Origin of the sequence: Nocardia sp. JCM 34519.1, from assembly GCF_020361265.1 — a bacterium.
GTDB lineage: Bacteria > Actinomycetota > Actinomycetes > Mycobacteriales > Mycobacteriaceae > Nocardia > Nocardia arthritidis_A.
This window is the reverse complement of record NZ_JAIRBR010000004.1, coordinates 114910-172580: the sequence shown is the minus strand read 5'-3', so window position 1 is coordinate 172580 and position 57671 is coordinate 114910. Positions and strand designations below refer to the sequence as shown.

At 67.1% G+C, this 57671-nt stretch carries 46 protein-coding genes (2 of these 46 only partly in view); 14 read left to right on the top strand and 32 right to left on the bottom strand.

The annotated features are described in order from the left end of the window. From LGY53_RS12835 to LGY53_RS12820, 4 genes are all read right to left on the bottom strand, one after another. On the bottom strand, positions 1 to 5269 hold the 5' portion of the coding sequence (locus LGY53_RS12835; RefSeq protein ID WP_225726907.1) for a non-ribosomal peptide synthetase. Its footprint begins 2336 nt before the window's first position; only the first 5269 of its 7605 coding nucleotides appear in the window; its start codon is at positions 5267 to 5269; the stop codon falls past the left edge of the window. Between the two features lie 3 nt (positions 5270 to 5272). Next, positions 5273 to 6223: a ParB N-terminal domain-containing protein gene (locus tag LGY53_RS12830; RefSeq protein WP_225726906.1), complete on the bottom strand. Its 951-nt coding sequence runs from the start codon at positions 6221 to 6223 to the stop codon at positions 5273 to 5275. A 262-nt stretch (positions 6224 to 6485) separates the two neighbouring features. After that, positions 6486 to 7154, bottom strand: a complete 669-nt coding sequence (locus LGY53_RS12825; RefSeq protein ID WP_225726905.1) for a response regulator transcription factor — start codon at positions 7152 to 7154, stop codon at positions 6486 to 6488. 5 nt (positions 7155 to 7159) lie between these two features. Further along, complete coding sequence (locus LGY53_RS12820; RefSeq protein ID WP_225726904.1) at positions 7160 to 8212, bottom strand: sensor histidine kinase; 1053 nt, start codon at positions 8210 to 8212, stop codon at positions 7160 to 7162. 449 nt (positions 8213 to 8661) lie between these two features. Between LGY53_RS12820 and LGY53_RS12815 the strand changes: the two genes are divergently transcribed. Next, complete coding sequence (locus LGY53_RS12815) at positions 8662 to 9981, top strand: salicylate synthase (protein WP_225726903.1); 1320 nt, start codon at positions 8662 to 8664, stop codon at positions 9979 to 9981. 20 nt (positions 9982 to 10001) lie between these two features. Here the strand turns inward: LGY53_RS12815 and LGY53_RS12810 are convergent, their stop codons facing one another. From LGY53_RS12810 to LGY53_RS12780, 7 genes are all read right to left on the bottom strand, one after another. Beyond that, entirely contained in the window at positions 10002 to 11195 is a 1194-nt protein-coding gene (locus tag LGY53_RS12810) for an MFS transporter (RefSeq protein WP_225726902.1), read from the bottom strand. Then, the gene (locus LGY53_RS12805) at positions 11192 to 12916 is read right to left on the bottom strand and encodes an ABC transporter ATP-binding protein (protein ID WP_225726901.1); all 1725 of its coding nucleotides are present in this window, start codon (positions 12914 to 12916) and stop codon (positions 11192 to 11194) included. The genes LGY53_RS12810 and LGY53_RS12805 overlap by 4 nt, the downstream gene beginning before the upstream one ends. Next, positions 12913 to 14679 carry an ABC transporter ATP-binding protein gene (locus tag LGY53_RS12800; RefSeq protein WP_225726900.1) on the bottom strand — a complete coding sequence of 589 codons (1767 nt, stop codon included), beginning with the start codon at positions 14677 to 14679 and terminating at the stop codon, positions 12913 to 12915. Before LGY53_RS12800 ends, LGY53_RS12805 begins: the two co-directional genes overlap by 4 nt. Positions 14680 to 14764: 85 nt before the next feature. Then, positions 14765 to 16366, bottom strand: a complete 1602-nt coding sequence (locus LGY53_RS12795; protein ID WP_225726899.1) for a (2,3-dihydroxybenzoyl)adenylate synthase — start codon at positions 16364 to 16366, stop codon at positions 14765 to 14767. A 23-nt stretch (positions 16367 to 16389) separates the two neighbouring features. Then, entirely contained in the window at positions 16390 to 17169 is a 780-nt protein-coding gene (locus LGY53_RS12790) for a 2,3-dihydro-2,3-dihydroxybenzoate dehydrogenase (protein WP_225726898.1), read from the bottom strand. Continuing rightward, positions 17166 to 17789, bottom strand: a complete 624-nt coding sequence (locus LGY53_RS12785) for an isochorismatase family protein (protein WP_225726897.1) — start codon at positions 17787 to 17789, stop codon at positions 17166 to 17168. Before LGY53_RS12785 ends, LGY53_RS12790 begins: the two co-directional genes overlap by 4 nt. 256 nt (positions 17790 to 18045) lie before the next feature. Next, a complete protein-coding gene (locus LGY53_RS12780; RefSeq protein ID WP_225726896.1) occupies positions 18046 to 18753 on the bottom strand; it encodes a TetR/AcrR family transcriptional regulator in 708 nt (235 codons plus the stop codon). Between the two features lie 179 nt (positions 18754 to 18932). Here LGY53_RS12780 and LGY53_RS12775 point away from each other — a divergent pair, with 179 nt between their 5' ends. Together LGY53_RS12775 and LGY53_RS12770 are read left to right on the top strand one after the other, a co-directional pair. Next, positions 18933 to 20225 (top strand): glycosyltransferase, encoded by a 1293-nt coding sequence (locus LGY53_RS12775; protein WP_225726895.1) that lies wholly within the window; start codon positions 18933 to 18935, stop codon positions 20223 to 20225. A gap of 125 nt (positions 20226 to 20350) precedes the next feature. Further along, positions 20351 to 21862, top strand: coding sequence for an alpha/beta hydrolase (locus tag LGY53_RS12770; protein ID WP_225726894.1), 1512 nt, complete (start codon positions 20351 to 20353; stop codon positions 21860 to 21862). A 24-nt stretch (positions 21863 to 21886) separates the two neighbouring features. On the opposite strand, the gene LGY53_RS12765 is transcribed toward LGY53_RS12770, so the two are convergent. After that, positions 21887 to 22762 carry a glycine-rich protein gene (locus LGY53_RS12765; RefSeq protein ID WP_305082722.1) on the bottom strand — a complete coding sequence of 292 codons (876 nt, stop codon included), beginning with the start codon at positions 22760 to 22762 and terminating at the stop codon, positions 21887 to 21889. A gap of 134 nt (positions 22763 to 22896) precedes the next feature. Continuing rightward, a complete protein-coding gene (locus LGY53_RS12760; protein WP_225726893.1) occupies positions 22897 to 23721 on the bottom strand; it encodes a helix-turn-helix transcriptional regulator in 825 nt (274 codons plus the stop codon). A gap of 103 nt (positions 23722 to 23824) precedes the next feature. Between LGY53_RS12760 and LGY53_RS12755 the strand changes: the two genes are divergently transcribed. Together LGY53_RS12755 and LGY53_RS12750 are read left to right on the top strand one after the other, a co-directional pair. Then, on the top strand, positions 23825 to 25252 hold the full coding sequence (locus LGY53_RS12755; RefSeq protein WP_225726892.1) for an MFS transporter: 1428 nt from the start codon (positions 23825 to 23827) through the stop codon (positions 25250 to 25252). Between the two features lie 83 nt (positions 25253 to 25335). After that, positions 25336 to 26106, top strand: a complete 771-nt coding sequence (locus LGY53_RS12750; RefSeq protein ID WP_225726891.1) for an MFS transporter — start codon at positions 25336 to 25338, stop codon at positions 26104 to 26106. Between the two features lie 172 nt (positions 26107 to 26278). Here LGY53_RS12750 and LGY53_RS12745 read toward each other — a convergent pair whose 3' ends face one another. Further along, a complete protein-coding gene (locus LGY53_RS12745) occupies positions 26279 to 26449 on the bottom strand; it encodes a hypothetical protein (protein ID WP_225726890.1) in 171 nt (56 codons plus the stop codon). 373 nt (positions 26450 to 26822) lie between these two features. Here LGY53_RS12745 and LGY53_RS12740 point away from each other — a divergent pair, with 373 nt between their 5' ends. Together LGY53_RS12740 and LGY53_RS12735 are read left to right on the top strand one after the other, a co-directional pair. Continuing rightward, positions 26823 to 27494, top strand: coding sequence for a hypothetical protein (locus tag LGY53_RS12740; RefSeq protein WP_225726889.1), 672 nt, complete (start codon positions 26823 to 26825; stop codon positions 27492 to 27494). A 62-nt stretch (positions 27495 to 27556) separates the two neighbouring features. Continuing rightward, entirely contained in the window at positions 27557 to 28348 is a 792-nt protein-coding gene (locus LGY53_RS12735) for a DUF72 domain-containing protein (protein WP_225726888.1), read from the top strand. 10 nt (positions 28349 to 28358) lie between these two features. Here the strand turns inward: LGY53_RS12735 and LGY53_RS12730 are convergent, their stop codons facing one another. After that, positions 28359 to 29291 carry a helix-turn-helix transcriptional regulator gene (locus tag LGY53_RS12730; RefSeq protein ID WP_225726887.1) on the bottom strand — a complete coding sequence of 311 codons (933 nt, stop codon included), beginning with the start codon at positions 29289 to 29291 and terminating at the stop codon, positions 28359 to 28361. Between the two features lie 225 nt (positions 29292 to 29516). Here LGY53_RS12730 and LGY53_RS12725 point away from each other — a divergent pair, with 225 nt between their 5' ends. Beyond that, positions 29517 to 30314, top strand: coding sequence for an SAM-dependent methyltransferase (locus LGY53_RS12725; protein ID WP_225726886.1), 798 nt, complete (start codon positions 29517 to 29519; stop codon positions 30312 to 30314). Between the two features lie 41 nt (positions 30315 to 30355). Here LGY53_RS12725 and LGY53_RS12720 read toward each other — a convergent pair whose 3' ends face one another. After that, positions 30356 to 30781, bottom strand: coding sequence for a hypothetical protein (locus LGY53_RS12720; RefSeq protein ID WP_225726885.1), 426 nt, complete (start codon positions 30779 to 30781; stop codon positions 30356 to 30358). 215 nt (positions 30782 to 30996) lie between these two features. On the opposite strand from LGY53_RS12720, the gene LGY53_RS12715 reads away from it, so the two are divergent. Further along, a complete protein-coding gene (locus tag LGY53_RS12715; RefSeq protein WP_225726884.1) occupies positions 30997 to 32334 on the top strand; it encodes a hypothetical protein in 1338 nt (445 codons plus the stop codon). A gap of 75 nt (positions 32335 to 32409) precedes the next feature. On the opposite strand, the gene LGY53_RS12710 is transcribed toward LGY53_RS12715, so the two are convergent. Beyond that, the gene (locus tag LGY53_RS12710; protein ID WP_225726883.1) at positions 32410 to 33063 is read right to left on the bottom strand and encodes a TetR/AcrR family transcriptional regulator; all 654 of its coding nucleotides are present in this window, start codon (positions 33061 to 33063) and stop codon (positions 32410 to 32412) included. Between the two features lie 77 nt (positions 33064 to 33140). Between LGY53_RS12710 and LGY53_RS12705 the strand changes: the two genes are divergently transcribed. Next, positions 33141 to 34157 carry a GlxA family transcriptional regulator gene (locus tag LGY53_RS12705; protein WP_225726882.1) on the top strand — a complete coding sequence of 339 codons (1017 nt, stop codon included), beginning with the start codon at positions 33141 to 33143 and terminating at the stop codon, positions 34155 to 34157. A 40-nt stretch (positions 34158 to 34197) separates the two neighbouring features. Here LGY53_RS12705 and LGY53_RS12700 read toward each other — a convergent pair whose 3' ends face one another. The 4 genes from LGY53_RS12700 to LGY53_RS12685 form a co-directional block, all read right to left on the bottom strand. Next, a complete protein-coding gene (locus LGY53_RS12700; RefSeq protein WP_225726881.1) occupies positions 34198 to 35022 on the bottom strand; it encodes an alpha/beta fold hydrolase in 825 nt (274 codons plus the stop codon). Positions 35023 to 35242: 220 nt separating this feature from the next. Beyond that, positions 35243 to 37078 (bottom strand): asparagine synthase (glutamine-hydrolyzing), encoded by a 1836-nt coding sequence (asnB, locus tag LGY53_RS12695; RefSeq protein WP_225726880.1) that lies wholly within the window; start codon positions 37076 to 37078, stop codon positions 35243 to 35245. Between the two features lie 103 nt (positions 37079 to 37181). Next, positions 37182 to 37883, bottom strand: coding sequence for a response regulator transcription factor (locus LGY53_RS12690; protein WP_225726879.1), 702 nt, complete (start codon positions 37881 to 37883; stop codon positions 37182 to 37184). Positions 37884 to 37914: 31 nt separating this feature from the next. Then, positions 37915 to 39123: a sensor histidine kinase gene (locus LGY53_RS12685; RefSeq protein ID WP_225727208.1), complete on the bottom strand. Its 1209-nt coding sequence runs from the start codon at positions 39121 to 39123 to the stop codon at positions 37915 to 37917. A 269-nt stretch (positions 39124 to 39392) separates the two neighbouring features. Here LGY53_RS12685 and LGY53_RS12680 point away from each other — a divergent pair, with 269 nt between their 5' ends. Together LGY53_RS12680 and LGY53_RS12675 are read left to right on the top strand one after the other, a co-directional pair. Continuing rightward, positions 39393 to 41195 carry a WXG100 family type VII secretion target gene (locus LGY53_RS12680; protein ID WP_225726878.1) on the top strand — a complete coding sequence of 601 codons (1803 nt, stop codon included), beginning with the start codon at positions 39393 to 39395 and terminating at the stop codon, positions 41193 to 41195. Continuing rightward, the gene (locus LGY53_RS12675; RefSeq protein WP_225726877.1) at positions 41192 to 41986 is read left to right on the top strand and encodes an ESX secretion-associated protein EspG; all 795 of its coding nucleotides are present in this window, start codon (positions 41192 to 41194) and stop codon (positions 41984 to 41986) included. Before LGY53_RS12680 ends, LGY53_RS12675 begins: the two co-directional genes overlap by 4 nt. Positions 41987 to 42032: 46 nt before the next feature. Here LGY53_RS12675 and LGY53_RS12670 read toward each other — a convergent pair whose 3' ends face one another. From LGY53_RS12670 to LGY53_RS12640, 7 genes are all read right to left on the bottom strand, one after another. After that, positions 42033 to 43601: an amino acid adenylation domain-containing protein gene (locus tag LGY53_RS12670; RefSeq protein ID WP_225726876.1), complete on the bottom strand. Its 1569-nt coding sequence runs from the start codon at positions 43599 to 43601 to the stop codon at positions 42033 to 42035. 108 nt (positions 43602 to 43709) lie between these two features. Beyond that, positions 43710 to 44045: a phosphopantetheine-binding protein gene (locus LGY53_RS12665; RefSeq protein WP_225726875.1), complete on the bottom strand. Its 336-nt coding sequence runs from the start codon at positions 44043 to 44045 to the stop codon at positions 43710 to 43712. 229 nt (positions 44046 to 44274) lie between these two features. Next, positions 44275 to 45048: an ABC transporter permease gene (locus LGY53_RS12660; protein ID WP_225726874.1), complete on the bottom strand. Its 774-nt coding sequence runs from the start codon at positions 45046 to 45048 to the stop codon at positions 44275 to 44277. After that, a complete protein-coding gene (locus tag LGY53_RS12655; RefSeq protein ID WP_225727207.1) occupies positions 45045 to 45989 on the bottom strand; it encodes an ATP-binding cassette domain-containing protein in 945 nt (314 codons plus the stop codon). Before LGY53_RS12655 ends, LGY53_RS12660 begins: the two co-directional genes overlap by 4 nt. Positions 45990 to 46080: 91 nt before the next feature. After that, positions 46081 to 46950, bottom strand: a complete 870-nt coding sequence (locus LGY53_RS12650) for a DUF4097 family beta strand repeat-containing protein (protein ID WP_225726873.1) — start codon at positions 46948 to 46950, stop codon at positions 46081 to 46083. 45 nt (positions 46951 to 46995) lie between these two features. Next, complete coding sequence (locus LGY53_RS12645; RefSeq protein ID WP_225726872.1) at positions 46996 to 47520, bottom strand: toxin-antitoxin system HicB family antitoxin; 525 nt, start codon at positions 47518 to 47520, stop codon at positions 46996 to 46998. Between the two features lie 70 nt (positions 47521 to 47590). After that, a complete protein-coding gene (locus LGY53_RS12640) occupies positions 47591 to 48817 on the bottom strand; it encodes a cytochrome P450 (protein WP_225726871.1) in 1227 nt (408 codons plus the stop codon). 1228 nt (positions 48818 to 50045) lie between these two features. Here LGY53_RS12640 and LGY53_RS12635 point away from each other — a divergent pair. Together LGY53_RS12635 and LGY53_RS12630 are read left to right on the top strand one after the other, a co-directional pair. Then, the gene (locus LGY53_RS12635; RefSeq protein ID WP_225726870.1) at positions 50046 to 50945 is read left to right on the top strand and encodes an SGNH/GDSL hydrolase family protein; all 900 of its coding nucleotides are present in this window, start codon (positions 50046 to 50048) and stop codon (positions 50943 to 50945) included. Further along, positions 50945 to 52348, top strand: coding sequence for an acyltransferase (locus LGY53_RS12630; RefSeq protein ID WP_225726869.1), 1404 nt, complete (start codon positions 50945 to 50947; stop codon positions 52346 to 52348). The genes LGY53_RS12635 and LGY53_RS12630 overlap by 1 nt, the downstream gene beginning before the upstream one ends. A gap of 389 nt (positions 52349 to 52737) precedes the next feature. Here LGY53_RS12630 and LGY53_RS12625 read toward each other — a convergent pair whose 3' ends face one another. The 4 genes in view from LGY53_RS12625 to LGY53_RS12610 are tightly spaced (at most 33 nt apart) and all read right to left on the bottom strand, a layout consistent with a single transcriptional unit that may run on beyond the window. Next, a complete protein-coding gene (locus tag LGY53_RS12625) occupies positions 52738 to 53976 on the bottom strand; it encodes an alpha/beta fold hydrolase (protein ID WP_225726868.1) in 1239 nt (412 codons plus the stop codon). Positions 53977 to 53986: 10 nt separating this feature from the next. Then, positions 53987 to 55186 carry a cytochrome P450 gene (locus tag LGY53_RS12620; protein ID WP_225726867.1) on the bottom strand — a complete coding sequence of 400 codons (1200 nt, stop codon included), beginning with the start codon at positions 55184 to 55186 and terminating at the stop codon, positions 53987 to 53989. 33 nt (positions 55187 to 55219) lie between these two features. Next, on the bottom strand, positions 55220 to 57484 hold the full coding sequence (locus LGY53_RS12615; RefSeq protein ID WP_225726866.1) for a DPP IV N-terminal domain-containing protein: 2265 nt from the start codon (positions 57482 to 57484) through the stop codon (positions 55220 to 55222). 14 nt (positions 57485 to 57498) lie between these two features. Beyond that, positions 57499 to 57671, bottom strand: partial view of a cytochrome P450 gene (locus LGY53_RS12610; protein WP_225726865.1) — the 3' end only. The gene runs 1018 nt beyond the window's last position; 173 of the gene's 1191 nt are visible here — the last part of the coding sequence; its start codon lies beyond the right edge, outside the window; its stop codon occupies positions 57499 to 57501.

The following is a 57671-nucleotide window of genomic DNA, read 5'->3' as shown; positions in this document are numbered from 1 at the left end:
GATGCGAAACCTCAACGCCCTTGGGCTGTCCCGTCGACCCCGACGTGAAAATCACATAGGCCGAACGGGATCCGTCGATTTCCACCGGTCCCGACAGCGGCTCGCCGCCCGGCTCGGTCGGCGACACCACCCGGATGTCCGCGGGCCATGCGACGAATACATCCGACACCACGCACGACGCCCCCGCCGCCGCCAGCATCCGATCCCGCCGCGCCGCAGGCTGATTCACGCCCACCGGCAGATAAGTAGCGCCCGCGGCCAGCACGCCGAGTATCGCCGCCACCTGGCCGGGTCCCTTCGACAGCGTCACCCCGACCACATCGCCCGGCCGCACTCCGGCGGCCACCAGTCCCCCGGCCACCCGCAGCGCCGAATCGGCCAGGGCGCCATAGCACAGCTCGGCGCCGTCGCCCCAGATCAGCGCGACCCGGCCGGGTTCGCGCGCGGCCCACTCGAAGAAGCCGGTATGCAATAGCCGCCCGCTCTCCACCCGCGGCACCGGCCGCGCGTCCCGCTGCGGCACCCGCAGCGGCAGCGCGGCCGCCCAGTCACCGGTGGCCAGCCAATCGAGCGCGCCGCGATAGGCCGCGAACATCCGGTCGAGGACGCCGTCCTCGAACAGACCCTCGACGTAATCCCAACTCACCCTGACGCCCTCGGCGTACTCGCGCACCTGCAGATCCAGCCACACCTGCGGCGTCTGCGTGATCGACCAGGACATCTCGCCGAAGGCGAATTCGCTTGTGGCCGCGACACCGTCGAGGACGCCGAGCGCACTGGTGAATACCACCGGCATACTCACCTCGGCGGCGCCGGCGCGGCGGGCCAGCTCGCGCAGCACCCAGGTCGCCGAAACCGATTGGTGGTCGAGTCCGCGCCACATCTGCTCCTGCAGTTCGCGGGCGCGCACCGCCAAGCCGGTGCCCGGTTCCGGCCGATATGCCACCAGCAGCAGGGAGGTGAATTCGCCGAGCAGGCGGTCGACGTCCGGATGCCCGGCCTTGCGGTGAAAAGTGGTGAGCGTCAACGTCATCTCTGGTCGCGCGCTCCACGCGCCGAGCACCTCGGCATAGCAGGCCAGCAGCAGGGCCGACGGTGTGAGTTCGTATTCGCGGGCCCGCTCGGTGATCCGCGCCCAACTCGTGCGATCGATCTGCACCTGTTTGCGCGCGAAGCGCGGCGTGGTGACGCGGGCGGGGTCGACGGCGAGCGGCAGCTCGGGCGCGGGCGGTAGGTCATCGATCCGCGACAGCCAATAGTCCCGGGCCGCAGCGAGTTCGGCGGGGGCGGGGCTGGTGTGCCGTTGATAGTCGCGGAAGGTGATGCCGACCGGCTCCAGCGGCGCGGTGGGATCGCGGTACAGCCGATCCAATTCGTTGAACAGGATCAGGATGCTGAGCGCGTCGAGGATGAGATTGTCCAGGCCGATGCCGATCCGCACCCGGTCGCCGTCGCGGACCGCGCGCACGTCGAACAGCGGCCAGCGCGTCGGATCGAAGGTGTGGCGCGACATTTCGGCGCGCAGCCGGGCGAACGCGGTCTCGGCGGCACCCGCGGCCTCGACGACCGGGATGGTGAATTCGGGGACGTCCGGGAGGATCCGCTGAGATCCGTTGTCCGCCTCGAAGATCGCGCGGAGCATGTCGTGCCGTGCGATCAGCGCGTTCCACGCACCCGCCAACCGTGCGAGATCGATTCCGGCGCCATCGAATTCGGTGTAGAACTGGCAGCCGATACCGCCGAGGGTGAATTCCGGGCGTCGGCCGAGCAGGTAGGCGCGCTGCACCTCGGTCACCGGGAAGGGTTCGTACCGGGTCGCCGGATCGGGTTCGAACCCGGTCGATGCCTCCGGACCGAAATCAAGGGTGGCCGCGAAACCGGCCAGCGTCGGATTCGCGAACAGCCCGCGCAGCTCCGCGCCCGCGACCCCGGCGGCGCTCAGGCGGGCGACGAGCCGGGTGCCGATGAGGCTGTCGCCGCCGCAGCGGAAGAAGTTGTCCGCCCGGGTGGCGCGCTCGATCGGCAGCAGCTCGCACCACAGCTCGGCGACCAGTTCCTCCAGCCGGCCCCGCGGCGGCTCGGCCACCTGCTCGTCCGCGACTTCCGCCCGGGTCAGCAGCGCGGCGACCGCGCCGCGATCCACCTTGCCGTTCGCGGTCAGCGGCACCGCCTCGATGACGGCGAATCGCTCGGGCACCATATGTCCCGGCAGCCGGTCGCGCACCCACCGCTCGAGTTCGCCGGTGGTCGGCGGCGCGGCGCCCGCGGTGATCGCCGCCGCGAGCTTGCGGTGCACGGCGAGCCGCCCACCGCTCTCGATGGTTGTCGCGACCACGTGCTCGACATCCGGATGCGCCTCCAGCGCGGATTCGATCTCGCCCAGCTCGATCCGGTGTCCGCGCACCTTGACCTGATGGTCGAAGCGGCCGAGGAATTCCAGCGTCCCGTCGGACCAGAACCGGCCCATATCGCCGGTCCGGTACCACCGCCGCCCCTGCCACCACACGAACTTCTCGCCGGTCTTCACCGGATCGCCCCGGTATCCCTCCGCGAGGCCGACGCCGCCGATCCACAGTTCGCCCGCCACCCAATCCGGACAGTCCCGCCCCTGGCCGTCCACCACCCGGTAGCACTGATTGCGAAGTGCGAAACCATAAGGGATGGAACGCCATTCGGGCTCGATGTGATCGACCTCGAAGGCGTTGGACCAGATCGCCGCCTCCGTCGCACCACCGAGCGCGACGAACCGGCCGTGCGGACTGCGCGCCCGATACCGGCCCGGCAGATCCAAGCCGACCCAGTCACCGGACAGCAGCACCAACCGGATCCGATCGGCCCCCGCGGCCTCGGCCGCGATCAGGTACATCTCGAACAGCGCGGGCACGCTGTTCCACACGGTCACCCGATGACGACGGCACAGCTCCACCCAGCGCGGCGCCTCCCTGCGATCCTCCGCCGCGACGAGTACCACCGAACCGCCGACGCTCAGCAAACCGAACAGGTCGTAGACCGACAGGTCGAAATCCGTCGCCGACACCGCCAGCACCCGGTCCTCGGCGCTCACTCCGAACCGCTCGTTGACGTCCTCCACGGTGTTCACCGCGGCCCGGTGCGAAACCTCGACGCCTTTCGGCTGTCCCGTCGACCCCGACGTGAAAATCACGTAGGCCGAACCGGATACGCCGACGCCGACCGGCGCGGACAGCGGGACACCGCCGGGCTCCGTCGCCGAGATGAGCCGAATATGTTGCGGCCATTCATCATCGGTGTCCTGGCGGGTGACCACGTGCCCGATTCCGGCCGCCGCGCACATCCGCTCGCGGCGGGCCACCGGCTGATCCACACCCATCGGCACATAGGCCGCGCCCGCGGCGAGCACGCCGAGTATCGCGGCGACCTGTTCCGGCCCTCTCGGCAGCGTGATACCCACCGCGTCACCGGGCCGCACACCTCGGGCAACCAACCCGCCGGCGATCCGCAGCGCCCATTCGGCCAGCGCGCCGTAGCTCAGCTCGCCGGCCACATCCCACAGCAGCGCGGGCCGCTCGCCCGCCCGCCGAGCCTGCTCGAAGAACGATTCGTGCAGCAGCCGCCCCGACTCCAGTCCGACGGTCGCGCCGACCACCCCGCGCACCTCACGCTGGGCCCTCGGCAGTTCGACCGGCACCGACGTGGACCAGTCGCCGTGCGAAAGCCATTCCAGCACAGCGCAATACGCGTCGAACATACCCTCGACGACGCCCTCGGCGAACAGCTCGGGCACATAATCCCAGTTCAGATAGAGACCGCCGTCCATCTCCATCAGCTGGTGGTCCAGCCACACCTGCGGCGTCTGGGAAACCATGAAGCCGAGTTCGCCGAACAGGTCCCGGAACTCGCCGCTGAGCAGATCACCGCCGCTGAGGTTGCTGGCGAAAACCACCGGCGCTCCGGCATGTCCGTCGCCGTGCCGGGCCAGATCGCGCAGCACATCCAGGCCCGAGTAGGCGGCATGCGAGATGTCGGACTGGAATTGCCGCTGCGTGCGCCGCACCCGGTCCGCGAAACCGGGTGCGCCCAGGTCGATTTCGAGCAGTACCAGGTTGGTGAAATCGGCGATCAGCCCGGATACGTCCGGATGCAGCGCCTTGCGGTCGAATACGGGGACGTTCAACAACATTCGCGATGTGCCGCTCCACCGCCCGAGCACCTCGGCGAATGCGGTGGCGAGCGCCATCGCGACCGTCACCCGGTGGTCGCGGGCGCACTCGATCAGCCGGTGGTAGGCGGCCGGTTCCAACCACCGCGCGATGCGGCGGAATCGCGGGCGAGCGATCCGCTCGGGTTCGACGGCGAGCGGAAGCGGTGGCGCCGCAGGCAATTCCGGCAGCCGAGCGGTCCAGTAGGCCCGGTCCTCGGCGACCGCGTCCGCTCGCCGCGCGGCGAGCTCCGCCCGGTAGCGCGGGAACGAATACGACAGCGGCCGCAGCGCGCCAGGGCCTTCCCGATAGGCGGCGGCCAGGTCGTCCAGGAAAATGTTGAAGCTCAACACATCCGCGACGAGCAGGTCCAGCTCGATATGCAGTCGGGTCGCGCCGTTCGGCAGCAGCGCCAGCTGCACGTCGAACACCTCACCGTTCGCGACGTCGAGCCGGCGATGCGAAAGGCGCTCGCGCAGCGCGCTCAGCTCGGCCGTCACCCGGCCGGACGCGCGCAGATCGTGCACGACGGGCCCCGACCAGTCCGGCTCGGAGCGAATCTGCTGGGTGCCATCGCCGTGAATGCGCACCCGCAGCATGCCGTGCCGCTCGACCACCGCGCGCACCGCGCGACCGAGGCGGGCGGGGTCGACACCGTAGCCGTCGACCTCGAGGTACACGTGACAGCCGATGCCACCGAGCGGCTGATCATCGGCCCGGCCCACCCAGTACGCATGCTGGATCGGGCTCAGTTCGAACGGCGCCGACTCGTCGGTCACGAGTGCGACCGCGGGCGACGCGGGCCGTGGGGTCCGCTCGGAAACCAGCCGCCACCAGTCGGCGACGGTGGGCCGCTCGAACAGCTCCGCGAATTTGACGGTGAGGCCGTTGCGATTCCACGAGTCGACGACCCGCATGACGCCGATCGAGTCGATTCCGCATTCGATCAGGTTCTCCTCCGGATCGATATCCTCGGGAGCCTCGTCGAGCAGTCGCGCGACGAGCAGCACGATATCGTGCTGACTCTCCGGGGTGCCCCATTCGGACGTCGGGTGGTCGGTGACAGGGTGCGCTGATCGGTCGAAAAGCATTGGTCAGCAAGCCTCTTCGCTACCGCGACTGTTCAGCACTTCGGCGAACCGCTGCCAGTCGGCCGCGCACTGGCGGGCCAGCTCGACGACGGCGCGGGTGCAGTGGCCGGGAACGTTGCGCGCGATCGCATCCCAGTCGGCGTCGTCGGCCGCGGGCGCCTCCAGCCAGCGCAGCAGTGTGCGGCCGGATTCGGAGAAGCGCATCGACGGGTCGGAGCGCAGCCTGCGCACGATGGCGCGGCGATCGATGGCGGGCCGCACCGCGGTGGCCACGGCGGCGGCCCTGGTGCGCTGCTGCGACGGGACCGGATCGACGCCGCGACGCATCCGCGCCCTGACATCCTTGGCGGTGGTTGCGGAGATGCCCGCGGCCCGCGCCACCTCACGCGCGGATGCACCGGGGTTCGCGGCGAAGAGCTCGCTCGCGCGGATCCGCCCGTCGACCCGGTTACGCGGGTGGTAGCGACCGTCGCGGCCGACTCGCGCGGACGGCGGCACATCGCCCGCGACGCCGCGCAGCGAGGCGACGGTCTTGTCCGAGATGCCCGCGACGGCCGCGATGGCCCGGTCGGACCATTCGGGGTGGTATTCGATGATGCGCGCGGCGGCGGCCTTCCGGTCGGCCAGCGTCAGCGGCAGGCCGTGCGCGCTGTTCAGCCGGACCGCGAGGACGAAGGCGTCGCGCTCGTCGCCGTCGAAGAACTGCACCTCGATGGTGTCGTCGCCGCGCAGCTGCGCCGCCCGCAGGCGATGCGCGCCGTCGATCACCCGCATCGAGGCCCGGTGCACGATTATCGGCGGCAGCGGCGCCCGCACCGCGGCGAGCGCCTGGATATGTCCGGCATTCTCGGTCTGCCGGGGCGAATCTCCGAGCAGTAACTCCGTAATCGGCGTTTCGATTGTCTCGTCCCCGGCGAGAACGCTTGTCGAATCGATGCACGTAACCGTACCCATTGCGGCTCCTCCATTTCTGCGCCGCTCATGCGATCGAGATCATGCATCAGCATGCATAGCGGTGGAGCTTTGGATCAATAGTTGGCGCGAAGGTGGACCGGGTCGATCACCCGGGCAAGCCGATAGGTTATCCGGCATTACTACTTTAGGCTCGTTCGCTAGGCAAACATTCTGCTCCGAGATAGTATCGAGATAGGATGCGACAGACCGACGACCGGACATACGCGGTGGCGAAATATCCGGGGTCGAGTGCGGAAGACCGCTACCGCTGACCAGCCGGCAGGGAAAGCAAACCCAGAGCGACTGCGCGATGCACGGCATCGAGCCTGGAGCGTGCCTCCAATTTAGCGTAGACTCTGGTCAAATGTCGTTTCACAGTTGCTTCGCTGATAAATAGCTGCTCAGCTATCTGGACATTGCTGAACGCCTTTGCCACCAGCTTGAGAATTTCCAGCTCGCGATGCGACAGCGTCGGGCCCACCGCCTCGTCGCCGACCGGCATCGCCCAGCGCGGCACATACCACATCACCATGTGCGCGTCGCTGACCACGGAACGGATTCCGGCGCACAGCTCTTCCCGCCCGGAGGTCTTGGCGATATACGCCGCGGCGCCGACCGAGGTCAACTCACGGACCAGGTCGGCGCTCGCATGCATCGAAAGCACGACAATTCGGGTTGCCGGAGATACGCTTCGAATACGCCTGATAGTCGACGCCGCACCGTCACCAGGCATTTCCACGTCGAGTAACAAGACATCCGGCTGCAATACTTCGGCCAGTTGTATGGCATCGGGTCCGGATGCCCCATCGCCGACGACCTGGAAATCAGGTTCCGCCGCGAGGATTTGGCACACACCGTGCCGGAAAAGGGTGTGATCGTCGACAATGAGTATTCGATACCGCACAGAGGAGCAGGTCATGCCCTCACCCATCTCAGTTATAGCCGAACAGAAGCCGTTACCCTGGTACCCAGGCCGGGCGTACTCACGATCTTCAGCGTCCCTCCCAGGATTTCCATCCGTTCTCGCATCGAGGTCAGGCCGATGCCGATCCGTCCGCCGTCGTCTACTTTCTGCTCGGTATCGAAACCATTGCCGAAGTCCTCGATCGTCGCCTCGAACACACCGTCCGACATACCTATATGGGCGAGAATCTCCGCGGAATGCGAATGCGTCACCGCATTGCGGATCGCTTCCCGGGTGACGAAATACAGTTCCTCGCGAATATCGAGGGCGATCGATTCGAGATCGCCGTCCACGCTCAGGCTGATATCGATGCCCTGCGCCGCGACGGTGTCGACGTAGCGGTACAGCGCGATATCGAGTCCGTCGCAGGTCGGGTAGCGCCGGAGGTCACCGCCGAGTTCTCGGACGATGATCAGCGCCTCGACCAGGGATCCGCGCAGCGTCTCCAGCCGCCGGTCGGCGCTCTCGTCGTCGCGACGGCTCAGATCTATCGTCCGCAGATCCAGCTGCTGTATGCCGACGGCGATCGTATGCGCGATACCGTCGTGCAGTTCGCGGGCGATCCGGCGCCGCTCGTGGTGATGCGATTCGTACACCTGCTGGAGCAGGAAATTCACGTACGGTACGGCGGTATCCGACATGCTGGCGTAGATCGCGCCGTGCAGTTCGGTGACCACCGCGGCGTAGCCGTCGATATCGCCGGACTCCCGCAGCGCCTCGTGCACCGCGGGAAGCGCGGTTTCGAACAACACCGCGGCGGCTCGCATCGCATCCACCGGATGTACCCGGGCGGGCACCCGGGTGTCGCCGATCCAGCGACTCAGCTCCACCGCCGCGGCGGTCCGTTTCTCGCCGATGCCGCACAGGATCGTCCGCGCTTGTTCGGCGACGCTATCCGCGATGTCGGGTAGACCCAGCGGAGATTCGATGGCCTCTAGTTCCGCCAGGTAATTCGCGACGATCGAATCGATGCGATCGCCGAAAATCGCCGGCGGGCCCGGAGGCCGTTGTTCTAACGACTCCATTCAACCTTCTCCCCCACCAACTTCATGGTCATCCTACTCGCCGCGCGGCGATGCCGTCGGGGCAACGAAATATAATGGAAGACAATAGAATTGGTGTCTTTCCCAGGGACGATGGAGGGGGTGCGGGGCCGCCCGGCTATCGGATCAACCCCCCACGCACGCTGGCGAAATCAGCTGCTAATTAACACTTTTCAGCTATCACGCAACCGTACGCGAATAGCCGCCGACCTTCGGAGCCTACCCACGCCGGGCGCACGAAACCATAACGCACCATACGGAACCGCCGCAGAGCCGACCTTCTCTTGGACTAATTCCTTGCCCGCCATAGGATTTCGACTCGACGTCTAGCTGCGTCACCAACTCGAACAGTCCTGTGCGCCCTCGCCGACGACGCGATCACCGTGATCACCGCCCTGCCGCGCACGGTACAGAGCAGATGGGGAACCCAGGTGAATCCACCGTTCTCTACGAAATACCAGGATTCGACGCTTTCGCTGCCGGATGATCCGCTGTCCGCGGTCGCCCGGCTGGCCGCGGCCGGGATACACGACGAATTCGTCGTCTACGAGACCGGCGGGGAGTGGACCTTCGCCGGTGGCGCCGCCGCCGAGATCGTCGCCGACCGAGCCGGTGTCCGCCGGACCTGGCCGGAGCCGGTCGAATTCGGATGGCACGAATCGCCATTGGCCCGCATACAGGAGCTGCTCGACGGTGCGGGCATCCCGCAGTGGCGGGCGTACGGGTGGGCTGCGTTCGAGCTCGCGGAGGCGGCCCGCGGCGTCATGACCGACGACCATCGGGTGCTGCACCTGGTGATTCCGCGTATCCGAGTCCGGTTGCGCGACGGGCACGCCACCGTCGAATCGACGGATCCGGCCGAGGCCGAGGCGGCGGCTGCCGCGCTGGCCGGTCCGCGCGCGCGGTTCGGCGCGCCATCGACGCCGATCCGGGTCCGGGAGCAGGGCGCCGCCGATTACCAGCGGCGCGTGGCGCGGGCCATCGATATGATCGGCGACGGCCCGCTGGAAAAGGTCATTCTCTCGCGCCGGATCATGGTCGACGACGATATCGATCTCGTCGGCACCTACCTCGCGGGCCGCCGCGGCAATACGCCCGCCCGATCGTTCCTGTTGCGGCTCGGCGGTATCGAGGCGGCCGGATTCAGCCCGGAGCTCGTCGTCGGCGTCGACTCGGCAGGTCGCGTCGTGGCTCCCGCGCTCGCGGGCACTCGCGCGCTCGCCGCCGACGACGCCCATAACGAGCGGCTGCGCGCGAACCTGCTGCGCGATCCCAAAGAGGTTTACGAGCACGCGATTTCGGTCAAGGTCGCGGTGGAGGATCTGGGCCGCGCCTGCCTGCCCGAGACCATCGCGGTCGAGGACTTCATGACGGTGCGCGAACGCGGCTCGGTCCAGCATCTGAGTTCCCGGGTCACCGGCCTGCTCGCGCCCGGCCGCACGGCCTGGGACGCGTTCGGCGCCGCCTTCCCCGCGGTCACCGCCTCCGGTGTTCCGAAAGATGCCGCCTATCAATGCATTCGGGACGTCGAGGACGGCCCGCGCCGCCTCTACGGCGGCTCGGTACTCACGGTCGGTCATGACGGGACGATGGATGCCGCACTGGTGTTGCGCGGCATGTACCGCGCGAACGGTTCGACCTGGTTGCAGGCCGGGGCCGGAATTGTCGGCCAGTCCGATCCGGACCGAGAATTCGAGGAGACGTGCGAGAAGTTCGACAGCGTCGTCCGCTTTCTCGTGCCACAACGGTGATGGAGCTTCGCATTTCGTGATTACGCCTGCCGTACGACCACCGGCTCGGCCACCACATCGGACGAGCTTTCCTGGAAATTCCGGGCCGCGCCGACGGCCCCGACCACCGCGACCACCGCCGCGCCCGTGAGCGCGGTGACATACCCCACCGCACCGGCGATGGTGGTCAGCAGCGCACCCCCGATCGTGCCGAGCAACATCAAGAAGCTGGCGACGACGGTGAAATCGGTGCCCGCGCTGGTCTTTTCGGCCCGGTCGATGGCGATGGTGAAGACGATGGTCATCGTCGCCGCCATCGCCGCCTGCACCGTCATCGCGGCGACGAGCACCGCCACCGACGACCCGGTGAACCAGGCGGATGCCATCAGCACCAGCGCCAGCACCTGCGCGCACGCCGCCGCGACCAGCACCGCGCGGCGGCGGAACCGGGCCGCCAGCAGCCCGACCCCGATGCCGAATCCGATGCCGACCAGTCCGCCCAGCGCGTTGGTGGTCAGACCGACCGAGGTCACCGACCAGCCGAGGTCGACGAGCATCGGCGTGATCAGCGCGTAGCCGCCGTACAACCCGATGATGCACGGCGGCATCACGAGCAGCATCCAGCGCAGCGCGCCCGGGCGGCGCAGCACCGCGCGCACGCTCGGCCTGTGCACCGCGGGCAGGGCGGCCGGCTCACGGAACCGTGCGATCTGCAGCAGCGGCAGCACGGTCGTCACCGCGAGCGTGACGATCGCCGCGGACCAACCGAAGTGGTCGTAGACCAGCAGGGTGAGCCCGCCGCCGAGGATGCCGCCGAGGTAGCCGCCCGCGGTCTGGATACCGCTGCCGATGCCGCGCTGATTCTCCGCGAGCATGCGCACCGCGATGGCATCGGTGGCGATGTCGTGGCTGGCGGACAGGAAGGCCACCACCGCGACGACCGCCGCAAGCACGCCGAGATCACGCACCGGATCCAGCGGAATCGCCAGCAGCAGCACCGCCGCCAGCGTCGGTTGCAGCACCAGCAGCCAGCCGCGGTACGTACCGATCCGGTCGACGAAGGTCGCCCACAGCGGTTTGGCCACCCAGATCAGCCCGAGCGTTTCGAACGTCCCGATCTGTTCGAGCGAGGCGCCGCGGTCACGCAGGATGGCGACCAACCCGTCGGTGAAAAAAGAAAGTCCCAGATACTGGCTCACATACATGACCGCCAGCAGCCTGTAATCGGGTTTCATACCGTCAACCGCCACCCTTGTGCCTTTTCCCGTTCCCGCCAGAAGTCGCGATACCGACCCGGCTGGTCGATCAGCTCGTAATGCGTTCCGCGCTGCGCGATCCCACCGCCGTCGAGCACCAGGATCTGATCGGCCGACGCGACGGTGTGCAACCGGTGCGCGACGACCAGCAGCGTGCGCCGCTCGGCGAGCGCGCGCATCGCCGCGGCGACCGCGGCCTCGTTATCCGGGTCCAGCGCCGCCGTCGCCTCGTCGAGCAGGACGATCGGCGCCTGCTTGATCAGCGCCCTGGCTATCGAAACCCGTTGGCGCTCACCGCCGGACAGGCTCACTCCGCCCTCGCCGACGCGGGTGTTCCAGCCATCGGGCATGCGCTCGACGATCTCGTCCACCCGCGCCAGCCGGGCCGCCTCGCGGATCTCGCCGACGGTCGCGTCGGGGCGACCGAGCCGGATATTGGCCTCGATGGTGTCGTCGAACAGGTAGACGTCCTGGAACACCATGGCCAGCTGACTCATCAGCGCGTCGGTGGACAGGTCGCGCACATCGGTGCCGCCGACCCGGACCACGCCCGCGTCGACATCCCAGAAGCGCGCGACCAACCGCAGCAGCGTCGTCTTACCCGCACCCGACGGACCGACGATCGCGGTCAGCGTGCCCGGCCGCGCCTGGAAATCTATGTCCCGCAGCACCTTCCGGTCGCCGTAGCCGAAGCACACACCGTGGAAACTCACCGCGCCCGGCGTCGCGGGCTCGGCCGCGCCGCCTTCCGGCAGCGGTTGGACGGCGAGCACCTCATCGATCCGGTCTATGTCCTCGGAGGCCATCCGCAGCGCGGCGGCGTGATCGACGATCTCGATCAGCGGACCGACGAATCGGGTGACCAGCACCAGCAGCGCGATCAGTTCGGCGGCGTCGAGCGAACCGCCGAGCGCCAGCGCCACCGCGACCGCGATCAGCGCGATGAACGCGGCCTGCACGGCGACGGAGAACGCCAACAGCGCGGAGACGGCGTTGCGGTTCATCTCGTCGTAGGCGCGGCGCTGCCCGACCAGCGCGCCGTCGAGCAGCCGATTTCCAGTTCCGGTGCGGCCGAAGGCCCGCAACACCGGCTGACACTGGGCGAATTCCACCACCCGGCCCGCCGCCTCGACGGCGGCCCGATCGATCGCACCGAAGCTGCGCGCGATCGCGGTCTGGGCCCAGTTGTGCGTCGCCAACAGCACCAATCCCGCGATTACCAGCGCGACGGCCAGGCGCGGATCGAAGACGAACATGCCCGCGGCCACCACGGCGGGTGTCAGCGCACCGCTGATCACCGGCTGCATCAGATGCGCCGGCACGCCGATGATGTTCGCCGTGCCCTGCGACATGGAATGGGTCAGCCGGCCGGTGCGTTCGCTGCCGAACCAGCCGAGCGGCAGCCGCGTGAGATGGTCGCCGACCCGATGGTGCATGCCGAGCAGCAGCGCGTCGGCGATGCGCTGGCCGTGCACGGCCTGTACGAAGAACACCACGCCGGTGACCGCGGTGGCCGCCGCGAGCGCGCCGAGCCAGGGCAGCGCGCCGTCCCGGTCGCCGTTGAGCAGCGGGCGCAGCACGGGCACGACCATCAGGATGCAGATGCCCTGCAGCACCGAGAAGGCGACGATCAGCCCGATCCAGCGCACGAACCGTGGCCGATCCTCGGGGTCGATGATGCGAAAAAGCTTGCGAATCATGCCGATTCCTCCACTACCGCCGACTGTGCCGCCCACATCCGCGCATATGTCCCGCCCGCGGCGAGTAATTCGTCGTGCCGTCCGGCCTCGGCCACCCGGCCGTGCGAAAGCACCACGATGCGGTCCGCGCCCCGAATTGTGTTGAGGCGGTGCGCGATGACCAAGAGGGTCCGCCCGGTGATCAGCCGCGACAGCGCATCCTGCACCGCCGCTTCGGATTCCGGGTCGGCGAAGGCCGTCGCCTCGTCGAGCACCAGCACCGGCGCATCGGCCAGGATCGCGCGGGCGATCGAAATCCGTTGCGCCTCACCGCCGGACAGTTGCGCATCGACACCGATCTCGCTGTCGTAGCCACGCGGCAGCGCCATGATGCGCTCGTGAATCTGCGCGGCGCGGGCCGCCGCCAGCACATCGGCGGGGTCGGCCTCGGGCCGGCCGAGTGCGATATTTTCGCGAATGCTGGTGCGCAGCAAGGCCGTTTCCTGGAAGACGAAGCCGATCCGGCGGTAGAGGTCTTGCTCGGACAGCTCCCGCACGTCGACGCCGCCGATCCGCACCGCGCCCGCGTCCACATCCCAGAATCGCGGCAGCAGCCGCGCCAGCGTCGACTTGCCCGACCCGGACGCGCCGACCAGCGCGGTGACCGTGCCCGGTTCCAGCACCAGGTCGATACCGTCGAGCACGGCGGTGCGCCCGTCGTAAGAGAAACGCACGGAATCGAATTCGATGCGGGCGCCGTCCGGTTCGCGCGGTCGCTCCGGGCGCGGGAGTTCGGGCGTGGCGAGCAATTCGGCCACGCGCCCGGCGGCATCGGTGGCGACCTGCATGGCCTGCGCGCCGAAGCCGAGCGCCAGCACCGGTGCGCCGAGCCCGACGGCCAACATGACGAAGGCGATGACCGCGGCCGGATCGGTGCCGAGCCACACCCCGCCACCGAGCGCGGCGAGCAGCAGCACCGGCGGCGAGATGATCATCGAGGCGAGCGCGTCGATGCGGCGCATCGGACCGGCCCACTCGCTGAGGAAATGGGCGAGATCGTCACCGGCGCGGCGGTATCGGTCCTCGGCCCGCCCCGCCTGCCCGAACGCCTTGACCACCGCGATGCCGTCGACGAATTCGACGACCGCGGCATTGACCTTGTCCAGTTCGGCGCTCCAGCGGGCCACTCGGGCGCCTTCGTCGCGCATCATGTAGGCCACCAGGCCGAACCAGACGATCAGCGGCGCGATGCAGATCAGCGCGAGACGCCAATCGAGTATGAACAAATAGCCAAGTGCCACAACGGGTGTCACCACTGCGGCGACCAGATCGTTGATCACGTGCGCGACCGCGTGGTGCACCGAGGCGACATCGTCGGCCAGCACCCGCTTCACCCGCCCGGAGCTGCGTTCGGTGAACCAGCCCAGCGGAACCCGGCCCAGGTGTTCGGCCATCGTGCGCCGGATCCGCAGTCCCACATCGGCATCCGCGATATGGCTGATCAGGTAGGCGCAGGTCGAGCACACCGTGCGGATGACGAATCCGCCCGCCGCCACCGCCACCCAGTCCCATACCGCGCCGCGATCCACCGCGGCCCGGCCGAGGAATTCGCGCGCGATCTCGACCACCGCGATATAGGGCGCCAGCCCGGCCAGCGCCGCGATCAACTGCAGCACCGCGGCCAGCGCGAGCCGGAACCGGACCGGGGCGAGTACCACGCCCAATCCGCTCGGTTTCGCCCGCGCCCGCTCGGCCACATCCGACTCCATCACCGCTGTGCTCATCGGACCCCCAGGCTCACATTAGATCACTGTTACAATTTGGAGTGTACCTGGCGAACCGGCGACCGCAATGCCGATATGAAAGTCCTCAGCACGCGGTAAGTCGTTGGCGCAGCGCCTTTTTGCTCACCTTCCCGACCGCGGTCAGCGGCAGCTCGTCGATGAACTCGTAGCGTTCGGGGATTTTGTACGCCGCCAGTCCGCGATCGCGCAGGAACGACTTCAGCTCGCGCGCCTTCGGCGGCTCGAAGCGCGGCACGATGAACGCGCACACCCGCTCGCCGACCACATCGTGCGGTTCGCCCACCACGGCGACATCGCGCACGCCGGGGTGGCGGGCCAACTGCTCCTCCACCTCTTCGCTGGCCACCTTCTCGCCGCCGCGGTTCACCACATCCTTCGCCCGGTCGACGACGACCAGATTCCCGGACGGCAGCAGCCGCACGATATCGCCGGTGCGGTAGAAACCGTCCGGCGTGAAGGAGCGGACATTGTGCTCCGGCGCCTTGAAGTACCCGCGAATGGTGTACGGCCCACGGGTCAGCAGATGACCCGGTTCGCCGACGGGCACCGGCCGGTCCTCGTCATCGACCACCCGTATCTCATCCATCGGCGACATCGGCCTGCCCTGGGTCTCGATGACGATCTCGTCCGGATCGTCGAGGCGGGTGTAGTTCACCAACCCTTCCGCCATCCCGAACACCTGCTGCAACCGGCAGCCCAACACGGTGCGCACCCGCGCGGCGGCATCCGGTTTCAGCCGCGCGCCGCCCACCTGCAGCACCCGCAGACTCGACAGGTCGTACGCGGACCCGGCCGCGGCCTCCAACCACAGCATCGCAATCGGCGGGACGACGGCGGTGACCGTCACCCGCCGACGCTCGATCATCGAGAACGCGTCGTCCACACTGGGACTCGGGCACAGCGCGACCGTCGCCCCGGCGTACAGCGCGCCCAGAATCCCCGGCGAACTGAGCGGGAAATTGTGCGCCACGGGCAGCGCCGACATATAGACGTCGTCCACGCCGAGCGGGCACACGTCCAGGCTCGCGCGCGTGCTGTAGGCGTAGTCGTCGTGCGTGCGCGGGATCAGCTTCGGCGCCGAGGTGGTTCCACCGGACAGTTGCAGCAGCGCGATATCCCATGGATTCGGCTCCGGCAGCGAGACCGGCGCCCCGTACAGGTCCGCGAGTGCGACATTCCCGCCCGCGTCACCGTGCACGATCGTGTATCGCAAACTCGGGCAACGGATTCCGACCCGCGCGCTCAGCTGCCGGAAGTCGAATCCGAAGTATCGGTCGGGGATGACGTGCGCCACCGCCTCGCTGTGCGCGCACAGGTGTGAGATCTCGTGCTCCCGATGGGTCGGCTGGGCCAACACCGGAATCGCGCCGATCCGGAACAGCGCGAAGCAGGTGACGACGAACTCCGCGATATTCGGCAACTGGACGACGACGCGATCGCCGCGCCGGATGCCGAGCCGGTGGAATCCGCCGGCCAGCCGGTGCGCGTCCCGGTCGAGGCGCCGATAGGTCCAGCTGCCCTCGGTATCGACGATTGCGATGCGATCGCCGTGGCGGGCCGCGGATTCGGTGAGCATCCGGCCGAAAGTGGTGCCGTTCCAAAGGCCCGCGGCGCGGTAGCGCGCGGCGAACTCGGAAGGCCAAGGGGTGTATTGGGTTATCGACATGTCGCGCTCGGATCGGCTCGGCGTCAACGCAGCGAAGCGCCGCCGTCGACGTAGATGTTCTGCATGGTGATATGCCGCGCGTCATCGGAGACCAGGAAGGTGACCAGCCGCGCGACATCCTCGGGTTCGGCGATGCGGCCCAGCGGAATTCCGGTGCGGAACGCGAGCGGATCACCGGCCACCGCCTTGGCGAGTCCGTCGCCGTCTTGCCAAAGGGCTTGCTGCATGGCGGTATTCGTCGAACCCGGCGACACCACATTGCAACGGATGCGGTAGGGCGCGAGCTCGAGCCCGAGGCATTTGGTGAACTGGGTGGCCGCCGCCTTGGACGCCGCGTACGCCGCCATCCCGATGCGCGGCAGCTCGGCGGCATTGGAGCCGACGGTCACGATGGCGCCCGCGCGGCGGCGGCGCATGGTGCGTGCCGCGAACCGGCTCAGGTGAAAGACCCCGTTCGTATTGGCCGCGAAGGTCGCCGCCCAGTCCGCGCTGGTCAGCTCAGCGACCACGCCGGTGCGCAGCACGCCCGCCACGTTCACCAGCACCGCCACCGGGCCGAGCTCGGCTTCGATCCGCGCGCCCGCCGCCTCGACCGCGGCCTCATCGGCGACGTCCACCCGGTACGGATGCACCCGGCCGCCCCGCGTCGTCAGCCGCGCGGTCGTTTCGGTCAGCCCGGATTCGTCGCGATCCAGCGCCGCGACCACCGCACCCGCCCGGCTCAGCCCGTCGGCGACCGCCGCACCGATACCGCCCGCGGCGCCGCTCACCACGGCGACCCGGCCCGCCAGCCCTGCCGTCATACCGCGGCCGCCAACGTCCTGGTCACCGCCGCCGTTGTGGTGACCGCACCGCATCGGTCGGCGACATGTTCCAGCGCGGCCATATGGTGACGCAGCGAGAAGTCGCCCATTGCGTCGGCCACCGCGAACGGCTGGATATCGTTCATGAAGGCGTCGAGAATCGTTGCGAGACAACCGATATGCGCATACACCCCGCAGACCAGCAGCTGGTCGCGGCGGCCCTCCCGCAGGATGTCGAGCAGCCCGGTGCGATGGAAGGCGCTGTACCGGCGTTTGACCAGCACCGTCGCCTCGCCGGGGGCCAATTCCTCGGGGATATCCGTGCGCGCGCCGGGACCGGCGCCCCAGAAATCGAACAGCAGCCCGCGTTCGGCTTGATCCTGATAACCGGGCTGCACCGAGAAGATCACCGGAACGCCTGCCGCCGCACAGTATTTACGCAGAGTGGAAACGCGCTCGATGAGCGCCCGCTTCGAATTCGCGAAAGGATCGAGAAAATAGTACTGCATATCGTGGATCAACAGTGCACAACGCGTCGGATCCAACTGCCACGATACCGTGTTGGCGGGTATTCGTCCGGTATCGGGAATCGGATATGGAGCGATTGCGGGAATCGCCATGGCTCATCGGTTCCTATTCCGGACCGTTGGCCCAAAACACATGACTCACCTATTTTTCTCATCCATTGCTGAGCGATGCCGAAACCGCGACATACGCACCGGACGGTTTGTCCGGCCGGATACGGAATCCGACTGCCGCGACAATGCGGGAAATCCGGTTCGGATCGTACGGCGAATTACTCGGTGAGCCCAAGAGTCGGGCGGCTCGGGGCCGTGGCGGTCGCCCGCGGAAAATCCGCGAGCGGCCGACGCGGGCTCACGGCGCGCCGGCCCCCGCGTTCGTGAGCTGGTTCAGCCGCACTTCGAGCCCGTCGAGTACGCGGTCGAGCGCGTAGCGGCAGTATTCGCGGCGCGCCGCGTCGCGCTCGGGGACCGGTCCGGTGAACCGCTCGACCATTCGCTGCATCTGTTCGGCGCCCGAACCCGCCGACGGATGCGTGCCCAGCATCTCCCGCAGCCCGGGCAGGCCCGCGTCGGGGCCGCCGCCCACCACATGCTGGTCGGCGAGGGCGATCAGGCCGAGACAGGTGTTGAACGCGACGGAGTACGCGGCGGCCGATTCCGCACCCCACCCGGCCTCCAACATCCGCGTCATCCCCTTGTCGAGCAGCGGGACGAGTTGTTCGGCCTGGGGGCCGTTGCGCATCAGCCACGCCGCGACGCCCGGATATTCCGCCAGGTGGTCGATCATCGCGGTGAGCACCCCGTGCAGCAGCAGCCGCCAGTTCGGCTCGTCGAACGACAGGTCCATCTGGGCATAGACCCGGTCGACGACGGCCGCGCGCACCCGCTCCTGGTCACCGACATGGTGATAGATCACCGACAGCGAGGTGTCGAGCCGGGCGACCAGGTCGCGCATGCTCCAACCGTCGAGCCCGCGTTCGACGGTGAGCGCGATGGCGGCATCGATGATGAGGTCGTGCGAGAGCCCGGTTCGGTAGGCGCGCCTGGAACCCTTGGACATCGGTAGGGACCCTAACTTCGTCGGCGGACGGCTTATAACACTGTTCCAATGATAGGTCGATGCCCTCGGGCGGATACGTCCTGCCCCGGATACGGACGCGCATCCGGAATTCCGGCGGACGTCGGTTTCCGGCGAATTGCCCGCTGACTCGGCGCGATATCCGTGCGTATCCTTCGACGATGGGGCATTTCATTCTGGGCAGCTCGCCGATTATCGGGCATTTGGCGCCGATTCTGGTAATCGGGACCGAACTGGTCCGCCGGGGCCACCGGGTACAAATGTTGACCGGCAGCCGGTTCGCCGATCGAGTGGCGGCCGCGGGATTGGAACATGTACCGCTGCCGCCCGCCTGCGACTTCGACGGCGGCGACCTCGACGGTGCGTTTCCCGAGCGGAAAACCAAGCGGGGCCTGGCGAAACTGCGTTTCGATATCGACAATCTCTTCGCGAACCCGATGCCGCATCAGGCTCGGGCATTGCGCGAATTATTGGCGCCGGGCACCGTCGATGCGATACTCGTCGATTCGGCCTTTTGCGGATCGATGCCGCTCGCGCTGCGACCGCGGACGGAGCGGCCGCCGATATTCGTCGCCGGCGTGATGCCGATCTACGTATCCAGCCGCGATACCCCGCCGATCGGACTCGGCCTGCAGCCGATGCCGAACGCGATCGGGCGGGCCCGCGACGCCGTGCTGCGCATGCTGGTGCGCAAGGTGATATTCGCGCCGTGCCACCGCGTATTCGCCGACCGGCTGCGCGAGGCGGGCGGCGGCGAGCTGCCGGTCTACTTCATGGACGGCACCCTGCTCACCGACGGCATCCTGCAGCTGACCTGCCCGTCCTTCGAATATCCGCGCGGTGACCTGCCGCCGGGTCTGGTGTGCTTCGTCGGGCCGATCCTGCCGCCGCCACCGCCGACCTTCGAACCGCCCGCCTGGTGGGGGGATCTGGATTCCGGCAAGCCGGTCGTGCTGGTGACCCAGGGCACGATCGACAATGGCGACCTCTCCCGGTTGATCCTGCCGACGCTGCACGCGCTCGCGGATATGGACGTGCTCACCGTCGCCACCACCGGCGGCACCCCGCTGCCGGGTCCGCTGCCCGCCAATGCGCGTGTCGCACAGTTCATTCCGTACGCCCACCTGCTGGCGAAGGTCGACGTGATGGTCACCAACGGCGGCTACGGCGGAGTCCATTTCGCGTTGACGAACGGAGTACCGCTGGTCGTCGGCGGCGACAGTGAGGACAAGCGGGACGTCACCGCGCTGGTGGCCTGGTCGGGCACCGGCGTGAACCTGCGCACCGGATCCCCGAAGCCGAGGGCGATCCGCGCGGCCGTGCGAAAAGTGCTGACAACACCCGCCTTCCGGACCCGGGCGCGACAACTACAGTCCGAACTCGCCGAGCTGTCGGCGGTCGACGCCGTCGCCGACCGGCTGGAGTCCACCGCGCACGCGCGGACACCGAGATAGGTTGTGAGACAGTCAGTTTCGTTGCGCAGAGCAATAAACACGGGGTAGCCAACGTTGGGAAGGTGTCGAAACGGCGGACCGTTAGGTTGGTTGAGAGGTTCCGGTAACCAGGGAGGAAGAATTCGATGAGATCCGTTGGCGCGCACAAGATGCGGCTCTTGGCAGCGCTCGGTTGCGGTGCGCTGGTCGCGGGGTGCACGGTTGCGCAGGGGGGTACTCGGGGGGAACCGGATCTCGGCAAGTACTACAGCCAGCGGGTCGAGTGGGGATCGTGCATCGGGTTCGGGATCACATCGGAACTCGACCCCAGGATGCAGTGCGGGCGAGTGCGGGTGCCGATCGATTACGACAAGCCCGAAGGTAATACCGCGCAGATCGCCGTTTCGCGGATGGCCGTACTTGGGGAGCGGGCCGAGTCACTGGTCGTGATCCCGGGTGTTCCGGGCCAGCCCGGGCTCGAGTGGTCTGCGACCTTCGGGAGATCGGGGCTCGGCGCGAAATTCAATGTCGTCAGCTACGATCGGCGGGGGCTCGGCGCATCCACTCCCCTTGTGCGCTGCTCTTCGAAGGAGCGACTGGAGGCCGATCGGCTGCATCTGCTGACGGATATGTCGCCGTCCGGAATCGAGCGGTCCGAGCAGGACAATCGCGACTATGTCGCCGACTGCGTCGCGAAATCAGGCACCGAATTGCTCGGGCATTTGGGTACCCGCGAGGCGGTCCGGGATCTCGACATCATCAGGGCCGCGCTCGGTGCGGATAAGCTCAATGCGTTTGGCCTGGCCTATGGTTCGCGTGTCGGCTCGAGCTACGCCGAACGCTTCCCGCAGCACGTGCGCGCCATGGTGCTGGACGCCTCCTTGGATCCGGCGGCCCGGATCCTGGATCCCGTCGAAACGAATGCGTCACTGCAATCGGCGTTCCAGACGTATGCCGACGGCTGTGTTCGGGAGAGCGACTGTCCGCTGGGCGCCGACAGCGCCGCGGCGACCGACCGATTCCGTCAACTGATCAACCCGCTGCTGGATCACCCTGCGGCGACTCGGGATTCGCGGGGACTGAACTATCTCGATGGACTGTCGGCAGTGTTGAATTCGCTCTACGACCGGGGGCTGTTGCCGAAGGTCACCGCGGGGCTGCGCGAACTGGCCGGTGGCAACGGCGATACCCTACTCGAACTGGCGGATATGTTCCGCAACGGCGACATCATCGACCGCTCGGTGCAGCAGGCGACCCTCTGCCTCGACGAACCGCGCACGATGGATCGAGCGAAGGCCGCCGAGGAGTTCAAGGCCGGCTTCGAGGCTGCACCGATCACCGACACCGGCCGCTTCCAAGGCCGAGCGCCACTGGATATTTGCGCGTTCTGGCCCGCGCAACCAACCAGTCAGCCGCATAAGGTGTCCGGAATCGACGGTCTACCAAAGGTTGTCGTCATCGCGACCACCGGCGATCCGAAAGCGCCGTACCAGGGCGGGGTGAATCTGGCGCGCGCCCTGCACGCTTCGCTCATCACGAACGACGGTCACACGCACCGCGCATTCCTGACCGGAGTCGACTGCGTCGACAAACAAGTCATCGCCTATTTCGAGCAGCTGACCGCACCCGGCGACATCACCTGCCGCAAGAGCGGATAACGGCTCCCGAGAAGGTTTTCGGCATCACCGTTTTCCGGAACCGGTCACCGTGTAGTCGATGATCACCGCCGCGGATTCCTGGTCGCCCGCGGTCTCGACCACGGTGCCGGGCGGGCCGAATGACGAACCCTTTCCACCGGGCCCGGTGTGCGTGAAGGCGCCGGAGCCGCCACCACCGTAATAACCGCCGCCGCCACCGCCACCCGCACAGGCGTACTCGACGGTGCCGTCGTCGGAGCCGCCATCGCCGCCGACACCGAATGTCCCGTCGGCCCCGTCGGCTTTGCCCGGACCGCCTTTACCGCCTGCGGTGGCGGTCCCGGCCGCGCCGCCGGTACCGCCGCCGTTGCCCCCGCCGCCGCCACCGCCACCGCCAGCGCCGATCAGCAACCTCGACCGGAGGCTGTCGGGGTCGTCGGCGCCGACCGTGCGGATATCGCTGGCGCCACCGCCGCCGCAGCCGGAACGGTAGCCGGTTCCGCCGGTGCCGCCGCCGTTGAATCCGCCCGCGCCAGGGGTATTCGTCGTCTGGTCGGCTGCACCGCCGACGCCGCCGACCTCCACGAACAGCGTGTCGCCCGGGTTCACGGCCAGCGGCGCGCGGGCCGACTCCGGCGCCATCTGCCATGCGATACAGCCGCCGTGTGCGCCGATAGCGCGCACGGTCAGCGAGGTCACACCGTCCGGAACGGTGAAAGTCTGCTCCCCGCCGGTGAAGTCGAAGCGGCAGGTGGTGGTGTCGCCGGATCGGCTGCATCCGGGCTGGGCCGCCGCGGCCGGTCCGGCGCTCGGGAGTGCGACCGCGGCGATGAGCGCAAATGCGCCGACACCCGCGAACATTCGACGGCGTCGCGCCAGGGTGATTTCGAGAATAGTTGGGGCAGAATAGATTTCGGACATACATCCCCCTGCAGGTGGCCAAATATCCGACCGGCCGAGCAACCCCTGCCTCAGCCGGGTCCATCCGCAGCGTATCGGGATCGCGACCGGTTTTCCGGCACATGGCGGCGATGCCCCGAAAAGTATTGGGGCAGCTATTCGAGCGAAAGCCGCAGCATCGCCTCGTGATCCGGGGTGCCGGGCTCGGCCTGGTAGACGATCAAGCGTTGGCCGTCGCTGCGGCCCACCTCGTATGCCTCGTAGGTGAGCGTCATCTCGCCGACATCGGGGTGGCGGTAGATCTTCTGGCCGTTGGTGCGGTTCCGCACATCGTGACGCTGCCACAGTGCGGTGAATTCCGGACTGCGACCGGATAGTTCGTCGATCAGCTCGGCGATGTCGGCGGCACCGGGATGTGCGCCTGCCACCGCGCGCAGGTGGGCGACGACCCCGGCCGCCACATCATCCCAATTGCCGTATGCCGCTCGGGCTTTCGGATGCATAAAGGTGTAGCGGGCGGTGTTCCGGAATTCGACGGGCCATTCCTCGATACCCGGGAACAGGCGCAGGCCCGCGATATTCGCGCCGAGCAGATCGCTGCGGCGGCCGAGCAGGCATGCCGGATACGGCTGGACTACGTCCAGCATTCTGCGGACATCGGCGCGGACCGGCTGCACCGGAACCGGTGATTCGTTCGGTCGATCGTTTTCCACGAGCGCGGTCAGATGGCGGCGCTCGTCCTCGTTCAGCTCGAGCACATCGGCTATCGCGGCCAGCACGGCCGGACCCGGATGACGTTGTTTGCCCTGCTCCAGCCGCCGGTAGTACTCGATGCTTATTCCGGCCAGGATGGCGACCTCTTCGCGGCGCAACCCGGCGGTGCGGCGGCGGCCCGCGCTCGGCGGCAGACCCGCCTGCTGCGGGGTGATCCGGGCGCGCCGGGACTGGAGAAATTCGCCGAGTGCCGTCCTGTTGCTCACTCATCGAAGTATGCCCTGTCGGTATCGGTGCAAAGGGGGCCCTGCCAGGGCCCCGCTCGCCAGGGTGTCCCGGAGCTCGGCGTGTGCTGGAAAGACTGAGATCATGTCCGAAACAACAACGCGCAGACCGGCGCTGGTGCTGGTGATCTGCTGTATGAGCGTCTTCGTCGGCAATCTCGGCAATACCGTGCTCAATGTGGCGCTGCCCGCGATGCAACAGGGCCTGCACACCACCCTCGCGGGTTTGCAGTGGACCGTCGACGGCTATCTCGTCGTCCTCGCGGCGCTGCTCACGCTGGCCGGTTCGATGGGTGACCGGCTCGGGCGGCGCCGGGTGTTCCAGCTCGGGCTCGCCGTCTTCACCCTCGGCTCACTGCTGTGTTCGCTCGCACCGGGACTCGGCTGGCTCATCGCCTTTCGCGTCGTGCAGGCGATCGGCGGGTGCATGCTCAATCCCGTTGCGATGTCTATCATTACGAATACCTTCACCGAGCCGAAGGAACGCGCCCGCGCGATCGGGGTGTGGGGTTCGATCATGGGCGTATCCATGGCGCTCGGTCCGCTGGTCGGCGGTGTGCTCGTGCAGTGGGCGGGCTGGCGTTCGATCTTCCTGCTCAATGTGCCGATCGGCGTGGTGACGCTCTATCTGACCGCCCGCTTCGTGCCGGAATCCCGTGCGCCGCAACCGCGCCGGGTAGATGGGCTCGGTCAGATCCTGGTGATCGCGGCGATGGCGCTGTCGACCTACGCGATCATCGAGGTGCCGACCACCGGCTGGGCCCCGCCGCGAACCCTCGGCTGCGCGGTGCTCGCGCTCCTCGCCATCGTCGCGCTGATCGGCCATGAGCGCCGTACCGTCGAGCCGCTGATCGATCTGCGTGCCTTCCATAGTGTTTCGTTCAGCGGGGCGAGCGTGATGGCGGTGTGCGCGTACTTCGTGGTCGGCGGATATCTCTTCCTCAGCACGGTTTATCTGCAGAACGCGCGCGGATTGTCCGCACTGATGACCGGTGTCTACCTGTTGCCGATGGCCGTGGCGAATATCGCCGTCTCGCCGCTATCGGGCCGCCTGACAGCGTCATTCGGCGCGCGTCTGCCGCTGCTGCTGGCCGGTTCCGCCATCACGCTGGCGGGCCTGCTGTTCGCGGGATTCGATGCGCAGCGCGACGACGTCCTACTCTTCACCGCCTACATCCTCCTGGGAGTCGGTGTCGGACTTGTGAATACACCGCTGACCAACTCGGCCATGGCCGGTATGCCCGCCGAACGGGCCGGGGTCGCGGCGGCGATCATCGGCACCAGTAGACAATTCGGCCAGGCGCTCGGTGTCGCGGTGTTGGGCGCGGTGCTGACGGCGGGTCTGCACCGGCCGGGTGCGGGCTATCTCGAGGCGGTGCGGTCGCCATACTGGATCGTGACCGGTTGCGGCGCGGCCATTCTCGTCCTGACACTGCTGACAACGCGCAAGCCGGTGCGGGATCGCCCGATGGTCGACGCGGCCCGCGCCGTCCCGGCGCAATCCGTCAGATGACGACGATCCGGCAGACCGCGCTGGTCTGCCGGATTCCGTTCGGATGCACTGCTACCCGATCCGACCGAAGCTACGGTGTGTGCATGTACGTTATGCCGCCGCAGCGGATCGACCCGCGCCCAAGTGCCGGGACGCTGATCGGACCCGGGTTCGCCATGATGATCGGGCTGGCCATGCTGACGGTCGTCTACCGGTTCGACGGACGGTCGCTGATCCAGTTCGAGCTGGGCATCACCGCCCAAGCGGTCCTGTTGATCTGCGTCGTCGCCTATCTGGTCGCGGCGCTGCCCGCCGTTGCGATCGGCGTGCTGCTGGGCGGGCGATTCCCGAGGGCGGTGACGCTGCCCGCGATCGGCCTCATGCTCGTCGGCGCGGTGCTGACCGGGTTCATGCTCAACGGCGTCATGCTGCTGGCGGGCCGCGTGCTCTGCGGGCTCGGCACGGGCGCCGCCGTCGGAGTGGTCGCGGCGCTGACGTTTCGGCTAGGCAGTCGGCGCGGTCTCGCCGCCGCGGCGGTGGCGGCGCTCGCAATCGTGTCGGCGGTGCTCGCACCCGTTGTCGGCCAGCTGATTTCGAACGTGGCCAGTTTCCGCCTCGTATATCTGGTGGCGGCGCCGCTGCTGCTCATCGCATTGATCGCCACCGCCGTGACCGGAAAGGCCTCGCGCACCTCGGCCGGGCCACCTCTCCCCTACGCCATGCCGTATCCGCCGCAGGGATACCCCAACTCCGGCATGCCTTATCCACCGCAGGGACGTCCCGCACACGCCAACTACGGCATGCCCTACTCACCTCAGGGACCTACCCCACATGCCAACTCCGGCATGCCTCTCCCGCCGGGACCTCCTCACTGAATCACCTCCTCGGATGCTGAGAACGGTGATCGTGTTGTGCGCCAACGAGATCGACCACGGCGTCGCTTGATGAGACCCGATAGGCGCGCACGCCTGCCGAATGGCGTACACGGACCGTCAGATCGAGAGTCCGACGGCCCGGATTACCTACAGAAGGCGGCCTGACACATCACTAGCCGTAGAGGCGAATGAAGTCCTGGGTCGTGTCGACGGCAGGCACCGTGTAGCTCGACGAACTCCCGTCGACATGGGTCTCCTCGACGTACTGGGTGGGTTCGACGGGCAAGCGGCGCCACCGGGCACGTGGATCATCGTCCTGCTCTCGGTGACTGTTCGACGACATGATGTCCCCCTCCACAATCGTTTCACCACATGCTACCCGGAGGTACACGCCCAGAAAGGCACGCGTTGCGGCAAAGGCCAAGCCGGGCTGCAAGTTCCAGGACGTTGCCGGTGGGCCCGAGTCACGGCGCCCGGCGCGTTCGCGAATGCACCGTCATGCCGCGTGCCGGGGTTCATCCGGGGCGCAACCGTCGAAGTCGCATGCATCGAGGTTCGAAACCGTCTGCGGTGGAAGCGCTTCCGCAGCGCATTCGGAAAACGATCTACACCGTCCGAGACTACGAATCACGGTGGTGAATTATCCGATTCGGGAACGCGGCAGGCTCGCCGCTCATGCCATCGCTCTGGCCGTCGTAGGCATCGTCGCCACTGTCGTGACCGGGCTCGCGCCCGCCGCCGAAGCCGCAGCGGGAGGCGAGGCTCCGCTTGCGGGGGCGGGACTGTCCATCGACCTCGGTACGGCCCTCGACCTGCAAGCCCAGGGCGTAACGGCGACGGGCGTGAGCGGCGCAGCCGACACCAACGGCAAGATCGAGCTGCCGGTGGGTAAGGGCAGTATCGCCTACCGGGACCGCAAGATCACCGGTGGCCGGGTTCTTCTCAAAGGTGGCATCGAGCTGTCCCAGGGCACCAAGAGGATCACCGTCTCGGACGTGGCCGCCGACATCGAAACCGGTGTCCTCACCGGCAAGGTCGGTGACACAAGCGGCGTCCGCCTCGGTGCGGTGAACGACCCCGGCAGCGCCGAAGTCGAGAAGCCCGAGGGCAGCAGCGTTGCCAGGCTGAAACTCGCCGAACAGGGCATCACACTCACTGCCGGTTTCGCCGCCGCCGTCGACAAGGCACTCGGGACGAACCTGTCCGCCGAATTCCCTTCCGACGGTTTGAACGTCGCCGCCGGCTTGAACGTGGACGTCGATCTGGCGGTGGGCACCAAGGTCAATACCGACTTGATCGTCGCTCTCGGGCTGCAAGACCAGCTCGATGTGAACCTCGGCAGGCAGGGCCTGCTGGACGCCATCGTCAAGGTCGGCACTCACTTCTGACAGGTTGATGTGGTCGCCGACACCACCTGATTGCGGGCGGTTCGCAGGGGAAACTCGAAGGTATGGCAATCTTCATCGGCACGTCGGGATGGCAGTACGCGGACTGGCGGACGGTGTTCTATCCGAAGGGTGTCGCGCAGCGGCGGTGGTTGGAGCACTACGCGCACCGGTTCGCCACGGTGGAGCTGAACGCGACCTTCTACCGGCCGGTGCCGCGCTCCACCTTCGAGGGCTGGCGCGACCGCACGCCCGATGACTTCGTCATGGCGGTGAAGGCGAGCCGGGTGCTCACCCACTTCCGGCGGCTGCTCGATCCCGAGATCCCGCTGGAGCGCATGCTCGACGCGGCGCGCGGACTCGGCGACAAACTGGGGCCCTTCCTGATCCAGTTACCGCCGGATCTGCCCGCCGCGCCGGACCGGCTCGATGCCGTATTACGGCTGATCCCAACCGATTTGCGGGTGGTGGTCGAGCCGCGGCACGCGAGTTGGTGGTCGGCCGACGTGCGAGCGGTGCTCGAACAGCACAATGCGGCGCTGTGCTGGGCCGACCGGCTGAATCATCCGGTGACGCCGCGGTGGCGGACGGCGGACTGGGCCTACCTCCGGTTTCACGAAGGCGCAGGCGACCCGTGGCCGTGCTACGAGGACGATGTGCTCGCCGACCAGGTGCGCCGCATCGGCGAGACGTGGGATACGGATCGCGACGTCTACGTCTACTTCAACAATGATCCGGGTGGCGCGGCGCTGCACGATGCCATTCGCTTCGCCGAATTCGCCCGGACCGCAGGTCTTCCCGTTTCCCGCACCCCGGAACCCGTTGTGCCGGTGGCGGTGTCGCGGGAGTGGCGTTGAGTCGCGCGACCTACTCGGACCGTCCGGCGGGCCGATCGAGGATGGGTGCGCGGCTGTCGCGGAGTCTGGTGAGGAACTGTGCGGTGCGGTCGGGCGGGATGGCGTAGACGGCGAGGCGGTCGGCCAGACGGCGGTAGGCTTCGAGGTCGGCGTCTTTATCCAAATATGCTGCGCCGGTGAGCTGTTGGGTGTAGACGATATCGGGCAGATCCGGCTCGGTGAACCGGAGCATGGTGAACGATCCTGCGGTCATGGCAGGTCCGCACGCGGCATCCGAGAGGATCTGCACCTCGATATTCGACCGCTCGAGCATCCGCAGCAGATGCTCGACCTGGTCGCGCCAGACGGCGGTCCCGCCGATCAGCCGGTTCAGCGCGGCCTCCTCGACCACGACCCAGAGCCGGGCCGGATGCTCGCGGGTGAGGATCTTTTGGCGGCGCAGCCGCAGCTGCATGCGGCGCTCGATCATGGCGGGCGGCAGATCGGGCTGGGCGAGGCGGATATGCGCTCGGGCGTAGTCGGCGGTTTGCAGCAGCTCCGGCATCGCGCCCTGTTCGTAGCCGCGAATGCGCGCGGCCGCGGTTTCCAATCCCAGATAGGTGTCGAACCACGGTGGCAGCCAATCATGGTCGCGCTGCCACCAACCCGAGGCGTTGGCGCGGCGCGCCAACGCGAAGAATGTGTCGCGCTCGGCCGGATCGCTGATGCCGTACAGGGTGAGCAAATCGGTGAGGTCGCGTTGGCGGCACCCCACCCGCCCCAATTCCAGCCGACTGATCTTCGACTCCGAGGCCCGCAACGTCTCCGCGGCCTCCTGCCTGCTGATACCGGCGGCCTCACGCAACTGTCGTAGCTGACCTCCGAGTATGCGCCGCAACGCCGTCGGCGCCGCATCGTCGACCTGCCGTATCGCATTCGCCGAGGAATCTCGTGAAGCCCGCACAGTTCGAGTCTTGCATGCCCGCAGCGAATTTCTCTAGATCGGGCATTCTGCACATGCAGCAGAACGGGCGCGGACTGTAGTAGCTTGGCGCTCGTCGAGATCGTCGCGAAAGTCATAGCGCTGCAATATGTTCGACCATCCGGTACGTACAGGACGGTTTGCTTCGCGTGGCATCGCGACCGATCCGCGCACCCACCGTCATCGATCGAGGAGCTGCGAAACCCGATGGAGCACGAGAACGACCTCGAGATTCGTTCGGACATCCCGCATTCGGCGCGGATCTGGAACTTCTGGATGGGGGGCAAAGACTTCTACGAGGTGGACCGCGTCGTCGGCGAGGCGAGCCTGCAGATCGACCCGGATATCGCGACGATGGCGGTGCAGTCCCGCCAATTCCTCATCCGCGCAGTGCATTATCTGGCCGGCGAGGCCGGGATCCGCCAGTTCCTCGATATCGGAACCGGTTTGCCCACCATGCAGAACACCCACGAGGTCGCGCAATCGGTGGCGCCGGAGTCCAAGGTCGTCTACGTCGACAACGATCCACTGGTGCTCGCGCATGCGCGCGCGCTGCTGACGAGCACCACCGACGAGGGCGTAACCACCTATATCAACTGCGATTTCCACGACCCGGAACAGATCATCGCCGATGCCCGCAACATCCTGAACCTCACCAAACCGATCGGGGTGATGTTCATGGGCGTGCTCGGTCACGCCCGCAGCTACGCGGATATGCTGCGGATCGTCCGCACCGTCATGGCCGCGACACCGCCGGGCAGCTACCTCGTGCTGTGGGACGGCACCACCGACAGCCAGGCATATGTGACCCTCTGCGAGGAATACACCAAAAGCGGTGGTGTGCCCTACATTCCACGCACCCAAGCCGAGATCCGCGCCGCCTTCGACGGATTCGAGTTCGTCGAGCCGGGCTTCACGCCGATCACGGAATGGCGCAACGATTCCATCGAAGTCGGTGCGCTGCAATCGATTTCCGCTTACGGCGGCGTCGCGCGCAAGCCATAGGCACGATCGATCGCGTCAGCGCCGCCGCCGGAAGGTAGGAATCAGGGCAGGGTCAGGCAGAGGAAGCCGAGGTTGATGCCGGTGCCGACGGTGGCGATCGTGCTGGCGGTCGCGTCACCGGTGGGAGCTTCTTGGGCGAAGATTCCGTGTCGCCCCTTGGTGGCGGGCCGCCAGGTGGTTGTCGCTTTGCCGGACGCGTCGACCTGCGGCATTTGCGGGCTGAAGGTGTCGCGGGTGCCGTTACCCTGCTCGTCGGCTTCATAGAAGGCCACCGAGGTGCCCGGTTTGGCCGTCGCCGTGATGGTGTAGGAACAGCCGGTGCCGTACTGGGCCAACCCGAAGCTCAGGCCCGTCGCGATATCGAGGCGGGTGACGGCGGCTCCCGCCTGCGGCGCGGCGAGGACGACCGCCGCGGTCACCGAGCCGAGCACCGTCAATGCCGTGGTTGTCTTCCGACCAACAATCACGCGAATTATCCCTTCTACCAACAGATTCCTTGCGAACCGCCAGGCTTGCACGGGTCGGCCGCACACTCAATGCCCCGGATCCGGTGCCTTGACATGCCGAATCAGCCTGCGATACATACGCGCGCGATGTGCGCAAGACAAAATATTGCGGGTTCGGCGCATCGTATCTCTCGGTATTCTCGAAGAGACTGTCGATACGCTGGGGGTTTCCGGCGATGGGAATATCACTGCAGGGTGAGTTGGAGCCGTTGCTCACGAAGTTGCAACAGGTAGCCGACAGCAAATTCTGGGACGACGCGGTCATTGATCCGACCAACCCGGCCTACGTCCGCCAAGCCACCGACGGGTTGGCGTATTTCAATCAGAACCTCACAAATCTCATCACTCGATTCCGCGGGTATTACACACTGGACGGGCACGATCTGGATCCGCTCGCCGATCAGTTCGCCGGTCAGTCGGATCGGTGGGAGTCACCGACAGGCAGCTCCGTGTACTGCTCGATCGTCAGGGCCGCCGAGGACGTCGACGAAGTACAGAAATTGATTCACGCCGGCGAGTGGAAAGGCGATGGAGCGGATTCGTACTACCACAATTTCTTGGTCCCGTTCAAGAACACCGCGGTGACCCACAGCGGGTGTGCGCGCGAAATGGCGATAGGCGCGAAGTCGCTGGCCGATGGGGTGGAATTGACCAAGGAATGCGTCGTGTGGATTTGCCGGGACCTGATCTCGCGCCTCGGCGGCGGGGGCGATCCGGGACCGCCGCCCGGCTCGGCGGGAACCACTTTCAAAGAGGCCGCCGGATTGACCGCGATCCTCGCCGATACGGTCGCGCTGTTCCGCGCGCTGACCTCGCCCGAGGGGTTGATCGATGCGGGCCTTGCCGCTATCGGTGTGACCGGGGGTCTGATCGCAGAATCGAAGTCTCCATCGCATGAGCAGCAAATCAGTGTCGCGCCAGACCTATCGGCCAGTGGGCTCGTCTTCAACGCGGGACTGTCGCTGGACCGGCTCGATATGAATATCGCCGCGCTCGACGAGCAGATCGGCAAGGGGCTCGAAACGGATCTCGACTCGTCCGGGCCGTTCGGCAGCCCATTCGCCCGGATACAAAACCCCCATCTACAGTCCTCGGCGTATCAGCAGTTGAAGGGCAGGGGATTCGGCAATCCCACCGACGACAGCAACGATATCGTCGTGGTGAATGTCGTCCAGCTGTACTACGCCGGGTACCACACCCTGCCGTCGGCGGCCGAACAGTACGACATCGGCGCGAGGATCTGCTCGGAAGCGCATATCGACGGTGTGCAGCAACAGTTCCCGAAGGCGGTGCCCAAATTCAACCAAGCGGCGCAGACCTTCAACGGACTGCTCGCCGCGGTCCGCGACGACCTCACCGAATCCGGGCGATCGATGGTGACCGCAGCATCCTCGTACCGCGGGGCCGACCAGTACGAAGCCGCCCAGATCCGCGCGCTGGAGAACGAGATACCGGCGCCGGGAAGCTTCGCCGGCGCCGAACACTACACCCCACCCGAATGGTTGAACCTGTAGATTCCATTGGCGCGCAGCCAGCTTGCCGCGCAGGCTGCTCACGTGGGTGTCCATAGACCAGGAGTCGCCCCACACCTACTCTCTCGCACCGGATTTCGCAGCGGCGGCGATGCGCACGTGCGCCTTTCGAGGTTCGATGCGGTCGGCCCAGGCCGTGGGCAACGCGCCCAGGGAGGCTTCGGCGATTTCGTGCAGGCGGCGGACCGAGGCATGGAGGCGGCTGAGCTGGATCAAGCCCTGCGAGACCAGAATGATGTGCGCGCTGAGTACCGCGATCGCCTTGTGATCGCCGACGGGTGCGACCCGGCGGAGTCGCTCGGCCACCGCGTCTTCCATGGCGGCGGTGGTTCGTGCGCCGATCTCGGCGACCTCCGGGATCCGTCCGCCGAGCGCGGCCACACTGTTGATCATCAGGCAACCGCGGCGATGGGGTTGTGCGGCGCAGTCGTCGACGATGGCGCGCAGCAGCGTCAGGACGGCCGCTCGCGCGGAACCCGGTGCGGCGAGCACGGTTTCGCGCACGAAGGCGGCCCGGCGATCGCAGTACCGGGTGAACGCGGCCAGGAACAGGCCGCGTTTGCTGCCGTATGCCGCGTAGATGCTGCCATTGCCGACGTTGGCGATCTGCGAGACGTCGTCCACCGACGTGTCGTCGAATCCCTTGGACCAGAATTGCTCGATCGCGACGTCGAGCAGGTTCGATTCGTCGAACTGTCTCGGCCGTCCCATGAGGTCACCGTACCAATCTACGTGCGGCGATACAGATCACCCTGTTATGGAGGCGCGGCTCCAGAATAATGGATGACATGTCCTCATTCGCGGGTGCACCGCGCAAGCGCATCGGGTTCCTGATCTTCGACGGGGTCAAACTGCTCGATTTCGTGGGCCCGGCAGAGGTTTTCGTGGAGGCCAATCAGACGGTCTCCGGCTACGAGGTGGTCGTGCTGTCACCCGATGGGCGTCCCGTGCGGACCTCGATCGGCACCCGGATCGAGGTCAGTGGCGCGGCCGCCGATCCCGGGCGCTTCGACACCGTGGTGATCGCGGGCAGTGAACTGCCGCCCGCCCGTTTCGTCACCGAACAGGTGCTGGCGGCGGCCTGCTCGCTCTCGTCACGTACCCGGCGCTTCGCCTCGATCTGTAGCGGCGCGTTCGTGGTGGCCGCACTCGGGTTGCTGGACGGCCGCCGGGCGACCACGCACTGGAAGTTCGCGGGCGAGCTGGCCCATCGGCATCCGGCGATCGATGTGCGGCCCGATGCCATCTTCGTGCGCGACGGAAACCTTTACAGCTCAGCGGGAGTGGTCGCGGGCGTGGATCTGGCATTGGCCATGGTCGAGGAGGACCACGGGCCGGATGTGGCGCGGCGGGTGGCGCAATCGCTGGTCGTGCACATGCAGCGCGCGGGTGGGCAGTCGCAGTTCTCGGCTCATCTGAACGGGCCCGCGCCGCGCAGCCCACTCGTGCGGCGGGCGGTGGACCTGATCTGCGCGGACCCGGCCTACCCGCACACCGTGCAGACCCTGGCCGCGCACGCCCGGGTCAGTCCGCGTCACCTGACCAGACTGTTTCGCGCCGAACTGGAGCGCTCGCCCGCCGAGTACGTTGGCTTCGTCCGTTTCTGTACCGCGCGAGACCTGTTGCACGCCGGGCATTCCGTGACCGAGGCCGCCGTAACCGCCGGATACGGCACCAGCGAGGCCCTGCGCCGGGCCTTCATCGCGCGGTTGGGCATCTCACCGCGCAAATATCAGCAGCGATTCCGCTCGACCGGCTTCGCGCCCGCGACGTCGGCGGATGAGCCGGAGCTGGCAGTGTCCTGATCCGGCGGACTCTGTGCCAGCCCCGGGCCTCGACCGCTACTCAGGATCGAATGAATGCGAGCAGGTCGGCGTTGATGGTCGCGGCTTCGGTGGTCGGCATACCGTGCGGGAAACCCGGATAGGTTTTCAGCGTGCCGTTGGGCAGCAGTTCGGCCGAGCGAACGCCGGTGTTCTCGATCGGGACCACCTGGTCGTCCTCCCCGTGCATGACGAGGACGGGGATCGTGATCTTCGCAAGGTCCTCGGTGAAGTCGGTCTGGGAGAATGCGACGACACCGTCGTAGTGCGCCTTGGCGCCGCCGGCCATGCCCTGCCGCCACCAGTTGGCGATCACTCCTTCGGAGGGCTGTGCGCCGGGCCGGTTGTAACCGTAGAACGGTCCCTCGGCGAACGTGCGGAAGAAGTCCGACCGGCGGGTGGCGACCTGTTCCTGGATGTCATCGAAAACCGACTTGTCCAGTCCGCCCGGATTATCGGCGGTCTTCACCATGATCGGCGGCACCGCACTGATCAGAACGGCTTTGGCCGCCCGATCCTGTCCGTGCCGCGTGAGGTAGCGCACGACCTCACCGCCGCCGGTGGAGTGACCGATATGAACCGCGTCCGACAGATCGAGATGGGCGACGACGGCGGCCAGGTCATCGGCATAGTGATCCATATCGTGCCCTTCGGCGACCTGAGCGGAACGGCCGTGGCCGCGCCGGTCGTGCGCGATCACCCGGAAACCGTGGGATACGAAGAACATCAGTTGTGCGTCCCAGTCATCCGAGGACAAGGGCCAGCCGTGACTGAAGACGATGGGCTGTCCGGTGCCCCAGTCCTTGTAGTAGATGTCCACGCCGTCCGGCGTTGTGATGATAGGCATGTGGGACTCCTTTGTTCGGATACTCGATGCGCAGCCCCAGAGCCTCACCGAGACAACTGGAACCTGTTGCGCGACAAAGCTTCCAACGATCGCGCCGAACCAGTGTGCGTGATTCCGGCAGTAGTGCGCCCCACCTGACGAGCCACGATTACCGCACTTTCGGCCACGTCGATGGGCGACGTGGCCTTGGCAAGTCGCAAGTATTGTGCCGCTGTCTATCTCACAGTCGCAGGTCCGGTTTGTAGAGGTCGAGCCAGACGCCGATGTCGATGGCGCGGTCCAGTGCGCTGCGGGTTCCGACGGCCATCCGGGTCGGATCCTGTTCGACGGCCTGTTGCAGCCATTCGCGGTCCAGCATGGCGAGCAGGGGCGAATCCGGTTCGCTCATCAGATCTTTCACCAGTATTTGCAGATTCGCCGCATAGCCGGGGTCCTGGGTGGACGGGTAGGGACTCTTCACCCGCTCCACCACGGATCCGGGCAGCACATGTTTGGCGGCGTGCCGCAGCAGGCTCTTCTCTCTGCCGTCGAAGGTTTTCATCGACCACGGGGTGTTGTACACGTACTCGACGAGCCGGTGGTCGCAGAACGGCACCCGCACCTCGAGTCCGACCGCCATGGACATCCGGTCCTTGCGGTCGAGCAGTTGCCGGACGAATCGGGTCAGATGCAGATGGCAGATGGTGCGCATCCGATGTTCGAGCTCGGATTCGCCATCCAGATGGTCGACCTCGGCGACGGCGGCCGAGTACTGATCGGCGACGTAGTCGGTCAGCCGCAGCTTGTCCCGGAACTCCGGATTCAGCAAATCCTGTACGCCCATGACGATTTCGCTGAGCGGCAACCACGGGAAGGTATCGGCCCACACCGCGGTTTCGTCGTGGAACCAGCGATAACCGCCGAATACCTCGTCGGCCGATTCACCCGAGAGCGCGACCGTCGACTGCTCGCGGATCGACCGGAACAGCAGATACAGCGAGCTGTCCAGATCGCCGAGACCGAGCGGGATATCCCTGGCGCCGATCACCGTGCGCCGCACCGAAAGATCGGAAAGGTCGGCGGGATTCAGCATCACGTCCTGATGCGCGGACTGCACGTACGCGGCGACGTCGCGCACGAACGGCGAATCCGGGGTGTCGCGCATCTCGTCGGGGACGAAATTCTTTTCCTGGTCGACGAAATCGACCGAGAAGGTGCGCACCTGTTCGCCGGTGCGCGCGAGCTCGCGCGCCGCCAGACCGGTGATGGAGCTGGAATCCAGCCCGCCGGACAGCAGCACACACCGCGGCACATCCGAAATCAATTGCCGCCGGACGATATCCGTCAACAGCTCGCGCACCCGAGCGACCGTCTCGGTACGGGTGTCGCGATGTTCGGTCGCGGTCAGCCGCCAATAGGTGCGCTGGCGAATTCCCTTGCGGTCCACCGTCATCACGGTGCCGGGCAGCAGCTCCGACATACCCTTCCACATCGCCCAGCCCGGGGCCTTGGTGAAGATGAACAGTTCCCGCAGACCATCGAGTTCGACCACCTTGGGCACCAGCGGATTCGCCAGGATCGCCTTCGGTTCCGACCCGAAGAGCACACCGTCGGGCGTCGGATAGTAGTAGAAGGGCTTGACCCCCATCCGATCCCGGACCATCACCAGCTTCTCGTGCCGCTGGTCCCAGATGGCGAACGCGTACATCCCGTTGAGCTCGTCGACCATCGCCTCGCCCCACTGCAGATACGCCCGCAGGACCACCTCGGTGTCGCTGTCGGTACGGAACGTATGCCCCAGTCCCACAAGGCGTTTGCGCAGTTCCTGAAAGTTGTATGCCTCACCCGAGTAGACCAGCGCCACGTCGCCGTCCGGTTCGGAGACGCTCATCGGCTGCGTCCCGCCCGGCAGATCGATGATGGCGAGGCGCCGATGCCCCAATCCGGCATGTCGTCGCAGGAACGTGCCGCGCCCGTCGGGGCCTCGGCAGGCCATGGTCTCGGTCATCGCGTCGAGGATTTCCCGTTGCCCGGTGAGATCCGAGTCGAACGAAACCCACCCTGTAATCCCACACATCCTGGGACCTCCAGATAGTTAGCTTAGGTAGCTATATGTAATACCGTTGTAACACAACGGGACTCAGGAGACCAGAGGCCAATCCCTGGCAGTGTCGGCCCGATCAGGTTGCCGTCGGGCGGTTCTGCGCCGCGCCCGACGTGGATTTCGGTGTGATAAGGCCGGATTCGTACGCGACCACGACGGCCTGCGCGCGGCTGGTGAGATCGAGCTTGGTCATCACCCGGTTGAGATGCGTCTTGACGGTGCCCTCGCTGATGGTCAAGCGGTCCGCGATGTCGTTGTTGCCCGCGCCGGTACCGACCAACCGGAGCACCTCGAGCTCGCGGGCGGTGAGCGTCCCGAGCCTGCCGTTCGCGGGCAGCGGCGGAATCGCACCTCCCCCACCGAGATACGCCTCGACCAGCCTGCGGGTGACGGTCGGGGCGAAAAGCATATCCCCCTTGGCAATTGTGTGGATCGCCGCCAAAAGGCGTTCCGGCTCGGCCTCCTTGAGGATGAATCCGGACGCACCGGCGCGCAACGCCTCGTAGACGTACTCGTCGAGGTCGAAGGTGGTGAGCATGAGAATCCGCGGCGCCGGATCCCGATCCGCGAGAATGCGGCGGGTGGCGGTGATTCCGCTGACGCCGGGCATTCGGATATCCATCACGATGACATCCGGCCGCGTGGTGGCGGCCAGGTGCACCGCCTCGTCTCCGTCGCCCGCCTCACCCGCGACGGTCAACCCCGGATCCGCGTGCAGCAGCGCGACCAGACCGGCGCGGATCAGCGGTTGATCATCGACGACAAGTACGCTGATCATCTCCAGCGTCACTCCTTGCGGCCAGCGGCGGTTACCTGTGCGTCGACGGTACCGGCAAAGGCCAAGGCACGGTGAGGATTACCTGGTAGCCGCCCGCCGGCCGCGGTCCGGCCACCAGCGTCCCGCCGTACAGGAGGGCCCGCTCGCGCATCCCGACCTGACCGTGACTTCCGTTGGCGGCCTTCGTTTCCGCGACGAGCGGGCCCTCGTTGGTTATCGTCACCGTCAGCTGCCGCGAATCACGGTGCACCGCAACGCCTGCCCGGCAGGGCCCGGCATGCTTGAGCACATTCGTCAACGCCTCCTGAATGACCCGGTACACCGCGAGTTGCAGGCCCGACGGCAGATCGTCGACCGCGCCGGTGATCGTCAACTCCGCGTCGACGCCGACGCCGCGCACCCGGTCGATCAGCGCGGCCAATCCGTCGAATCCTGGGGCCGGTTCGATTTCCGTCTCCGGCGGCGCGTCACCGGCGCGCAGCAGGTGCAGGATGCGCCGCAGTTCCTCGAGCGTCTCCCGGCTGGTGTCGCCGATGGTCCGCACCGCGGTGCGGGCGGTGGGCGGATCGCTGTCGAAGACGTAGCGGGCCACCCCGGCCTGCATGGAGATCACCGAAATATGGTGTGCGACAACGTCGTGCAGTTCGCGGGCGATCTGCATGCGTTCCTTCGCGACCGCATGCTCCACCCGGAGCCGCTGCTCACAGCGCAGCTGTTCGGTCAGCTCGGCCAGCTGCCGATTGCGCAGGCTCAGGCGCCGCGACACCCCGGCGAGAACCCAGACCACCCCCGGCGTCGCGGCGGCCTGGGCGGCCGCCACCACCGCGGGCACCGCGACCCATCCGCTGTAGAAGATCACGGCGCCGAACAGCAGCGCGTTCGCCCCCGTCACCGCGGGCCGTGCGACGGCGGCGACGGTGTAAAAGGCCACCAGCGGGGCATAGAAATTGAGGCTCGGACAATAACCCAGCAGCAAATAGACGGCGTACGCCGCGGACGTCACCACCAGGGTCGGCGTCGGGGCCAGCCTGCGCGCCGCGAGCGGCAGGCAGGTGACCGCGCAGATCACGTAGGCCAAGAGGTCGAACGGCCGCCAGCCCGGCGGGGAGTAGCAGGCGCCGACCACGGAAACCGCCGCGAACACGACCAGCGCCACCACCGCGTCGACGACCCGTGGATTGCCGAATCCGGACCGGCGCGGAAACGCCCGCCCGCCGAAAACCGGGATACCGGGCCTCATAATCACATCGCTCATCGTATGAGCCCGCGCCACAACGCAAATAGGTGTGGGCGTTTCGTACACCGTCTGCCACCGCCGGACTACAACCCAGGTTTACCCCGCGACGCGGATGTGACGTGAGTCTTATCCGGATATCCGATGCTGGTTGGACGTGCGCGACGGACCCGCGTAATAGCGTGGAGCGATAACGACGCAGGAGTGGCAGCACGCGGATACGGACAGTCACACAGCTAATTGCAGGGAATTAGAAGTAATCAGGAGTTGTTCCGATGACTACCAATGCGCAGGCCGAGCCGCCGAGTATCGCGGATATTCAGAAGAAATGGACCGGATTTCAGCTGCAGGCGCGGCGGGGACAGCTGAAATTCCAGCCGCAGGCGGCCTTGCAGGCGGTACAGGCCACCAATACCGCGCTCGGATGGGTGCTGGGGGTACAGAAACGGCTCGACGGCATCCGGCTGAAGGATCTCAACGCGCTGACATCGGGTATCGGGCTGGCCGGTCAATTCAATGAGGCGGCCAAGAATCTCGGGGAGGCATTGCGGGCGCACCACAAGATCCTGGAGCAGATGGCGCATGCCGTCGGGGCCGCCGGAAAGGCGTATCCGGGGGTGGATCAATATTCCGCCGTCGCCTTCGATCATTTGAAGCCCGAGGTGCCGCATATCGACAAGACCCATACCTCGATCGACGACTATCGGGCCGACCATCCGAGCAATCCGCTGCAGCCGTGGGAACACCGGTGGCAGCGCCATAATTGGGCGCCGGCCAAGGGGAAGGACATCAGGCCGCTCGACACCGTCAAAGTTTCGGCGGAACCGCCGCAGCGGCTGGCGTGGCCGCAGCTGCACGCGCTCACCGAGATGGACGCCGCGCCGATCCGGGATGCCGGTGGCGAGTGGCGCGCGATGTCGACGAAACTGGAGCACGCATTCGGGAAACTCGCCAAGGATATTGCGGCCGTCGGCGGCGACTGGGAGGGCGCGGGCCATACGAAACTGAAGGATGCCGTCGACGAATACATCGCGTGCACAAGAACACTCACCCACAGCATGACCCTGATGGGCGAGAACCTGCTGTACGCGGCGGAATGGGTGGATACGACGCGAACGCGGATGCCGCTGCTCCCGCATCCGCCCACCCGGAGCTGCAATATGGATCATGCCGAATCCTCGGTCGGCATCAATCCCACCTACGGGGCGCGGCAGACCCATCATATCCCGGGCAATGTTTCCAATGGTGACAAGGTAATTCGGGTCACCGCCGACGGCGAGACGTTCATCGGCAGCCCCGTCGGTGTCCGAAATGCGCTGCTGCAGCACTATCAATGGAATTTCTGGAACTGGTATGTGCGGGGACTGACCGAGACGACCCGCAACGTACCGAAGATTCCACTCCCCAAGAGCACGCACCCACCCGTCGGCAAACCGAGGGACGGCGCGCACAATCGGGGCGGCCCGCGACCACGCTGGACCGATCCCGGCGCGGGCGGCAGGCCGAATGCCGTATCCGGTCCACGCCAAGCGCTTCCGCGCAAAGTCTCGCGGACCCATCGGCCGCACACCTCCGACGCGCCGAGGCCGGAACCCAAGCCCGGCGCCCGAACCGGCGAAAAAGCCAGCCCCGCAACGCAATCCGGCGCGACGGATCCGGCGCTGCAGGCGGCACAGCAGGCATTGCAGAGCGCGCAGCAAGCCGGGCAGCTGCGCCCCGCATCGGCAGACCCCTTATCGCCCGGAATCATGGACGCCGCCAAGGCCGGTCTCGGCGGCCCGGGCAAGATCGGCGGCCCCGGCCCGGGCGGACCGCTCGGCGTGGACGCCCTGCCTGCCCGGGAAGCGGCGCAGGCCAAGCTGTTTCCCCGTGCGTCGCTGGCCGCCGGCGGCATCGGCGGACTCGCCGCCGCCACGCCGATCGCGGGTTCGCCGGGCATGCCCGGCGCCGCGGGTGCGCCCATGCACGGGGCCGGGCACCACGGCAAGGAACAGACCCGACCCAACTACCTCAATTCCACCAAGCACTTCGACGAGGCGCTGGGGCGGACGACGACGGTCGCCCCGGTGTTGGAATGATGAACAACACCTGGAATTTCACCGATATCGAATTCGCCGCCCTCTGGGAACAATTGGCGGAGCAATTCCTTCCCGCGCCTTTCAGCTACCTCACCGAGACCGAGTCGTACGACGAACACGAGCGGGAGAAGGCGGCGGCGCGGCAGCGGGTGCGCGCGACCCTCGACGACGCCTTCGACGGCGTGCTCGAGGCATTGGCCCAACCCGATATCCGGCTGGTGGTAACCGGTTCCGACGCCGATCCGGATAATCCGGCCGGGCTGATCCGGCTGCTGGCCGCGCGGCGCGGCGATCGCGGATATCTGGCGAAACAGCTTCCGGGCAAGACGATTTGGCACAGCGGCGGCTTCGTCGTCACCGAATGCGATCCGCTGCGGCTGGCCGATATCGTCGTCGCCGAATTGCCGCGGACGAATGCGGGCAGGCAGGACCATGTGGTCCTGATCGAACCGGAGGAGCGCGACGATGACGATTTCGACTACGCGTACGGCCGCTCCAAGGTCAATGCCGACGCCATCGAGAATTCGTTCCGCAGCCGGTCTCTCGCATTCCACAGCACACCCGTCGACAGCGTCGGGTTGATCGAAATCGTGCAGGGCCGTTCACGTTTCGGCCCGCGCGGGATCACCCGCTATCACCTCGGCTGGCGCGATCTGGTCGGCGACGGCCGCTACGTCACCGTCTTCGACACCCCGCCGGTCGCGGTCGCCGCCGACGGCGGCCGAATGACCGCACTGCTCAACGCCGAGATAATCAAGGTGGTCCGGACGATCCGGGACGAGCGAGCATGAGGGGTCGGCGGCGCAAACGCCGCCGTTGCTCGATATTTCGGCGTGATCAATCGTCGAGCAGGGCGCGCACCTGTTCGTCGGACATGGCCTCCACCGCCGCGAGCGCCTGGGCCAGCGGGTCCGGTGCGGTGCGGATCAGGGCGGGCAGCGCATCGCGGTCGATCTTGCCGTTGACCGTCAGCGGGAAGTGGTCGACGACGTGCACGACGGAGGGCACCATATGCTCGGGCAGGCTGTCGCGCAGTCGATTTCGCACCAGGTCGGCCGGTATCGCGGCGATCGCGTACGCGATCAGGCGCGGCAGGCCGCTCGCACCCGGCTCGGTGCGGGCCACCGCGTCGGCCACCCCGTCGATCGCCCGCAGCGCGGCCTCGACCTCGCCGAGTTCGATGCGGTAGCCGCGAATCTTGACCTGCTGATCGGCGCGGGCGACGAAGATCATCGACCCGTCGGCCGTGCGCCGCACGAGATCGCCGGTGCGGTACATCCGGGCGCCGGGCGCGAACGGGTCCGCGACGAATCGGGCCGCGGTGAGCCCGGGACGATGCCGATAGCCGCGTCCGACGGCGATGCCGCCGACATGCACCTCCCCCACCTCGCCCACCGCCACCGGATCGCCGTCGCGGTCGAGGACGTAGAGCCGCACGCCATCGATGGGCACACCGATCGACGGCGCACTCGCCGACCGCACCGAACACTCCTGCCAGGTCTGCCCGATGGTGCATTCGGTCGGGCCGTATCCGGCGAAGAACCGGACCGATTCGGCCCACCGGTTGCGCAGTTCGGCCGGGATCCGGTCGCCGCCGGTGATCACCGTCCGCAGGTCGGGGACGCCTGCCGGGTCGATGGTCGCGAGCAGGGCGGGCGGCAGATAGACCATCGTCACCCGGCCCTCGCGCATCGTCCGCTCGATCGAATGGTCGGCCGTCGCGAGATCCGGTGCCAGACACAGCGTTCCGCCGGATGCGAGACCCATGAACAGCTGCCACACCGCGGCGTCGAAGCTTGCGGGAACCGATTGCAGCACCCGCGCGGACCGGTCGAGTCCGAAATCGGCGAGCGAGGCCCGGATCACGTTCGCCAGCCCGGCGTGGGTGAGTTCGACGCCCTTCGGCCGCCCCGTGGTGCCGGAGGTGTATATCACGTAGGCGAGCTGGGCCGGTCGCACCGGGACGTGGGAATATCCTTGCGGCGCAATGTCATCGATATCGATGACGGTCACTTCCGGCGGCAGTCCCGGCAGGCCGGGGCCGCGGGTGAGCAGGGTGCGCAGCCCGGAGTCGCGCACCATGTACTCCAGCCGTTCCGCCGGATAGGCCGGATCCAGCGGCAGATACACCGCACCCGCTTTCAGCACCCCGAGCACCGCGGCCACTTGCTCGGGTGCGCGCGGCAAGGCGACGCCGACGAGCTGTTCCGCGCCGACACCGCGCCGAATGAGTTCCGCCGCAATCGAATTCGACCACACGCTCAACTGGCGATAACTGATCTCGTCGCCTTCGTGCCAGAGCGCCGGTGCGTCCGGAGTTCGCTCGGCCCACCGGTCCGCCATTTCGTGCACCGGCAGCCGATCCGGCTGTATCGCATCAGCTTTCGGATCATCGGATTCGATCACGAGCCCATCACCTCATTCCGGTGCGGCAATCGTGGGCAAGTAATCGGCCGATCGCCCGGTACATCTGATCTCTCTGCGGCACAAGCACATTCAGGTCCATCGATGCGGTCAAGAGCCGATTGTCCCGTCGTCCGGCACGTCCGCGACCCTGGCGAGCCGCTCGATCGTCTCCTCCACCAGGATCTGCCGGGAGGTGATGCCGATGCCCGCGGCCGCCGCCCGGACCACCACCCGCAAACTGGTGATCGAGTCGCCGCCGAGCGCGTGGAAGCTGTCCGTCAGGCCGATCCGGTCGTTTTCGAAGACCTCGCGCCAGATCCGGATCAGCTCGGCCTCGACCGGCGTCGGCTCGGCATTCCCGTTGACCATGCGTTCCACCACCGCCCGCTTGGCGGGCGAGAGTCGCGCCAGCCGGGCGGCGAGATCGTCAGAGGGCACGGTCATACTCCACTGCTCCGGGACGTGGTCGGAATTGCTTTTCCCACACGGGAATCGGCCGATGCTCTCGATTCTCGGCAGGCCCGTCGCGGTCTGGCAAGCGAAAGCCGGTGCGACACAGCGGATGTCTTGTCAGCAGGACAATTCTCGAATTGCTTATACATAATTTTCCGGTGCCGCCGGATAATGGCGGCACCGGAAAGCGGTAACTCTTGTTCGGCTATCGGTCGAAGGATTACTGCACGGCGGTCCGGCGCGAGAAGGCCGAGTTGGCCCAGACGAAGCCGACCACCGCGATACCGAGGCACCAGGCGATCGCCAGCCAGGCGTGATCACCGATCGGGCCACCGAGCAGCAGGCTGCGCAGCGCCTCGATGATCTGGGTCAGCGGCTGATTGGCGGCGAACACCCGCAGCCAGCCGGGCATGGTGTCGGTCGGTACGAAGGCGCCGCCGAGAAAGGGCAGCAGCGAAAGCGGCAGCGTCATGGTGGACGCACCGGCCGGATTCTTCGCGATCAGGCCGAAAGCCGTTGCGAGCCAAGCGAATGAGAACAGCGTGAGGGCGATCAGCCCGATCACGCCGAGCCATTCGACGACGTTCGCGCTCGGGCGGAAACCGATCGCGAGCGCGACGAGCACGACGATCGCGATACCGATCAGCGACCGAGCGGTGGCGCCGATGACATGGCCGATCAGGACCGAGGGCCGGGCGATCGCCATGGTCCGGAACCGGTCGATGATGCCCTCGGTCATATCCGCGTTCACCGCCAGGGCCGTCGCCTGCGCGGAGTAGGCCGCACCGAGCATGACGATGCCCGGCACCACGTAGTTGATGTATTTGATGCCCTTGGTGTCGAGCGCGCCGCCGAATGCGAAATTGAGCAGCAGCAGCATGATCAGCGGCATCAGCATCGCGAGGGCGAGCTGACCCGGATTGCGCATGGTGTGCCGCAGTTCCCGGCGCACCATCGTCGTCGAATCGGCGACCGCGCTGGCAACGGAGGTCATGGGATGCTCACTTTCTCGTCCTCGCGCTGAGAGTGACCGGTCAGGGCGAAGAAGACGTCGTCGAGATCCGGCGTGTGCACCGACACCTTGTCCACCGGGATGGCATCATCGGAGAGCCGGTCGAGTGCGGCCTTGACCGCGGCGGCGCTGCCGTCGCTGGTGACCTGTGCGGTGAGGGTGTCGCGATCGCGGTCCTGCGCGCCGAGCGCGCGGGCGCCGCGATCGAGCGCCTCGACATCCGGGAACTGCAGGCTGATGTATCCGCCCGGCACTCGCTGCTTGAGCTCGGCCGGCGTGCCCTCGGCGACCAGCTTGCCCTGGTCGAGCACCGCGACATGGTCGGCCAGTTGATCGGCCTCCTCCAGGTACTGCGTGGTCAGGAAGATCGTGGTGCCGTCGGCGACCAGCTCCCGGATGATCTGCCACATCGTGCGCCTGCTGCGCGGATCCAGGCCCGTTGTCGGCTCGTCGAGGAAGATGATGCTCGGCCTGCCCATCAGGCTCATCGCCAGATCCAGGCGGCGCTTCATACCGCCCGAGTAGGTCGACGTGACGCGCGCGGCCGCGTCCACCAGGTCGAAGCGCTCGAGCAGTTCGGCGGCCCGCCTGCGCGCGTCGCCGCGGGACAGATGGTTCAGATCGCCCATCAACAGCAGATTTTCCTCGCCGGTCAGCCAGCGGTCGACCGCGGAGAACTGCCCGGTGACGCCGATCGCGCCGCGGACCGCCGCACCCTCCTTGGTGACGCTGTGCCCGCCCACCCACATATCCCCGCCGTCTGCCGGGATCAGGGTGGTGAGGATTTTGACCGTCGTCGTCTTACCGGAGCCGTTCGGCCCGAGCAGCGAAAAGACCGTTCCCGGAGCGACACTCAAGTCGATCCCGTCGAGCACAACGTGCTCGCCATACGATTTGCGTAGACCGATCGCCATTATCGCCATCGGAGAGATTTCAGCCACCTCCCCCTCCTTCCTTACCTTCTCTTGGCGTTCGCCTACCGCGACCACCGAAAACCGTTGTGCCAGAGGCTGTTCAGTCGGCCGAGGAGCCGCTTTCATCGGCGGCGCGCCGGATGATGATGTCGCCCGAGCGAGTTCGGGCGCGCACCTTGACCGTGTTGTCGAACTCGTCCGGATTCTGTTGCACCGGAAGGTTGTTGCGCACCGCGCCCTTCTTGCTGTCGGCCTCCACCCAGGCCGCGGTGCCGCTGCTGATGCCGATCTCGATATTCGCCGAACTGTTCATCAGGTCGGCGTGCCCGTGCGTCAACCGGCCGACCCGCACGGCGCCATCGACCGTCACCGCGGTGACATTGCTGTCGGCGCGGTCGACCTCGATATCGCCGTTCACCGAACGGATATCGAGATCGTCTGAGGCGTCGCCGATCCAGATCCCGCCCTTGGTGCCCTTGAACCGGAGGATGCCGTCGACCTCGCCGATCCGCGCCGAACCGGACAGGCTGTCGATCTCGGCGGCGCCGGTGACGTGCTCGACCGCGATATCGTCGTGCATCAGGCTCGCGCGCAGCGCGCCGACGCAATCGAGCTGCGCCTGTCCCGATGTCAGCCGCACGTCGCAGTCGCCGAGCCTGCCCTCGGTGCGCACCCGCGCGTGCATCAGCTTCGCGAGCAGGGTGGAATCGGCGGGCAGTTCGATGGTGATGCGGACCGAACTGCGCTTGCTCACCCGCAGCATGCCGGGGGACGGCGTGGTGACCGTCAGCTGACCGGTCGCGAACTCGACCTTCGTCCGCTCGGCCGCATCCACATCGGATTTACTCGCCGTGTCGACCGGTTCGACCGATACCACGGTGTCGGCCCGCTCGCTCGCGACCAGCCGAACCTCGGCGCTGGTGAGCGTGACCGAGACCGCGATGGGCTCCGGCGTAACGAATGTGGGCATGGTGAATCCCCTTCTCTTGTGCGTGTTCCGGCGGTCGGGCCGGCCTCAGCCGACCCAGCCGGTGAAGCGGCCGGAACGGTTGCCGTCCCGGCGCCCCCGCCGGGACCGCTGATCGCCGGCGAGCGCCACACCGACCGCCTGGACCAGCCAGGCGTTGACCGAAAGCCCCGCCTCGCTCGCAGCCGCCTCGATGCGCTGCTTGAGCTGTTCCGGGGGGCGGAAGTTGATCCGCGAGACGGCGCCATCCTTGCCGTTCAGCGCCGATGCGGGGATATCCCGCCCGGCGCCCGCCGCGGACGCCCACACCTCGTCGTCCTCGTCCTCCGCATCGGTTTCGCCGGAGGCGACCACGAAATATGGGTTACGCCCGCGCAGCCGGAGCTCGACCGAACCGGGGAGCAGATCCCTGGTGATCTCGTCCGCGGCGGCGGACAGCACATCGAGCATGGTCAACCGGGTAGCGGCCGCGACGGCGGCGGAAAGGCGCTGCGCCAGCGCGGTCTCCGCACCGGAATCGGCCGCCGCCAGTAGCTCTTGCTGCAGGCTGTCGACATAGGGCGTTAGATCCATGGCACAAGCGTAACGCCATCATGGCGCCATATCAAGAATCATGGTGCCATGATGACGCCAGTGGTCGGGTTCAGAAGCGCACCGGCAGCCGCACCAGCAGGTTTCCGATCGGATTCGGATGGTGTTCGAGCTGGTCCCGCTCGATGGCCAGGGATAACCCGTCGCGGGCCAGCAGCAGCTCCCGCAGCGCCACCTCGCTCTCGACCTCGGCCAGCCGCGCGCCGAGACAGAAGTGCGAGCCGTAGTAGAAGGCCAGGTGGTTACGGCCGGACGCGGGAACCCTCGCGATATCGAAACGTTCCGGATCGTCGAATACCCGGGGGTCGTGATTGGCGGAGACCAGACAGCCCGCCAAGGTGTCGCCGCGCCGGATGGGAGTACCCGCCAAATTCAGATCCTCGGTCGCGTACATCATGGTGCCGACCGTGATCGGGCCCGCGACCCGCAGCAGCTCGTCGACCGCGCGCGGCAGCAATTCGGGATCCGCGCGCAGCCGGTCCAATTGATCGGGGTGATCCAACAGCGTCACCACGGCATTCGGGATGAAATGCGCGGTGGTCACATACCCGGTCTGGATGAGCATGGTGAACATCGTGACGATCTCGGTATCGGTCAGCTGGTCGCCGTCCGCCTCGGCGGCGAGCAGTTTCGAAATCGTGTCGTCGCCGGGTTCGGCGCGCCGCCGCGCGATGAGATCCTTCGTATAGCTCACGAGGAGTCTGGCGCGCTCCAGGATGCGGGTTTGATCGTCGCCCGCGAAGCCCTGAATCCAGCCGCGCACCTCCGCCCGATCGGCCTCGTCCACGCCGACCAGCTCGCAGATGATGGTGCCGGACAGGTGTGCGGAGAAGTCGGCGAGCAGATCCGGTTCCGGCTTGCGCCGCATATCATCGGCCAATTGCGCGGCGACGATCTCGACGCGCGAGCGCAGTGCGTCCATACGGCGGCTGGTGAAGGCGGGACTCACCAGGGTGCGCAGCCGGGAGTGCGCCCGGCCATCCATATTCACCATGGTGGTCAGGTGCGGCCGGAGATCCTCCGGAACGCCCATCGCCGCCATTATTTGATCCCTGGCACTCGGTTCGTTCAGTCCCGGCACATTGTTGCGGTCGACGACGAACCGCGGATCGGTCAGCGCCGCCTTGACATCCTCGTAGCGCGTAATCAACCAGACGGGTGCGGCCACTCCGGGAAAAGTCACCGGGATGACCGGCGCCTCCTCGCGCAGCCGGCCATATGCGGCGGCCGGATTCGCGGTGAATTCGGGATCCATCAAATTTATGGCGGTCATGGACATGCGGTCCTCCTCGACGAGAAATATTATTCGCGCACCGTTACCTTGGATCGTTCGGCAGGTGTTCGTATCAGCGAATGTATTATTCGACCCCCACCCAAGGTGGCTCGATAATATAGACGCGGCCGAGTCCGGCTCGCGGTCGCCGATATACGGAAACCAACCGGACGTTACGGTGAACCGAGAAATTGCCGGACCGGGCGCGGGCACGTATATAGATCAATTGCCCCGACGATTTCCGATGCGACCCGAGCACGTCGTCCGGCCGGTGCGACAGTGTGGGTCCACCCGAATCGAATCGACCGCCGAGTGCGCGAGTTTCGTGGCAGCACCGGCGATCTCGCCCGAGATGCGGCATCCGGCGGCTCGCGGTGTCCAATGCTGGATCGCTTCGGTTGCCTCTTACGGGCCGCCACGGCTCGTCCTGTTGCCAGGACAAATCGGCGCCGACGCGATCACCGGACGCCATTCACCGGAATTTCCGAATATTCGACGGACCGGCACCGAGCGCGTCGGATACGGACAAGTATTGCAAACAAGTATTGCAATCCGACCGCCCGAATCGCACGATGATACCGATCCGGCGGGCCGCGCCCGTTCCGCCCGGAAAGGGAGCACAGGTGTCGAATATAGCTTCGCGTTTCACTCGCTTTCTCGCAGGTGTCCATCCGGATGCATATCGGCCCGATATGTATCGACACAGTGTGAATCGGATCGATTCGAATCGAATCGATCGGAATCGACATCCCGGCCCGATTCGGCACAGTACTGCCGGAGCATTCGCCGAGCCGGGGGATGGCGGAGTAGTCCGATGTGTCGCCGCCCTGGTCGGCGGCATCGCCATGCTGGCCGCGGTGACGGGATGCGGCTCCGACAGCGGGCCCGCGCACCCCACGACGACGAGCGTGGCGCCGGTCGTCACGTCCACCGTGTCATCCGCGACCCAGCAGCCCACACCGTCATCGAGCGAGCAATCCCCCGCACCTCCTCCCGCGGCACCCGCACCCGCGGCGCCTCCACCCGCGGCCCCACCCCCGCCGCCACTGGTGCCACCCGAGCCGCCGGTTCAGCCCGCACCGGCCAAGCCCCCCGAGCCGCCGATTCAGCCCACACCGGCCGAGCCGCCCGCGCCGCCGAAGCCCGAACCCCCTGCCCCGACCGCGAAACCCGCACCGACACTGCCGGATCCGGGATTCGATCCGCACGCCGGGTACTGACAGACAGGACGACAGTGACGCACACGAGAGCAGGCCGCCTGCTGGTGACGTTGGCATCGGCGGTCGCCGTGGCGATGAGCGCGGCGAATACCGCGGCGGCCGACCCCGCCGCGGGCCGGGAGGTCGTCGTCCTCGGCGATTCGTACACGTCGAACGGATGGGACTGGAGTTTCACGAATACCTGTGTGCGCGGCCAGACTTCGTGGCCGAACCAGCTCAGCGCCCGGCTGGGCCTGGCGGGCAGCCCGGATTTCCTGGACGAGTCGTGCACCGGCGCGACGATCGACAGCGGGCACAGCACCACGCTGCTGGTGCAGGCGAGGTCGGCGAGTCAGGCGGCCGCGTTCGGCCCGCGGACGAAGCTGGTGGCCCTGCAATTCGGCCTGAACGACAAATGGGGCGCCAACGATATGACGGTGTGGTCGGCCCTGGGGACGTGCCTGTTCAACCTGGTCGACGGATGCGGACTGGATGCGGCCCAGCAGGGCCGGATCACCGACTACCACGCGGTATCCGGTGAGCTGTATGCCGAGCGGATCCGGACCGTCGTCGAATACATCCAGTACTACGCGCCGAGCGCGCGGATCGTCCTGGTCGGCTATCCCGAACTCTTTCCGCCCGGCCAGCAGACGCTATGTTTCGACTTCTTCGGAATGCCGTTCGTGCAGCCGCGCGGTGCGGCGCTGACCGAATACCTGGATCGGCTCGACCAGGCCCAGCGCAAGGCCGCCCAGCTGCTCGGCATCGAATTCTTCGATGCGCGCGCGGTGACCGCCGGGCACGGGCTGTGCACGGCCGAACCGTGGGTGAACGGATTCCTCGATCCGAAGGTCAACCAGGGTGTCGCATTCCATCCGTCCGCGGCGGGCGATGCGGCGGTGGCGGACGGTCTCGCCGCGCTGGCCGGGCGTTGATGCGTGAGCGGCAGGTGACGCACGAGCCCGCCGCCGAGCCGTGGGGGCGGGCTGCCGCATCGGACGGTAAGGCGATGGGGCAAACCGCCGCGGCGGCGAACGGTGCCGCGCCGACAGAGACCGCCGCGGTCACCGCGACGACGAAAAGCGCTGCGGTGCAATGCACTGCGGCATCGGAGATCACTGTCGCGGATCCCCGGCGGGTCCGTCCGGCGCTGCCGTCGCTGACCGGCGCGCGGTGGTGGGCGGCCTTCGCGGTGTTCATCCTGCACTCGCTGGTCTTCCTGCCGGTGTATCCGTTCCAGAAGTCGGAATTCTTTCGGCGGCTGCACTATTGGTTCCCGATGCAGCTGGGCGCGGCGGGCGTCACCTTCTTCTTTGTGCTCTCCGGATTCATCATCTACTGGTCGTACAAGCCTGGAATGACGGTGCGGCTGTTCTACCGGCGGCGAGTGCTGAAGATCTATCCGACGCACCTGCTGGCGGCGGCGGTATTCATCGCCGCGGCGGGGCCGCCGCTGGCGCGCACGGTGGTGTGGTTACCGGATCTGCTGCTGATACACAACTGGGTGCCCAAGTGGACCACGGTCGGCGGACTGAATGTGCCGTCTTGGTCGCTTACCTCGGAAATGCTGTTCTACCTGAGCTTTCCGTTGATGCTGCCGCTGGTGCGGCGGATACCGGCGCGACTGCTGCTGCCCGCGGCGGGTGTGCTGATGCTCGGTATTCTCGCCATGCACACCGCGTACTTCCTTTGGGTTCCCGGACCGAAGGGCATCGCGAATGCCTTTGCGCCACGGCTGGTTCCGGGTGAGCTGTCACCGCATTTCGAGCTGCACGCCGCGCCCATCTGGTTCGCGCAGCCGGATATCCCTGTCGCACAGTCGTATTGGCTCAGCTACAACTTCCCGGCCTCGCGTCTGCCGGAATTCTTCCTCGGTGTCCTCGCGGCCCGCATGGTCCTGGAGGGACGCTGGCACAACACCCGTCTAGCGCCGCCCCTGCTAGCCCTGTTCCTCGCATACGCGGCGACCTGGGTGGTGCCGGTGAACTACAAAATGTCGGCGCTGCTGCTCGCGCCGACGACGGCGGTGGTCGCCACGCTCGCGGCGCGCGACCTCGACGGCCGCCGCGGCCTCAACTCCAGCCCCACACTGGTATGGCTGGGAAATATCTCCTACGCCTTCTACCTGATCCAGTTCCCAGTGATGGTGATCGTCACGCGCACCCTGATCGGCGGCGGCCGCTACGGATTCGGCGGCTGGGCCGGATTCGCGACCCTATGCCTGGCCGTCTCGGTGACAGCGGCAGCCGCGATCTACCACTGGGTCGACGTCCCGATCATGCGCCGGTTCGCGCGAAAACGCCCCGCGCCGTTGGAAATCGGCCGACGCGAGCCATGAAGTCCGCTATGCCTGAGCGTTTCGATGACGGCCCATCGCGACCTACTACCGAGTGAACACGTCGGGTTCGTGGGGAATCGCCCCGCACCGTTAGCAATCGGCCGACACGGGTTATGAATCCACCGTACCTGAGCGTTTCGGTGACAGCCCATCGCGACCTACCGCCGAGCGAAAACGCCGGTTCGTGGGAATCGCCCCGCGCCGTTGGGCATTCGGCCGATGCGGGCTATGAAGTCCGCCGTACCTGAGCGTTTCGGTGATGGCCCGCCGCGATCCATCGCCAAGTGAACACCTCGGTGCGCGGGAACCGCTCCGCACCGTTGGCAATCGGCCGACGCGAGCCATGAAGTCCGCTATGCCTGAGCGTTTCGGTGGCCGCCCATCGCGATCTACTGCCGAGTGAACACGTCGGTTCGTGGGGAATCGCCCTGTGACGTCGGCGATTCGGCAGCCTGGGTCATGAAGTCGGCGGCTGTGCGCAGTAGGGAGTCGCCTGCGGTGAACGCCGAGATGTGGTCGCCGTGGTCGGTCAGCCAGAGGTGGGCGTTCGGCAGGGCCGCCGCTACTCGTTCGGAAGCGGCGGGATGGGTGGTGTGGTCGTCGCGGCTGGTGACGACGAGCGTGGGCTGCGGCACGTCGGCGAGGTACCGGCCGACGTCGGTGCTGGTCAGGGCGAAATTCAGGCGGCAGTACCGGTAGAGCAGTTCCGGGCTCGCGTATGGATACAGCACGAGGTGGGCCACCTCGGTGGGCGTATTGGTGAGCATCACCTCGCAGAAGGCGGCGTGCACGGCTGTCGCGGCGGCGCGGTCGGCCGCGGCGGTGGTGGTCAGTTCGAGCATTCCCTTCTCGTGCTTGGTCATCGGGCCGCCGTCGGCGAAGCCGTATGCGCCGTGCCATAGGCTGAGCGAGCGAATTGCCTTGGGCCGCAATGCGGCGGCCAACAATGCGATGACCGCCCCGCCGCAGAATCCGACGACGTGCGCGCTCGGCGCACCGTAATGCGCCATGACCGTGAACAGGTCGGCGGCCTGTGCCCGGCTGTCCACGGCGTAGTCACCCAAAGACCCAGGCGCACCGAACAATCCGCGGCTCTCCCAGGTCAGCACGCGACGGTCGCGGGAAAGATAGCGCACCCACGTCTCCGTGAGCGCGGCGGGCATACCGCAGGCGGGAACGAGGACGACGGTCTCCTCCCCCGCCCCTGCGGAGTAAACCTGTAGCGGCACACCATCATTCGAGGTGATGGTCTCCTGATGCGCGAATAATTCGAAACCGTCCGCCACCGCCGCCGCGGCGATCCGCTCCACCTCGCCGAGCAGATCCGCGGGAACGATCCCCGCAGCTCGCACGCAGTCGCCGAGCGCGAGCCGCTCGCTCACCACCCGCTCGAACACCTGGAGATCGTCGAACGCCACATCCTCGACCAGCACCAAACCCTCGACTCCGGCGCGCCGGGCGATCCGGTCGAGCAGTCGGCGCACCGCATGCCGTTGACCGGGCGGCCAGTGGTGCCCGGCATTCGGCACGACGCGCACCGGCGCACCGACCCCGGCGACGAGCGGCCGCACCGAGACCACGGCGGCGGCGAGCCGCGCTATCGCCGATTTCGCTTCTCTGCCAAGCATTTGCGCTCGATCACGCCCGGTCCCATGCGACCGGCAGCCGGTGCACGCCGTACATGGCGCCGATGCGCAGCGGCACCTCCTCGGGCGCGACCGCGAGGCGCAAGGTCGGAAACCGTTGCAGCAGAGCCGGATACGCGACGCGCATTTCGACGCGGGCCAGCTGCTGGCCGAGGCACTGGTGGATGCCGTGCCCGAAGGCCAGGTGGCCGACGGCGCGCCGCTGGATGTCCAGCGCGTCGGGATCCGCGAAGCGTTCCGGGTCGCGGTTGGCCGCGTGCAGCGAGAGCACCACCATGTCGCCCGGCTCGATCCGCTGCCCGTCCAGCTCGACATCGTCCAGTGCCACCCGCGCGGAGAACCACTGAATGCTCAAGTAGCGCAACAGTTCCTCGACCACCGCGTCGGAATCGCCGTCGCCGCGGCGCAGCACGGCGAGCTGATCGGGATGGGCCAGCAGCGCGAAGACGCCGAACGCGAGCATATTGGCGGTGGTGTCGAGACCGGTGCCGAGCAGCAGTGTCCCGACGCCGGTGAGCTCCTCCTCGGTGAGATCGCTCGCCGCGACATCGCTGAGCAGATCGTCGGTGGGCGTCGCGCGCTTGGCCAGCACCAGCTCGTGCATGTATTTGTCCAGTCCGGTGGTGAGCTCGACGGTCTCCTCCGGGGTCACGTCCAGTTCGTTCAGCCGGGAAAGCCGGTGGAACAGCTCCTGTTCCTGATCGGGCACGCCGAGCAGCTCGCAGATCATCGCGGTGGGAATCGGGCGGGCGAACGCCTGCACAAGATCCACCGGCGGCTCCATACCGTCCATCGCGTCGAGGCATTCGGCGGTGATCTGCTCCAGCCGGGCGGTGAGCTGGGCCATCCGGCGGACGGTGAACTTGCCCGTCAGCAGTTTCCGGAAACGCGTGTGCTCCGGCGGGTCGAAGGCGCTGAAATGCCCCGGCGGAGCCGCGGGCACCTCGACGCCCTCCGTGCCCGGAAATGGGGAGTGCATGAGCTCGTGCCGGACGCTGAAGCGCTGATCCCCGAGCACCGCACGTACCAGGGCGTGACTGGTCACCAACCACCCGCCGTATCCGCCCGGCATCGCGAGCCTGCGCAGCGGCGTCCGCTCGCGCAGTTCGGCGAGTTCCGGCGGCGGATCGAACGGTCGGTCGGCAGCGCGCATGATCGGCAGCTGCACCGGCACGGACAGGGAATCGGTCATCTCGTTCGTTCCTTATCTGAAGGCGATCAGGGGTCAGCCGAACAGTTCGGCGACGGCGTCCATATCCATCGGGATCGGGGTGAGCCGATACCCGGCCGGCGGTTCGGCGCCCGTGACGTTGCGGACCAGGAAGTCCCAGCGGCGCCGGTTGAGGTAGTGCTGATAGCCGGTGCCGAAATGGTCGGCGCCGGGCACGATGAGCAGTTCGAAATCGCGGTCGGCCCGCACCAGCGCCTCGGCCAGTCGCAGCGTCAGATCGGGTGCGACGCTGTCGTCCAGACCGCCGTGCACCAGCAGGAGTTTGCCGACGAGCCGGTCCGCGAATTCCGTATTGGCCGCCGCCGTATACGCGTCGCCGAGCGGGCCGTTGTACATCTCGGCGATACCGAGGTCGACGTAGCGCATATCGTGCATGCCGGTCTCGGCGACGCCCGCCTTGAAGACATCCGGGAAGTCGAGCAGCGCCCGCGCGGCGGCGAAACCGCCGGAGGATGTGCCGAAGACCCCGACCCGGTCCAGGTCGAGCCAGGGCCGGGTCGCGGCCAATTCACGCAGCGCCGCAACATGATCCGCGAGCCCGGCCGCGTCGGCCAACCGCCCGTACGCGGCGTCGTGGAACGCCTTGCTCCGGCCCGGCGAACCGCGCCCGTCCACCGTGATCACCGCAAAGCCAAGCGCCGCAAGCACTTCCGCGTCGGTGCCGTAATAGCCGGGATCGAAGCACGGGCTCACGCGGTTCGCGATCGGAAATCCGTATGGATGATCGAGCACCGGGTATCGCTTGTCCGGATCGAATCCGTGTGGGAGGTAAAGCATTCCGCAGATGTCGGTGGAGCCGTCGGCGGCGGTCGTCCGAAAACGCTGCGGCGGAGTCCATCCGGTCGCCACGAGCCGGGAGATATCGGCCCGTTCCAGTTCGACACGCACATCGCCGTCCCAGCCGCGCACCGTGTGCACCGGTGCGATGTCGGTGGTGGATGCCGAGTCGATGAAGTACGAACCGTCCGGCGAGACCGTCACCGCGTGGTCGAGGTCGTCATCGGTCAGCCTGGTGAAATCCGTGCCGTCGAGGCCGATCCGGCACACCGTCCTGCGATAGGGGTCCGCCGCGATCAGGCCCGACGCGAGGAAGTAGACGACGTGCTCGTCGACGTGCAGTATCTGTTGCACCACCCACTCACCGGAGGTCACCTGGTTGCGCAGCGCACCGTCCTCGATGCCGTAGCGGTACAGGTGTCCCCAGCCGTCACGCTGGGAGAACCACAGCACCTCCGACCCGAGCACCTTGACGATGGGCGCCTGCGCGAATCGCTGCGCCGGTTCGATCCAGGTCGTCGCCGACTCGGACAGGATGGTGCGCACCTCGCCGGATACCGGGTCGAGCCGGTGCAGGCTCAACTCCTTCGCGTATCGCGTCGTATTCAGGTAGTACACGGCCGAACCGTCGTCCGACCACCACGCCCACTGCCGGGCGATCGGTGAACTCATCGACATCGGGATCGGTTCGGCGAGCGCCGGAATCACCGTGCCCGCGGCGATATCCAGCACGACGAGTTCGGCCATCGGCTGATGTTCGTCACCGGGGATGGCGAAGCGCTGGGTGAGCAGTTCGGGTGCGCCGCCGTCCGCGGGCATGACGCGCGTCAGATGGGTCTCCCGGACGCCGCGCTGATCGGTCCGGTGGGTGAGTACCCGGGTCGAATCGGGCGACCACGCGACCGACGGCGGCAGATGCGGCACCCCGAGCGAGGCCAGCAGCGTCGAGTACATGAAGTAGTCCGGGTTGGATCCGTAGTCGCGTTCGCGGGTGCCGTCCTCGGTCAGCGCCCAGTCCGCGCCGCCGGTGAGCGAGCGGGCGCGCAGGTCGTATCCGGCGCGGAAGACCACGGTTTTGCCGTCGGGTGAGGCGACTTCGAGCAGATTGCCCGCCGGCCGGGCCTCGGCCGGCGCGCAGGTGTAGTCGCCGAGCGCACATCGCCAGTGCGTGCCGAACGCGTCGAATTCGATTGCGTCCCCGGCTGTTTCGATTGCGGCGAACGGCAGCGCCGCGGCATCGGCCGACTGCCCGGACGCGGACGCAAGTGCTGCTGCCAGCCGCTCGTGGTCGAATGCGGGCCGCCGGACCCCCGCGACCGGGTCGACGAGGATGAATTGCCGTCCCCGCTCGGTGTCCACCGTGTACCAGAAGCCGCCGTCCGCGGTCCAGCGCGGCCGCACCTTACCGCCGAGCACCAGCCCGGCCCGATTGTGCCGCAGCAGTTGTTCCGCCGTCCGGTAGGCGCTCGCGTCGAGTTGCATCCTGATTCCTCCGGTCAGTCGACGACGACGGGCAGTTTGGTCAGGCCGTTGAGATTCGGGCTCGTCATGAACGTCGGGGTGCCGTCCGGGTCGACGCGTAGCCCCGGAAAGCGATCGAACAGCGCGTTCATCGCGATATATCCCTCGCGCCTGGCGAGCGCGGCGCCGATGCAGAAGTGCGCGCCGC

Bases quoted from the DNA above. Each gene is read 5' to 3' on its own strand.
- LGY53_RS12785 (WP_225726897.1), bottom strand. From the start codon at position 17,789: ATGGCGATTCCCGCAATCGCTCCATATCCGATTCCCGATACCGGACGA.
- LGY53_RS12615 (WP_225726866.1), bottom strand. From the start codon at position 57,484: ATGCAACTCGACGCGAGCGCCTACCGGACGGCGGAACAACTGCTGCGG.
- LGY53_RS12810 (WP_225726902.1), bottom strand. From the start codon at position 11,195: ATGAAACCCGATTACAGGCTGCTGGCGGTCATGTATGTGAGCCAGTAT.
- LGY53_RS12800 (WP_225726900.1), bottom strand. From the start codon at position 14,679: ATGAGCACAGCGGTGATGGAGTCGGATGTGGCCGAGCGGGCGCGGGCG.
- LGY53_RS12700 (WP_225726881.1), bottom strand. From the start codon at position 35,022: ATGCCTATCATCACAACGCCGGACGGCGTGGACATCTACTACAAGGAC.
- LGY53_RS12770 (WP_225726894.1), top strand. From the start codon at position 20,351: ATGAGATCCGTTGGCGCGCACAAGATGCGGCTCTTGGCAGCGCTCGGT.
- LGY53_RS12685 (WP_225727208.1), bottom strand. From the start codon at position 39,123: ATGAGGCCCGGTATCCCGGTTTTCGGCGGGCGGGCGTTTCCGCGCCGG.
- LGY53_RS12755 (WP_225726892.1), top strand. From the start codon at position 23,825: ATGTCCGAAACAACAACGCGCAGACCGGCGCTGGTGCTGGTGATCTGC.
- LGY53_RS12690 (WP_225726879.1), bottom strand. From the start codon at position 37,883: ATGATCAGCGTACTTGTCGTCGATGATCAACCGCTGATCCGCGCCGGT.
- LGY53_RS12665 (WP_225726875.1), bottom strand. From the start codon at position 44,045: ATGACCGTGCCCTCTGACGATCTCGCCGCCCGGCTGGCGCGACTCTCG.
- LGY53_RS12715 (WP_225726884.1), top strand. From the start codon at position 30,997: ATGGGAATATCACTGCAGGGTGAGTTGGAGCCGTTGCTCACGAAGTTG.
- LGY53_RS12765 (WP_305082722.1), bottom strand. From the start codon at position 22,762: ATGTCCGAAATCTATTCTGCCCCAACTATTCTCGAAATCACCCTGGCG.
- LGY53_RS12775 (WP_225726895.1), top strand. From the start codon at position 18,933: ATGGGGCATTTCATTCTGGGCAGCTCGCCGATTATCGGGCATTTGGCG.
- LGY53_RS12825 (WP_225726905.1), bottom strand. From the start codon at position 7,154: ATGGGTGAGGGCATGACCTGCTCCTCTGTGCGGTATCGAATACTCATT.
- LGY53_RS12675 (WP_225726877.1), top strand. From the start codon at position 41,192: ATGATGAACAACACCTGGAATTTCACCGATATCGAATTCGCCGCCCTC.
- LGY53_RS12820 (WP_225726904.1), bottom strand. From the start codon at position 8,212: ATGGAGTCGTTAGAACAACGGCCTCCGGGCCCGCCGGCGATTTTCGGC.
- LGY53_RS12640 (WP_225726871.1), bottom strand. From the start codon at position 48,817: ATGTCCATGACCGCCATAAATTTGATGGATCCCGAATTCACCGCGAAT.
- LGY53_RS12710 (WP_225726883.1), bottom strand. From the start codon at position 33,063: ATGGGACGGCCGAGACAGTTCGACGAATCGAACCTGCTCGACGTCGCG.
- LGY53_RS12625 (WP_225726868.1), bottom strand. From the start codon at position 53,976: ATGCTTGGCAGAGAAGCGAAATCGGCGATAGCGCGGCTCGCCGCCGCC.
- LGY53_RS12655 (WP_225727207.1), bottom strand. From the start codon at position 45,989: ATGGCGATAATGGCGATCGGTCTACGCAAATCGTATGGCGAGCACGTT.
- LGY53_RS12780 (WP_225726896.1), bottom strand. From the start codon at position 18,753: ATGTCCAAGGGTTCCAGGCGCGCCTACCGAACCGGGCTCTCGCACGAC.
- LGY53_RS12750 (WP_225726891.1), top strand. From the start codon at position 25,336: ATGTACGTTATGCCGCCGCAGCGGATCGACCCGCGCCCAAGTGCCGGG.
- LGY53_RS12645 (WP_225726872.1), bottom strand. From the start codon at position 47,520: ATGGATCTAACGCCCTATGTCGACAGCCTGCAGCAAGAGCTACTGGCG.
- LGY53_RS12795 (WP_225726899.1), bottom strand. From the start codon at position 16,366: ATGTCGATAACCCAATACACCCCTTGGCCTTCCGAGTTCGCCGCGCGC.
- LGY53_RS12830 (WP_225726906.1), bottom strand. From the start codon at position 6,223: ATGGGTACGGTTACGTGCATCGATTCGACAAGCGTTCTCGCCGGGGAC.
- asnB (WP_225726880.1), bottom strand. From the start codon at position 37,078: ATGTGTGGGATTACAGGGTGGGTTTCGTTCGACTCGGATCTCACCGGG.
- LGY53_RS12630 (WP_225726869.1), top strand. From the start codon at position 50,945: ATGCGTGAGCGGCAGGTGACGCACGAGCCCGCCGCCGAGCCGTGGGGG.
- LGY53_RS12650 (WP_225726873.1), bottom strand. From the start codon at position 46,950: ATGCCCACATTCGTTACGCCGGAGCCCATCGCGGTCTCGGTCACGCTC.
- LGY53_RS12620 (WP_225726867.1), bottom strand. From the start codon at position 55,186: ATGACCGATTCCCTGTCCGTGCCGGTGCAGCTGCCGATCATGCGCGCT.
- LGY53_RS12745 (WP_225726890.1), bottom strand. From the start codon at position 26,449: ATGTCGTCGAACAGTCACCGAGAGCAGGACGATGATCCACGTGCCCGG.
- LGY53_RS12735 (WP_225726888.1), top strand. From the start codon at position 27,557: ATGGCAATCTTCATCGGCACGTCGGGATGGCAGTACGCGGACTGGCGG.
- LGY53_RS12725 (WP_225726886.1), top strand. From the start codon at position 29,517: ATGGAGCACGAGAACGACCTCGAGATTCGTTCGGACATCCCGCATTCG.
- LGY53_RS12705 (WP_225726882.1), top strand. From the start codon at position 33,141: ATGTCCTCATTCGCGGGTGCACCGCGCAAGCGCATCGGGTTCCTGATC.
- LGY53_RS12790 (WP_225726898.1), bottom strand. From the start codon at position 17,169: ATGACGGCAGGGCTGGCGGGCCGGGTCGCCGTGGTGAGCGGCGCCGCG.
- LGY53_RS12660 (WP_225726874.1), bottom strand. From the start codon at position 45,048: ATGACCTCCGTTGCCAGCGCGGTCGCCGATTCGACGACGATGGTGCGC.
- LGY53_RS12805 (WP_225726901.1), bottom strand. From the start codon at position 12,916: ATGATTCGCAAGCTTTTTCGCATCATCGACCCCGAGGATCGGCCACGG.
- LGY53_RS12680 (WP_225726878.1), top strand. From the start codon at position 39,393: ATGACTACCAATGCGCAGGCCGAGCCGCCGAGTATCGCGGATATTCAG.